Here is a 56720-nt window from a genome sequence, read left to right on the forward strand (position 1 = left end):
GCGGGTGGGGTGAGCGACTGGCGAGTGTGAGGGTGACGCATCGAACGCGACGAGAAGGCATCGACCGTACGCGTTTCTCATCGTTGCGGCACAATCGGGCGGAGCACGCGCGCGCCGGGTGACCACAAGGCGCGTTGCGCCGTTTCCCCCGGATTCATTGCCAAGGGCACACGCATGTCATCCCGCACTTATCTCGTCACCGGCGCATCACGCGGCATCGGCCTCGCGATCAGCACCACGCTCGCCCGACGCGGCCATCGCGTCGTCGGTCTCGCGCGGCACGCGCAGGGCATCGACTTCCCCGGCGAATTGCTCGCGTGCGATCTCGCCGATATCGAACAGACCGCCGCGACGCTCGCGCGGATCGGCGAACGCCACCACGTCGACGGCATCGTCAACAATGCGGGCATCGTGCTGCCGCAACCGCTCGGGAAGATCGATTTCCAGTCGCTGCAGACCGTGTTCGATCTCAACGTGCGGGCTGCGATCCAGGTCACGCAGCACTTTGCCGATGCGATGAAGGCGCGCGGCCACGGGCGCATCGTCAACATCTGCAGCCGCGCGATTTTCGGCAGCCTCGACCGCACTGCGTATTCCGCCGCGAAGAACGCGCTGGTCGGCTGCACGCGCACGTGGGCGCTAGAACTCGCCGAGCACGGCGTGACCGTCAACGCGGTGGCGCCCGGCCCGATCGAGACCGAGCTGTTCCGCCAGACGCGGCCGGTCGGCAGCGAAGCCGAGCGCAAGGTGCTCGCGACGATTCCCGCGCGCCGGCTCGGCACGGCCGACGACGTCGCGGCCGCAACCGCGTTCTTCCTGTCCGACGAAGCCGGTTTCGTCACCGGGCAGGTGCTGGCGGTGGACGGCGGCGGCAGCCTCGGCGGGCGCAGTTGATGCACGGCGGCGCGACGCGTGACGGACGATACGCGTCGCATATTCCCCCACCCCGTTAGCATGTGACGAATCCGACTTTGGGCGCTGCGCGGGCGACGCTAAGATCGCCGCTCCCGTAGATCGAGCGTCAACAAGAATGAAAAAGTCCGCTTCGCCGTTGCATGCCTTTCGTTTCCGTGTCGTTTGCGCCGCGATTGCCGGCGCGGTGTCGCTCGCATCGTGCGGCGGCGTCGACAGCGATGCGCCGCCGTCGCAGGCCGGCGCCACGCCAGCGCCCACCCCGACCCAGGCCGCGAAACGCCCGAACATCCTGTACATCATGGCCGACGATCTCGGCTACTCCGACATCCATGCGTTCGGCGGCGAGATCAACACGCCGAACCTCGACGCGCTCGTCGCATCGGGCCGCATCCTGTCGAACCACCACACGGGCACCGTCTGCGCGATCACGCGCGCGATGCTGGTGTCGGGCACCGATCACCATCTCGTCGGCGAAGGCACGATGGGCGTGCCGACCGACGAACGGCGCGGGCTGCCCGGCTACGAGGGCTACCTGAACGATCGCGCGCTGTCGTTCGCGCAACTGCTGAAGGACGCCGGCTATCACACGTACATCGCGGGCAAGTGGCACATCGGCTCGGGCATCGTCGGCAGTACCACGGGCAGCGGGCAGACGCCCGACCAGTGGGGCTTCGAGCGCAGCTACGTGCTGCTCGGCGGCGCGGCGACGAACCACTTCGCGCACGAGCCGGCCGGCTCGTCGAACTACACGGAAGACGGCCGCTACGTGCAGCCGGGCCAGCCCGGGCAGCCGGGCGGCGCGGGCGGCAGCCCGGCCGTGTTCTATTCGACCGATTTCTATACGCAGAAGCTGATCTCGTACATCGATGCGAACAAGCAGGACGGCAAGCCGTTCTTCGCGTACGCGGCCTACACGTCACCGCACTGGCCGCTGCAGGTGCCCGATCCGTGGCTGCACAAATATGCGGGCGTGTACGACGCCGGCTACGATGCGATCCGCAACGCGCGGATCGCGCGGCAGAAGGCGCTCGGCCTGATTCCGGCCGATTTCAAGCCGTTCGACGGGCTGCCCGAGACGACGGTCGCCTCGCCCGCGACCGCGAACAACGGCACGACCGGCGCGAAGTACATCAACGCGGTGCATTCGGCCGCGGACGGCTACGGCGACTACGGCCCCGGCAAGGTCGACAAGCTGTGGTCGAGCCTGTCGCCGGCCGAGCGCAAGGCGCAGGCGCGCTACATGGAGATCTACGCGGGGATGGTCGAGAACCTCGACTACAACATCGGCCTGCTGATCCAGCACCTGAAGGACATCGGCGAATACGACAACACGTTCATCATGTTCCAGTCGGACAACGGCGCGGAAGGCTGGCCGATCGATTCCGGCGCCGACCCGACCGCGACCGACACCGCGAACGCACAGGAGCCGACCTATTCGGCGCTGGGCACCGACAACGGCAAGCAGAATGCGCAGCGCCTGCAGTACGGGCTGCGCTGGGCCGAAGTGAGCGCGGCGCCGTTCCGGCTCACGAAGGGCTATTCGGGCGAAGGCGGCGTGTCGACGCCGACGATCGTGCACCTGCCGGGCCAGTCGCAGCCGCTGCCGACCCTGCGCGCGTTCACGCACGTGACCGACAACACGGCGACGTTTCTCGCGGTCGCAGGCGTCACGCCGCCGTCGCAGCCGGCGCCGCCGCTGGTGAACACGCTGACGGGCGTCGACCAGAACAAGGGCAAGGTCGTCTACAACAACCGCTACGTGTATCCGGTCACGGGCCAGTCGCTGCTGCCGGTGCTCACCGGTTCGGCGACGGGCGAAGTGCACACGACGCCGTTCGGCGACGAAGCGTACGGCCGGGCGTATCTGCGCAGCGCCGACGGCCGCTGGAAGGCGCTGTGGACCGAACCGCCGCTCGGCCCGCTCGACGGCCACTGGCAGCTGTACGACCTCGCGTCGGATCGCGGCGAGACGACCGACGTGTCCGCGCAGAATCCGTCGGTGATCGGCACGCTCGTCGACCAGTGGAAGGCCTACATGAGCAACGTCGGCGGCGTCGAGCCGCTGCGTCCGCGCGGCTACTATTGAGCGCGGGAGCGACACGATGCGGTTCCGCTTCTGGACGATCGGCGCGGCGCTGGCCGCCACGCTGTTCGCCGCCGCGTTCGCGGCCGGCTATGCGAACCCGGCGGCGCCGGCAGGCGGCGCGTTCGACGACCTGAATCGCGGCCGCGCGCTTGCGCCGCTCGGTTCGGAGCGCGAGTGCGAACGCTATTCGGGGCTGCCGTCGAAATGGCGCGACGATCCGAAGGCCGGGATGGTGCACCTGCGCGGCGGCGCGTTCGTGTTCGGCAGCACGCGCGGCTATGCGGACGAGCGTCCGGTCGGCGACGGCCGCACGCGCGTCGGCGGCTTCTGGATCGACCAGACCGACGTGACGATCGCGCAGTTCGCCGCGTTCGTGCAGGCCACCGGCTATGTGACCGAGGCCGAGCAGCAGGGCGGCGCGGCGGTGTTTCATGTGCCGACGCGCGACGAGATGAACGCGCGCGACCTCGCATGGTGGTCGTGGGTGAAGGGCGCGTCGTGGCGGCATCCGCGCGGGCCCGGCAGCGACGTGACGGGGCTCGGCAACCTGCCGGTGACGCTCGTCACGCAGCGCGATGCGCTCGCGTATGCGCACTGGCTCGGCCGCGATTTGCCGACCGAGGCCGAATGGGAATACGCGGGCAAGGCCGGCCGCGACGACGCATCGCTCGATGCGGCGCCGCGCGATGCGCAGGGCAAGCCGGCCGCGAACTACTGGCAGGGCGCGTTTCCGGTGCTCGACTCGGCCGAGGATGGCCACGCGGGATTGGCGCCCGTCGGCTGCTATGCGGCGAACGGTTTTCGCCTCTACGACATGATCGGCAATGCGTGGGAATGGACGAAGGACGCGTACACGGGCCCGCATCAATCGCACACGAACGGCGACACGGCGGCCGTCGCACCGCCGACGCGCCGGCACGATACGCCGATGGTCATCAAGGGCGGTTCGTTCCTGTGCTCGCGCGATTACTGCGTGCGCTATCGCGCATCGTCGCGCGAACAGCAGGAAGCCGATCTCGGCGCGTCGCATATCGGGTTTCGCACGATCCAGAGGGACGCGTCATGACGGCGGGCATCGGGCGATTCGTGTCGGCGTGGCTGCTGGCGGCATGCGGCATCGCGCATCATGGTGCGGCGATGGCTGCCGACGCTACTGCACCGGCCGTGCGCGTCGGCGTCACGCGCGGCGTGCATGCGCAGATCCTCGACGAAGTGAAGCGGGTGGCTGCCGCGCGCGGGCTCGGTGTCGACGTCGTCGAATTCGACGATGCGTCGCGCATCGACACGGCACTGGCCGACGGGCGGATCGACGCGGCCAGTTTCGAGGATGCGCAACAGCTGGCCGCGACTCGCGCACGCCAGCGCGTCGCGCTGACCGAAGTCGCGCCGACCGTCACGCTGCCGATGGCGTTCTATTCGCGCAAGCTGAAGAACCTGAACGAACTGCAACCCGGCGCGACGGTCGCGCTCCCCGCCGATCGGCGCGGGATGGCGCGCGCGCTCGTGCTGCTGCAGAACGACACGCTGGTCACGCTGCGCGAAAAAGCCGGCCTGCATGCGACGCTGCGCGACGTCACCGGCAACCGGCTCGGGCTGAAATTCGTCGCGCTGCGCCGCGACCGGCTTTACGCGGCGCTCGATACGGCCGCGTTCGTCGCGATCGACAGCGACGACGCGGCCCGCTTCGGGCTGCAGCCCGCGCGCGACAGCATCAGCCTGGAGGATGCGCGCTCGCCGTATGCGAACGTGCTGACGGTGCGCGACGCCGATCGCGCGAAGCCGTGGGTCGCACAGCTCGTCGCCGCGTATCACTCGGACGACGTCGCGCGCTTCATCCTCACGCGCTACCAGGATTCGGTGCGGCGCCCGTGGTAGACACCTACCAGCTCGCGTGCAACGCGTGCGGACGCTGCTGCAACAGCGCGCCGACGCTGTCGTTGCGCGAACTGTTCCGGCATCGACATCGCTTCGTCGGCGCATTGACGCTCCGCCGCGTGCCGAAGCGGCGAACGGGCGAACGCTGGCAGGCAGGCGGGCGCGAGCAGACGCTCGATGCGGACGACGTCGCGGCCGCCGATGCGCTGGCGGACCGGCTGTTCCATCGCGGCGGCGGCATGAACGGCGAATGGCTCGCGCTGACGCTGCAAGGCTACGACTATCCGTCGCTGGGCCGCTGCGCGGCGCTCGCCGACGACGGCCGCTGCGGCGTGCACGCGAACAAGCCGTCGATCTGCCGCGCGGTGCCGCTCGATCCGGCGCTGCCCGACCGGTTGCAGGCCCGCGTGCTCGCGGCGCGGCGCGACGATGCGGCGTGGCTGGGCGCGAACTGTATCGTCGAAGCGGGGCACGTGCGGTCTGCCGATGAATCGGTGTTCTCGATTCCGCTGGTGACGGCCGGACAGGTCGCGGACCGTGCGGCGCTCGACGCGCATCGCGCTGCGCTCGTGTTCGAGCGCGCGGTGTGGCGCGACGCCGTGTTCGCGTCGTTGACCGATGGCGGGCAGGACGTGCGTCATGCGCTGTCGCGGCTTGCGCCGGGCGGCTACCTGACCGTGTCGATCGTGCCGGTCCTGCTGGCCGTCGCGCCGGTTTCCGCGCATTGCCGCGCGCTGTGCATCGACTTCATCGACGCCCAGCTCGCGTTGATCGGCGCGAACATCGAAGCGGCGCTCGTGCGCCGGCAGGCGGCCGACCGGCCCGCGACGCACGAATTGCGCGGCTTCGCGCAGGCGCTGGAACGGGCGCGACGGGCGCTCGCGGCCATGCCCGCATCCGCGGTTGGAATGCGTGACGACGCGCCACGCATCGACGCATGGCTCGACGATCGCGTCGACGCCGATCCGCTCGCCGCGTGACGATCGCGGCACGCCGCGCGTGCCTTACACTTGGCGCTCTTTCACTCGTTCGGATGGAGCGGCATGTACGCGTCGACCTTCATTTTTCGTGCCGGGCAGTACGACGACGAATTCCACCGGCTCGACCGGCAGATCGCCGACATGGCGCGTGCGACGCCCGGCTATCTCGGCGAGGAAACGTGGGAGAACGCGGAAGCGGGCCTGATCCAGAACGTCTACTACTGGGAATCCGAGGCGGCGCTGCGGCAGTTGATCCAGCATCCCGCGCATCTCGAAGCCAAGGCGAAGCAGGCGCGCTGGCTGGACGGGTATCGCGTCGTGATTTCGCAGGTGCTTCGCGAGTATGGCGACGGCAAGCTGACGCCGCCGCATGCAGGGGCGTCAGCGTAAGCGTTGCCGGTCAGGCCGCTGCGCCGGCTTCTCCCGGCGCGGCCGGCTCGTTCGCCCTGCGCTCCCAGATCGGGAACGTCGCGTTCTGGATCGACGTCTGCGCGTCGATGACCTTGCGGTGATCGATGCCGGGCAGGTCGAGCAGCCGGTCGATCGCCGCCTTCGCGCCTTCTGCATCCTGCGGGAAGGCGCAGGCGAATTGCCTGTTCGTCTCGAACAGAATCCACCAGACATCCGACGCGAACGGCCCCTCGTCGTTGGTCTCGATCACGATCGCGCCGAGGTCGGACAGCGCGATGCCGCGCATCGCCCCGGTGCCGTCGGTCGCTTCGATGCGCGTGTCGGTTGCCGTTACGGTCCAGCCGTTTTGTCGGGTCGACGATCGCGCGGCATTCGATCGGGCCGTGCTGCCGGCAACTGCGCCAGTGCCGGTGCCAGTGCCGGTGCCAGTGCCGGTCGGCGCGGCCCCACCCGCGGCACCGGCCGCAACGCTCGGCGCCACGCCATCCTGCCGTTCGCGCCCGTCGATCCACGGCAGCGCGGCGGCGCCCACCATCGCCGCGATCCATAAGTAGTACCCGGCCCCGAACGTGCGGATCGTTTCGTAGTTCGCATCGGTCGGGATCGTATGCCACCCGAGCGCAAAGACCACGACCCCGGCCAGCAGTGCGGACACGGTACGGCTCGGCCTGAGCAGCGCGACGACGAGCAACGGGTTGCCGAGCCACGCGAATTGCAGGTCGAGGATCGCGAGCCCGCCGAGCGCGAGCACCGTGTAGCCGTGCCACCAGCTCACCGCGCCGGCCGCATTCGGCGGTTCGGCCGCGACGGGCAGCAGCAGCGACGCGATGTACGACGCGACGATCACGACACGCGCGAGGTTCAGGCGGGGCGAAGCGGAGCGAATCTGCATGTTGCCTTCTCGTTGTGCACGATCATGCGAAGCGACGAATGGCGGATGGCCGGGCCGTCATTCACGATGCGCGGGCCGACGTGGCGACGCGCCGAACGCGATTGTGGGCGATTCGCGCGGCGATGTCGAACGTGCGTCGTCCACCGCTGCGCCGTCACAGCGCTTCGACCAGCAACCGCGTGCTCTTCTCGCAATACTCGTGACATGCCGCGCGCGCGGCGATCGACGCACCGTGCACGAACCTGGGCGCGTCGGCCCGCCGCGACATCGACACGACGATCGACGGCGGCGACGGCTGCAGCGGCAACTCGACGACTTCGCCGCGCTCGATCAGCGCATCGACGAACAGCACCGGAATCGCGGCGACGCCGAAACCGTCGCGCACCAGCTGCACGATCACCGAGATCGACGGCGATCCGGTGATGCGCGTCTCCGACAGCGGCACGCCATGCGCGTGCGCGAGCGTGCGGACGATGTCTTCCAGCGCGCGATGGGGCGCGGTGCCGCGTCCGTAGGTGAGGATCGGCTGGCGCAGCACCTGCCGCGCGAGGCCGGTGCGCGTGTTCGGCAGCAGCCCGGCGCGGGCGATCCAGCGTACCGGGTAGTTCGCGAGCGCGTCGCACACGACCGACGCTTCGTCGCTGCCTTCCACGCGGATGATCAGGTCGAGTTCTCCCGCCATCAGCCGGCGCTGCAGCACGACGCTGACGTCGACGGTCAGGTCGATCTCGAGCTGCGGATAGTCGGCCGCGAGCCGCCGCATGTAGTGCGGCAGCCAGCTGTGCACGACCGTCTCGATCACGCCGAGCCGCAGCTTGCCGCGCAGCGCGCTTTCGCCGGACGCGGCGGCCTGCAGTTCCTGCGTCGCCTCGACCACGGCTTTCGCATAGCCGAGCAGGTATTCGCCGTTCGGCGTGAGCCGGAACGCGCGGCTGTCGCGATCGACGAGTACCGTCTGCAGTTCGTCCTCGAGCGCCTTCAGGCGCTGCGAGATCGCGGCCGGCGTCGCATGCAGCGCCGCCGCGGTCGTGCGGAAGTTGCGCAGCTTCGCGAGCGTGACGAAGGTTTCGAGAAAACGTGTGTTCATGGCGGTCGGGCGAGGCGGTGGATGCGCAGCTTGCCGGCGACGAAAAGTGAACGGGACCGGGGAGAACCCGCAGATCCGTTAAGAAATTCTATACAAAAGGCGCAAAAAAACTCGTTGGCGACAAAATTTTTTCCTTTCTATTCTTCGCCATATCCGATGACACACCACCGTCATCCCCACGCCATCCCGATCTGCGACCGACCATCATGACGCCTTCCGAATTCCGCCAGTCCGTGCGCCGCGGCGCGTTCCGCGGCCCGACCGCCGGCCATTGCGGCCCGTTTGCCCAGGCGAACCTGGCGATCCTGCCCGATGCGTACGCGCACGATTTCCTGCGCTTCTGCCAGGCGAACCCGAAGGCCTGCCCGCTGCTGGGCGTCGGCGAACCGGGCGCGTTCCGGATCGCCGCGCTCGGCGAGGATCTCGACATTCGCACCGACGTGCCGAGCTACAACGTCTACAGGGACGGCCGGCTGACCGAGCGCGTCGAGTCGCTCGAAGCGCTGTGGCAAGACGATTTCGTCGTATTTGCGATCGGCTGCTCGTTCTCGTTCGAGGACATGCTGGCCCGCGAAGGGATCGGGCTGCGCCACGTCGAGGAGGGGCGCAACGTGCCGATGTACCGCACGTCGATCGCGAACCGCCGCGCGGGGATCTTCGGCGGCCAGCTGGTCGTGTCGATGCGGCCGCTGCGCGGCGCCGACGCGATCCGCGCGGTGCAGATCACGAGCCGGTTCCCGGGCGTGCACGGCGCGCCGATCCATATCGGCCACCCGCGGGAACTGGGCATCGACGACTTGAACGCGCCCGAATTCGGCGACGCGGTGACGATCCGCGACGGCGAGCTGCCGGTGTTCTGGGCGTGCGGCGTGACGCCGCAAACCGCGCTGATGGACGCGAAGCTGCCGATCGCGATCGCGCATACGCCCGGCCACATGCTGATGACCGACATCACGAACGCATCGCTGGCCGTGTTCTGACCGGCCGGCCACCCCGTACGCGACATACCGCACCACAAGCCATTTGACGGCGCATCACGACAGGAGCACCACCATGGAAAGCAAGACCCTCGCGGCGCCCGCCGCCGAGCCCGCGAGCCGCGAGCGCAGCGGCCTGTTCTCGTGGTACGCGGATGCGCAGCCGCGCGAGCGCCGCGCATTCTGGAGCTGCAAGGTCGGCTACATGCTCGACGGGATGGACACGCAGATGCTGTCGTTCGTGATCCCGACGCTCGTCGCGACCTGGGGCATCTCGCTCGCCGACGCGGGCTTCATCGGCACGATCACGCTGCTCGCGTCGGCGCTCGGCGGCTGGATCGCCGGCATCCTGTCCGACCGGATCGGCCGCGTGCGCACGCTGCAGCTGACGGTGCTGTGGTTCGCGGTGTTCACCGCGCTGTGCGGGCTCGCGCAGAACTACCACCAGCTGGTCGCGGCGCGCGCGCTGATGGGCTTCGGCTTCGGCGGCGAATGGACGGCCGGCGCGGTGCTGATCGGCGAAGTGATCCGCGCGCGCGACCGCGGCAGGGCGGTCGGCCTCGTGCAGTCGGGCTGGGCGATCGGCTGGGGGCTGTGCGCGCTGCTGTATGCGCTGCTGTTCTCGGTGCTGCCGGCCGAGCAGGCATGGCGCGCGCTGTTCCTGGTCGGGCTCGCGCCCGCGCTGCTGGTCGTCGCGATCCGCCGCTACGTGAAGGAGCCGGACGTCTACGAGAAGGAGAAGGCCGCGCAGGCGAAGGTGGCCGACGCGCCGCGCCTCACCGAGATCTTCGCGCCGAAGCTGATCACGACGACGCTGCGCGCGGCATTGCTGACGACCGGCGCGCAGGGCGGCTACTACGCGATCACGACGTGGCTGCCGACCTTCCTGAAGACCGAACGGCACCTCACGGTGATGGGTACCGGCGGCTATCTCGCGATGATCATCTTCGGCTCGTGGGTCGGCTACCTGACGAGCGCGTACCTGACCGACCGCCTCGGCCGCAAGCCGAACTTCATCCTGTTCGCGGTCGGCTCGATGGTGATCGCCTTCGCGTACACGTCGCTGAACCTGACCAACGCGTCGATGCTGTGGCTCGGCTTTCCGCTCGGCTTCTTCGCATCGGGCATCTTCTCGGGGATGGGCGCGTTCCTCACCGAGCTGTTCCCGACCCGCGTGCGCGGCTCCGGCCAGGGTTTCTGCTACAACGTGGGCCGCGCGATCGGTGCGCTGTTCCCGTTCCTGATCGGCGCGCTGTCCAAGCAATACGGGCTCGGCATGAGCATCGGCATCTTCGCGGTCGCCGCCTACGGCGTGGTGATCGTCGCCGCGCTGACGCTGCCCGAGACCCGCGGCCGCGAACTCGACGCCGCCTGACCGACGGCAGCGGCGGGGCGGCCCGCCCCGCGTGTTTCTTCCCCCTTCATCGACCCCGTGACACGGCGCGCGACGCGCGCCGTGCGGCGGCGTTCGTCCCTCGATTCAACGACGCATCGACCGACACCATGACTGACCGACACCTTTCCTCCGTTCCCTCCGACGCCGCGCGCTGGCAATTCTGGATCGACCGCGGCGGCACGTTCACCGACATCGTCGCGCGGCGGCCCGACGGCACGCTCGTCACGCACAAGCTGCTGTCGGAGAACCCCGAGCAGTACCGCGACGCGGCCGTGGCCGGCATCCGCCACCTGCTCGGCCTCGCGGCCGGCGAGCCGATCACGCCCGCGCAGGTCGACATGGTGAAGATGGGCACGACGGTCGCGACCAACGCGCTGCTCGAACGCAAGGGCGAGCGCACCGCGCTGGCCACGACGCGCGGCTTTCGCGACGTGCTGCGCATCGCGTACCAGAACCGGCCGCGCCTGTTCGATCTCGACATCGTGCTGCCCGACGCGCTGTACGAGACGGTCGTCGAGATCGACGAACGCGTCGGCGCGCATGGCGACGTGGTCGTGCCGCTCGATGTTCAGGGTGCCGAAGCGTCGTTGCGCCGCGTGTTCGACAGTGGCGTGCGTGCGCTCGCGATCGTGCTGATCCACGGCTACCGCCATACCGCGCACGAACGGATGCTGGCCGAGCTCGCGCGCCGCATCGGCTTCACGCAGGTGTCGGTGTCGCACGAGGTGTCGCCGCTGATGAAGATGGTGTCGCGCGGCGATACGACCGTGGTCGACGCGTACCTGTCGCCGATCCTGCGCCGCTACGTCGAGCAGGTCGCGCACGAGATGCCGGGCGTAAACCTGCAGTTCATGCAGAGCAGCGGCGGCCTCACGCGCGCCGATGCGTTCCAGGGCAAGGACGCGATCCTGTCGGGCCCGGCCGGCGGCATCGTCGGGATGGTGCGCGCGGCGCGCGCGGCCGGCTTCGAGCAGGTGATCGGTTTCGACATGGGCGGCACGTCGACCGACGTGTCGCACTACAACGGCGAATTCGAGCGCGAGTTCGAGACGCAGGTGGCCGGCGTGCGGATGCGCGCGCCGATGATGAGCATCCACACGGTCGCGGCCGGCGGCGGCTCGGTGCTCGGCTTCGACGGCGCGCGGCTGCGCGTCGGCCCCGAATCGGCCGGCGCGAACCCGGGGCCGGCCGCGTACCGGCGCGGCGGCCCGCTGACGGTGACCGACTGCAACGTGATGCTCGGCAAGATCCAGCCCGATCATTTCCCGCGCGTGTTCGGCCCGCATGCGGACCAGCCGCTCGACCGCGACGGCGTGGTCGCGAAGTTCGCGGCGCTCGCCGATGAAATCCACGCGGCGACCGGCCGGCGCGAGACGCCCGAGGCGCTCGCCGAAGGCTTCCTGGAAATCGCGATCGGCAGCATGGCGAACGCGATCAAGAAGATTTCCGTGCAGCGCGGCCACGACGTGTCGCGCTACGTGCTGACGACGTTCGGCGGCGCGGGCGGCCAGCACGCGTGCGGCGTGGCCGATGCGCTCGGGATGACGCAGGTGTTCGCGCATCCGCTCGCGGGCGTGCTGTCCGCATACGGGATGGGGCTGGCCGACCAGACCGCGATGCGCGAGCGCGCGGTGGAAGCCGTGTTGTCCGACGCATCGCTGCCGGCGCTGAACGCGGCGCTCGACCGGCTCGCCGACGAGGCCATCGGCGCACTGCTCGAACAGGGCGTGGCGCCGGAGCGGATCGCGACCGAGCGGCGCGTGCACCTGCGCTACCAGGGCACCGATTCGGCGCTCGACGTGCCGGCCGGCAGCGTCGCCGCGATGCAGCAGGCGTTCGAGGCCGCGTACCGGCAGCGCTACGCATTCCTGATGCCCGGCACGCCGCTGGTGGCCGAACTGGCGTCGGTCGAGGCGATCGGCCGCTCGGACGCGCCGGTCGACATCGCGCCGCTCGCGCCGCGCGAGGCTGGCGCGGCGCCGCAAGCGCACGCGGCCGTGCGCTTTTATTCCGGCGGCCGGTGGCACGACGCGGCGCTGGTCGTGCGCGACACGCTGCGCGCCGGCGACGCGATCGACGGCCCGGCGATCGTCGCGGAGCAGAACGGCACGACCGTCGTCGAGCCCGGCTGGCGCGCCGCGATGACCGCGCAGGGCAACCTCGTGCTGACGCGCACGACGCCGCTGCCGACGCGCCGCTCGCTCGGCACCGACGCCGACCCGGTGCGGCTCGAGATCTTCAACAACCTGTTCATGTCGATCGCCGAGCAGATGGGGCTGCGGCTGCAGAACACCGCGTACTCGGTGAACATCAAGGAGCGGCTCGACTTCTCGTGCGCGATCTTCGACGGCGACGGCAACCTGATCGCGAACGCGCCGCACATGCCCGTGCACCTCGGCTCGATGGGCGAAAGCATCCGCACGGTGATCGAGCGCAACCGCGGCCGCATGCGCGACGGCGACGTGTTCATGCTGAACGACCCGTATCACGGCGGCACGCACCTGCCGGACGTGACGGTCATCACGCCGGTGTTCGCGGACGGCTCGGACGCACCGCTGTTCTACGTCGGCTCGCGCGGCCACCACGCGGACATCGGCGGCACGACGCCGGGCTCGATGCCGCCCGATTCGACCCATATCGACGAGGAAGGCGTGCTGATCGACAACTGGCAGCTCGTGTCGGCCGGCGTGCTGCGCGACGCCGAGACGCGCGCGCTGCTGGCATCCGGCCGCTACCCGGCGCGCAACGTCGAGCAGAACATGGCCGACCTGCGCGCGCAGGTCGCCGCGAACCAGAAGGGCGTCGACGAACTGCGCCGGATGGTCGCGCAGTTCGGCCGCGACGTCGTGCTCGCGTTCATGGGGCACGTGCAGGACAACGCGGAAGAAGCGGTGCGGCGCGTGATCGGCGCGCTGCAGGACGGCGCGTACCGCTATCCGCTCGACAACGGCGCGGAGATTCGCGTCGCGATCCGCGTCGATCGCGCGGCGCGGCGTGCGGAGATCGATTTCACCGGCACGTCCGCGCAGCTCGGCAACAATTTCAACGCGCCGAAGGCCGTCTGCATGGCCGCGGTGCTGTACGTGTTCCGCACGCTGGTCGGCGACGACATTCCGCTGAACGCCGGCTGCCTGAAGCCGCTGACCGTGATCGTGCCGGCCCGCTCGATGCTCAATCCCGAGTATCCGGCGGCCGTCGTGTCGGGCAACGTCGAGACGTCGTCGGCGATCACCAACGCGCTGTATGGCGCGCTCGGCTGCGTCGCGTCGAGCCAGGGAACGATGAACAACTTCACATTCGGTAACCATCAGTACCAGTACTACGAGACGATCGCCGGCGGCAGCGGCGCGGGCAACGGCTTCGCGGGCGTCGGCGCGGTGCAGACGCACATGACGAACTCGCGGCTCACCGATCCGGAGGTGCTCGAATGGCGCTACCCGGTGCGGCTCGATTCGCACCGGATCCGCGCCGGCTCGGGCGGTGGCGGGCGCTGGCGCGGCGGCGACGGCGCGGTGCGACGGATCCGCTTCCTGGAGACGATGACCGCGTCGATCCTGTCGAACAACCGGATCCACGCGCCGTTCGGCGCGGCGGGCGGCGAAGCCGGCGCGCTCGGCCGCAACACGATCGAGCGGGCGGACGGCACGGTCGAGGTGCTCGATCACATCGGCCGCGCGCAGATGGCGCCGGGCGACGTGTTCGTCGTCGAAACGCCGGGCGGCGGCGGTTACGGCGCGGCCGGCTGAGCCGCGTACCCGGCGCCTGGCGCGGACGTCCCGCGCCGGGCGCGGGGAGACTATTGCAACGAACTGTGGAATAAAGCCGCGCATTCACGCGCGAACGGAATCAAAAATGGCGGAAAACCGGATGGCGGCATGTGATTCGACCCTGCCGCGACGGCCGCCCCGAAGATCCGTCCCCTTATCCATGAATCGGCCGCAAATGCCCGCCAGACGGGGCTTCCGGGCCGTCTCGCCGGCCCCGATTCGCCGCGTGTCATCCGCTCCGTCGCATGCTGCCAATCATGAAAAATCCGGCTTGCCAATCGAGTCCCGATTCCTTGACACTCTGCTCTAAATGTGAGTGCCAATCCTCATCGTCATTTGATAAGATGGCTCTCATCATTCGTAAGGCAGAACCTGCGCGTCATGCGCGAACGCCGGTCGCATTAGCTGGAAACAAGGACGGGACGAGGCCCGCTGTCACGGCAATCACGGCTGCCCTGCCGGGCACGCGCACGGCGCGGCCCGGGAAGGCGGTCGGCCCACTCGCCTCCGACTACACTGTGCGTTTTTTCTGGATCGGGGCGTGTCCATGGATGACGAAAACGATAGCGCGGTGCTCGAGGCGCACGTCGGTACGCGCAGCCCCTGCTGGCGTCTCGGCAGCGACAGCAACGCGCTCGAACTGGCCGCGGTCCGCGGCCTGACCAACGTCGCGATCGCGCTGACGGTCGAGCAGGCCGCGCGCATCCGCGCGCTGACCGGCGTCACGTCGCACCTCGTGCTCGACATCGTGCTGTTCGGCAACCCGGTCAGCCTCCATCTCGTCGGCAGGAAGGTCAATACGGTCGACTGGGCCGGCACGGCGTCCGCCTATTCCGATACCGAATCCGTCGCCGGCGACCTGTCGCACGGGCTCGCGTTCGCCGAGCAGGTCGTGTCCGAAGTGAATTCGCTCGTCGTGATCCTCGACCGCAACGGGATGGTGCAGCGCTTCAACCGCCTGTGCGAGGAAGTGACGGGCAAGCGCGAGGTCGACGTGATCGGCCGCAGCGCGTTCGAGCTGTTCATGAGCCCCGAGCAAGGCGCGCAGTCGCGCAGCAACATCACGGGCTTCTTCGCGAGCAACCAGTCGTTCGCGGTCGAGCGCTACATCAACACGGTCAACGGGCCGCGCCTGTTCCAGTTCCGCAACAAGTTCGTGCAGAGCGGCAGCGGCGTCGACGAGCAGTACCTGATCTGCTCGGGCATCGACATCACCGAGGAGCGCAACGCGCAGCAGCGGCTCACCGAGCTCGCGAACACCGACGTGCTCACCGGGCTGCCGAACCGCCATGCGATCAGCGAGCGCATCCACGCGGCGATCGCCGCGGAGAGCGAGCAGACGCGCGGGCAGGTCGGCATCCTGTTCCTCGATCTCGACAACTTCAAGCGCGTCAACGATCACTACGGGCACATCACCGGCGACCGCCTGCTGCAGGACGTGTCGGCGATCATCAGCGGCTGCCTGCCGTCCGGCGCGACGCTCGCGCGGCTCGGCGGCGACGAATTCCTCGTGCTGTTCGAACAGGGCACGCGCCCGCTGCTCGAAGCGACCGCGCAGATCATCCTCGAGCGGCTGCGCACGCCGATCCATCTCGGGCTGATGGAGGTCTACACGAGCTGCTCGATCGGCATCGCGATGCATCCGCAGCACGGCGATTCGCTCGAGACGCTGATCCGCAGCGCCGATACCGCGATGTACGTCGCGAAGGAAGAGGGCAAGCATACGTATCGCGTGTTCTCGCTGGAGATGAACCAGAAGGTCGCGAAGTACATGTGGCTCGACACGAACCTGCGCAAGGCGCTCGAGGAAGAGCAGTTCGTGCTGCATTACCAGCCGGTCGTCGATATCGCGACGGGCGACGTGCACGGCGTCGAGGCGCTGATCCGCTGGCAGTCGCCCGATCGCGGGCTCGTCGCGCCGGTCGAGTTCATCCGTTTCGCGGAAGAGTCGGGGCTGATCGCGCCGCTCGGACGCTGGGTGATGCGCACGGCAGCCGCGCAGGCCGCCGCGTGGAAGGCGAAGGGGCTCGGCATCCGGATCGCGGTGAACGTGTCCGCGCGGCAGTTGCAGGACATGAACATCGTGCATCAGTTCGCGTCGATTCTCGACGGCGCGGGGCTCAAGCCCGGCCTGCTCGACATCGAGCTGACCGAGAGCTGCTTCATCGAGGACGAGGACGCGGCCATCGGGCTGATGCGGCAGTTCCGCCAGCTCGGCGCGGAGATCCATCTCGACGATTTCGGCACCGGCTATTCGTCGCTGTCGCAGTTGTCGCGGCTGCCGCTCGACGCGATCAAGCTCGACCGCACCTTCATCACGGCGATCGACCGCAATCCGCGCTCGCAGGCGCTGGTGCGCTCGGTCGTGTCGCTCGCGAAGGCGCTGAATTTCGCGGTGGTCGCCGAAGGCGTCGAAACGCATGCGGAAGCCGAATTCCTCAAGCAGCTCGACGTCGATCACGCGCAGGGCTACTACTACGCGCGGCCGATGCCGGCGCAGGCGTTCGAGGCGTGGCTCGCGGAGACGAGAAAGCTCAGGCTGATCGCCTGAGCGTCGTTCCGGACAAGGCGCCGCCGGCCGTCGGCGGCGCCCGTCGCATTACACCGTGCGCAGCTTCGACACGCGCCGGTTCTGCAGCATCACCAGGCGTTCCATGTACGCGAGGTCCTTCGGCTCGATCGTGAACGCCGCATGGACCCACGCTTCCGTGATGTCCATCAGCTCCGAGCGCGACAGCTGGAACACGCGTTCGCGGGCGCGCAGCATCGCACGGATGCCGTTCAGCTTGGGCTTCGTCACGTCGATGAAGGTGCGCGTCGCGAGATACGCGTCACCGGCGTCGAACGTCTCGTCGATCAGCCCGCAGTCTTCGTACCACTCTGCCGCATGCGCTTCGCCGGTCGCGATCAGCGATTCCGCGAGGCCGCGGTTCGCCTTGCGCGCGACCAGCGAATAGCCGCCCATGCCCGGGAACAGGTTGAACGCGATCTCGGGGAACCCGAGTTTCACGCCCTTCTGCGCGAGCACGTAGTGATGCGCGAGCGCGGCCTCGAAGCCGCCGCCGAGCGCGCTGCCCTCGACCATCGCGATCGAGATCGCGCCGGTGCCGAAGCCCGTGTAGATCTCGTACACGCCGTCGATGCACGAGCGCGCATAGGCCATCAGCTGGTCGCGCCGGCCGCTGCGGATCGCGTCGACGAAGAAACTCAGGTCGCCGCCGACGTTGAACAGCTCGGGGACGAGCGAGCCCGTCACCCAGAAGTCGAACGTGAGGCCCGAGTCGCGTGCGACGCGCGCGAGATGGATGATGTCGGTGACGAGTTGCTGGTTGAAACACGGCCGCGGCTCCGATCGCAGCATCATCCACATGACGTTACGGCCTTCTTCGTAGAAGGCCGTCAGTTGCGAGAGTTCGCCGGCTTCGTAAAACGGCCGGCACGCCGGATGGGATTGGAGTTGCATGGTATGTCCTCGTGAGATGTGGTTTTAAAGACCGTCGCGCCATGCGCCATGCGGGTATCGGGTGGCCCGCCGGGGCGCCTGGCGCGAGGCATCGCCATTGTTGCGCGCGCACAAAAGTCGAATTGCGGGGAACAACGCACGACCGGGACACCGGTGCGGCTTGCGTTCGGGCGAAAGGACGGGTGACGACGGACGGAGAGACGAGGGGCTGAGGTCGGTGGGTGGGGGGACTCGAGTGGAGCGGGCGCACCGGCGGTGAGGCAGCCGGCGTTGCCGCCGCTTACGCGCTGAAAGCGACGCCAGGACGCCGATCCGCTGTTGCGGGTCGGGCCGGCGTGCGGGCGGTTCGCCTCACCTCACAGTGAGCGAGAGGGAATGCGCGGCGCGCATGGCCGCTCGGCGTCGATCGGTTTCGGATGCCGCCGTTCGAGATGCAGCACCGTCGGCAGCGTGCCTGACAGGATCACGCGCAGCCACGCGAACGCCATTACGCGGTCACCGGTTTCGAAAGCGTCGCCGATCGACATGAGGTGTCCTTCCCGCTGGCCGCGGCTTGACGCTCGCCAGCCCGTCGCCCACACTGGGCCGCACGACGGCCACGCGTGCGGGTGCGCGCGAGCGGCCTGTCATGCGCGCGTCATGCGGTACGGCTCCCGCTCCGGCGCGCGGCGCTGACGTCCTGCAACGAACGCGCGGAGAGCTTCGACGTGGTGCGTTTTCCTTTCCGATGGACCGGCTGCCTGTTCGCGTGCGCCGTTGCGCTCGGCGCGGGTACGGCCGTGGCCGATACGCGCGACTCACACGACACGCGGGACGCCCGCGACGCGGCCGATATGGCGCCCGTCACGCTCGTCAGCGACGTCCACGAATTCGTGATCCAGCACGACGGCTCGCTCGACGAGCACGACGATTCGACGCTGCGCGCGAACGACGCGAACGGCATCGATGCCGTTGCGCAGCGCTACGTGTGGTACGACAAGAATCTCGAGAAGGTCGAGCTGCTCGCGGCCGAGACGATCGACCGCGACGGCGTCGCGCATCCGGTCGGCGCGGACGGCATCCGCGACGTGCAGGAGCCGCGCTCGGCCGGCGCACCGACGTTCCAGGACGGGCTGCTGCGCACCGTCGTGTTCCCCGGCGTCGAAGCCGGGTCGAGCACCCGCGTCGCGTTCCGCAAGACCCGCACGAAGCCGGTCAATCGCGGCTACTTCGGCTACACCGTCGAGCCGTCGCGCGAGCCGGTCGACAGTCAGCGGCTGATCTTCGACGTGCCGGCCGACATGCCGCTGTATGCGGATGCACGCGGCTACGTCGCGCTGCCGCCCGTCACGGCGAACGGCCGCACGCGCTACGAATTCGACTACCGGCACGGCGCGTACGATCGCATCGAGAGCGGCTCGGTCGGCTATCCGACCTACGGCGACCGGCTCGTCGTGTCGACGCTGCCCGACTACGCGGCGTTCGCCGCGCGCTACCGCAACGCGGCCGTCGACCCGAGCGCGAACGATGCGGCCGTCGTGCAGCTGGCGCGTGCGCTCACGGCGAATGCCGCCGATCCGCGCGACAAGGCGCGCATCCTGTACGACTGGGTGCAGGCGAACGTGCGCTACGTCGGGTTGTTTCTCGGCGAGACGGCCGCCGCGCCGCATCGCGTGACCGACATCCTGCGCAACCGCTACGGCGACTGCAAGGATCATGTCGCGCTGTTCGGCGCGTTGCTCGCGGCGGTCGGCATTCGCAGCGAACCGGTGCTGATCAATCTCGGCGCCGTGTACACGCTGCCGTCGGTGCCCGGCTACGGCGCCGGCGCGATCAATCACGCGATCACGTGGCTGCCCGATCTCGCGCTCTACGCGGATACGACGACGGCCGGCATCGCGTTCGGCTACCTGCCGCCGATCGTGATGGATCGCCCGGCGCTGCTGGTCGATACGGGCGTGCTGTCGCGCACGCCGGCCACGCAGCCGCGCGCCCGCACCGCGCGGATCTCGATCGATGCCGCGCAGCCGGGCGCCGCACGTGTTCAGGCCTATGTCGAGGACGACGGCTGGACCGCCGAACTCGAACGCAACCTGTTTCGCCGCGCGTCGCGCGAGCGCATCGCGCAGCTCGCGACCGAGCGCCTGCGGCAAAGCGGCCTGCGCGGCCGCGCGCAACTGTCGACCAGCGACCGGCGCGTGACGGACGGGCCGTTCGACGTGACCGTCATCGGCACGCTCGATCATTTCGTCTGGCCGGACGGCACGACCGCGTTGCCCGCGCTGTCGAGCGTCACGGGCGGTATCGCGACCCAGGTCGAGACCTGGCTGGCCGAGCCGGTGCGCACGCAGCCGTGGGGCTGCATCGGCGGCGCGTTCGACGAGACCGGCCAGATCGCGTTGCCGGCGGGCGTGGTCGTGACCGACCTGCCGGCCGATACGGCCGTGCACGACCGCTTCGTCGATTTCACGTCGCATTACGTGTTCGATGCGGCCGCGCGCGTCGTGCAGGTCACGCGGCGGATGAACGCGGATTTCGGGCGGCAGGTCTGCACGCCGGACGAATTCGCGGCGCTGCGCGCGTCGCTCGAGCGCATCGAGCGCGACACGCAGACGCAGATCGTCGTGCGGGCGAAGCAGCGTTGAGCGGCGCGGGCACGGCATTCGCTCCGGACGGGCGAATCACCGGAATCGCCGACGCGCAGGAGGGACATCATGACGGAACGGGATCACGAGATCGCCGAACTCTCGAAGGAATTGCTGGGCCGGATCGTGCAGGGTACGGTCGCGGCCGGCGCGCCCGTCGACGTGGAGCAGTGCGCGGCGCTCGCCGTGCAGTGCGCGACGGCGCTGGTCGACCGGCTCGACGCGTTGAAGTGACGGCCTGCGGGCCGGCACCGCCGCCGGCCCCGCGCGCCGCGCGTTACGCTTCGGCGGGTACGTCGCCGTCCGCGCGCACGGCGCCCGGCGGCTTGCCGACCACGCGCTTGAACGCACGGCTGAACGCCGCGAGCGAACCGTAGCCGAGCCGGTACGCGACCGCTTCGATCGTCTCGCGGTCGCGGGCGATCCATTGCGCGGCGAGCCGCATCCGCAGCTCGGTGAGGTAGCGCACGGGCGTCATCCCGGTGGCCGCGAGGAAGCGCTCGGCGAACACCGAGCGCGACACGCCTGCCTCGGTCGCGAGCTCCGCGACGCTCCAGTTGCGGCCCGGGTCGCGATGCAGCGCGACGATCGCGCGGCCGAGCTTCGGCTCGCGCAGCGCCTGCACCCAGCCGGTCGCATCGCCGCATCCGCATTCGACCCAGCCGCGCACGATGAACGCCGCGACCACGTCCGCGAGCCGCGCGAGGATGCCCGCGAAGCCCGCGCGCGCCGTGCACGCCTCGCGTTCCATCGCATCGAGCATCGGGCGGATTTCCGGGTAGCGCGCGAGCAGCGTGCCCACGTGCATGAACGCGGGCATCGTGCCGACCAGCGGCTGCATGCCGCCGAGGTCGAGTTCCATGCAGGCGCTGAAGATCAGCGCATCGCCGGCGCCGGGTTCCTTCGTCGCGCAGCTCGTGGGCGACACGCCGGCCGACGCCACCGACGCGACCGTATCGCAGATCTTCGCGACCTCGAAGCCGTCGATCTCGCGGCACGGCACATCCGGATCGGACACCAGTGCGTGCATGCCGCCGTGCGGCAACAGGATCGCGTCGCCGGCCTCGAGCCGCATCGTCTCGCCCGTCGCGTCGCGCAGCAGCACGGGCCCGCGCACGATGAAATGGAACTGCGCGCGGCCCGTCCCGTGGCCGAAACTCAGTCCGAACGGCCGCGCGACCTGGATGCGGCGGTACTGGACGCCGCTCAGCCGCATCCCCAGCAGCAACTCGCTGACGAGGTCGTGCACTTCGGGAATCGGGGGCAGAAGGGGCTCGGACATATCGAGATACGGACGTTCGATCAACAAGAACGGATTGTATGTCATAGACCGTCCTGCTGCTGTTCCTTACGATACGCCTTTATCAGTACTTTCCCTAACCGACACGGAACCCCGCATGAATCCCGGAATCTCCTCGGCCGCCTCGACGGCGGCCCCCCGCGAACCGGCCTGGGGCGCGGTCTTCGCGATGACGCTCGGCGTGTTCGGGCTCGTCACGGCCGAATTCCTGCCGGCGAGCCTGCTGACGCCGATGGCCGACAGCCTCGGCGTGACCGAAGGCGTGGCCGGACAGGCCGTCACGGCCACCGCCACGGTCGCGCTCGTCACGAGCCTGCTGATCTCCGCGCTCACGCGCACGATCGACCGGCGGCGCGTGCTGCTCGTGTTCTCGGTGCTGCTCGTCGTATCGAACCTCGCCGTGGCGTTCGCGCCGAATTTGGCCATGCTGCTGTTCGGCCGCGTCGTGCTCGGCATCGCGCTCGGCGGCTTCTGGACGATGGCGACCGCCACCGCGATGCGGCTCGTGCCGACGGCGATGGTGCCGCGCGCGCTGTCGATCATCTTCAGCGGCGTGGCGGTCGCGACCATCGCGTCCGCGCCGATGGGCAGCTACTTCGGTCACCTGATCGGCTGGCGCAACGTGTTCCTGATCGCGGCCGTGCTCGGCGGCATCGCGTTCGTGTCGCAGATCGTCACGCTCCCGTCGATGCCGCCGAGCGGCACGACGCGGCTGCGCACGCTGATCGACGTGCTGCGCCGGCCGACCGTCGGCCTCGGGATGTTCGCGACGATCCTCGTGTTCACCGGCCATTTCGCGTTCTTCACGTATCTGCGGCCGTTCCTCGAACAGGTGGCGGGCGTCGGCGTGAACGGGCTGTCGGCGATCCTGCTCGGCTACGGCATCGCGAACTTCGTCGGCACGTCGCTCGCGGGCCGCGTGCTCGAACACCGGCTGCGGCCGATGCTGATCGGCATGCCCGCGCTGATGGTCGTGCTCGGCATCGCGCTCGTCGTGCTCGGCCGCGCGCCGATGATCGACGCGGTGCTGGTCGCGTTGTGGGGGATGGCGTTCGGCGGCGTGCCGGTCGCGTGGTCGACGTGGGTCACGCGCACCGTGCCCGACGAGGCCGAGAGCGCGGGCGGGCTGATCGTCGCGGCGATCCAGCTCGCGATCGCGACGGGCGCGGCCGCCGGCGGCGTCGTGTTCGACGCGAACGGCGCGGCAGGCGTGTTCGTCGGCGCGGCGATCGTGCTGGCGGTGGCGGTCGCGACGATCGTGACCGGCGTGCCGAAGCGGGTCGGCGTGGTCGCGTCCTGACCGGCCCGGCGGCCCGCAGCCCGCGTGGTACGGGCCGCCAGGCGATCGTCCGCGCGTCAGGCGGCGCCGGCGCCCGCGATGCGGTCGAGTGCCGCGAGCGCGTCGGCCGGCAGATCGAGGTCGGCGGCCGCGAGATTCTCGCGCAGATGCGCGACCGACGACGTGCCGGGAATCAGCAGGAGATTCGGCGCGCGGCGCAGCAGCCACGCCAGCGCGACCTGCATCGGCGTCGCGCCGAGGCGACCCGCGACGCCGGACAGCGTCGACGACTGCAGCGGCGAGAAGCCGCCGAGCGGAAAGTACGGCACGTACGCGATGCCGTCACGGGCCAGCGTGTCGATCAGCGCATCGTCGCCGCGATGCGCGATGTTGTAGTGGTTCTGCACGCAGACGATGTCGCAGATCCGCCGGCCTTGCGCGACCTGCGCGGGCGTGACGTTGCTCAGGCCGATGTGCCGCACGAGCCCGCGCCGCTGCAGCTCCGCGAGCGTGGCCAGGGGTGCCTCGATCGATCCTTCGGCCGGCCCGTGCGTATCGAACATGATGCGCAGGTTGACGACGTCGAGCACGTCGAGCCCCAGGTTGCGCAGGTTGTCGTGCACGGCCCGCTCGAGCTCGTCGGGCGTGAACGCGGGCAGCCATGATGCGTCGTCGCCGCGTCGCGCGCCGATCTTGGTGACGATCACGAGATCGTCGCGATACGGATGCAACGCGTCGCGAATCAACTGGTTCGTCACGTGCGGGCCGTAGAAGTCGCTGGTGTCGAGATGGTCGACGCCGGATTCGACGGCTTCGCGCAACACGTTCACTGCGGCTTCGCGATCTTTCGGCGGGCCGAATACACCGGGGCCCGCGAGCTGCATCGCGCCGTAGCCGATCCGTCTGACGTGGCGATCGCCGAGCCTGAAGGTGGCGGTGTGGCGAATATCGGGCATGACCTTGCTCCTGTCGAAGAGATGAATGCGTTCAGCATAAGGACGAGTCGCCTGCGCGATAAGCCGGCATAATTCGCACGGGTTGTACGAAAAGGCGAACAATGCAAACCGATCTGGGCGATCTGAACGCGTTCATGGCCGTGGCACGCGCCAGGGGATTCCGCGATGCCGCACGCGTGACGGGCCTCAGCGCGTCGGGGCTGAGCGAGGCCGTGCGCCGGCTGGAAGCGCGGCTCGGCGTGCGGCTGCTGCACCGCACGACGCGTAGCGTCGTGCCCACCGAAGCCGGCGAGCGCCTGCTCGCGCGTCTCGCGCCCGCGCTGACCGAAGTGGCGGCGGCGCTCGATGGGATCGACGAATTCAGGGGCCGACCGGCCGGCACGCTGAAGCTCAACGTGCCGGTCAGCGCATCGCGGCTCGTGTTGCCGGCGATCGTGCCGCGCTTTCTCGAGGCGTATCCGGACATCCGGCTGGAAGTGACCGCCGACGAAAATTTCGTCGACGTGCTGGCGGCCGGCTGCGACGCGGGCATCCGCTACGACGAACGGCTCGAACAGGACATGATCGCGGTGCCGATCGGCCCGCGCATCCAGCGGTTCGCGACCGCGGCGGCGCCCGGCTATCTCGACCGGCACGGCCGGCCGCGGCATCCGCGCGACCTGCTTGGCCATCGGTGCCTGCGCGGACGCTTCGCCAGCGGCGCGATGCCGCCGTGGGAGTACGAGCGCGACGGCGAGGTCGTGCGGGTCGAGCCGGCCGCCGGGCCGCTGCTGGTCCAGATCGGCGGGGCGACGGAGCTGATGGTCGACGCGGCGATCGCCGGGACGGGGATCCTGTATCTGTTCGAAGACTGGGTGCGCCCGCATTTCGAAAGCGGTGCGCTCGAACCGGTGCTCGAACCGTGGTGGCGGCCGTTCTCGGGGCCCTTTCTGTATTACCCGGGGCGGCGTCTCGTGCCGCCGGCGTTGCGCGCGTTCATCGATTTCGTCAAGGCATCCTGAACGTCGGTCAGCGCACCGGCGCGTGCGCGTCGAGCAATTGCCGGTGGCGCGCGTCGGTCGCGTCGTCGGCCGGAAACATGCACTCCATGCGCAGCTCCTGCGCGGCCGCGCTTTGCGGCGTACCGATCGTCGTGATCGGCGAGAAGTAGCGCAGCACGACGCCTGCGTGAACGAAGCCGATCGGGATGGCCGGCAGCGACGGCGCGGCGGCCGCCCGCCGCCCCGCGAATCCGTCAGCCGCCTTGCTTGACCAGCGCCGCCAGCGTCTTCATTGCCTGCAGATACGGATACGGCCCGTGGCTGATGCGCGCCACGCCGTACTCCGCGAGTTCCGCGAGCGTCGGCGTTTCCGCGACGCGCATCACGTTCACCGGCAGCGGCGACGCGGCCGTCAGCGCGCGAATGAGCGCCGGCGAGCGCAGGCCGGGCACGAACAGGCCGTCGGCGCCGGCCGCCGCGTACGCGCGGGCGCGCGCCAGCGTCGCGTCGAGCAATCGTTCGTCGTGCGTCTCGGTTGCCGCCTTGAAGAACACGTCGGTGCGCGCGTTGATGAAATAGTCGACGCCCGCGCGATCGGCCGCCTGCCGGGCCGCCGCGATACGGGCCGCCGCTTCGTCGACGTCACGCAGTTCGCCCGTCGACGGAAAACTGTCTTCGAGATTGCAGCCGATCGCGCCGGCCCGGATGCTCATCGCGATCGTCTCGGCGACATCTTCCGGCCGCTCGCCGTAGCCGCTTTCGAGATCGACGGTGACGGGCAAGTCCGTCGCACGCACGATCCGCTCCAGCACCTCCATCATCAGCGCGCGCGGCATCTGCTCGCCGTCGACGAAACCGTTGGCTGCCGCGACCGACCAGCTGCCGGTGGCCAGCGCGACGGCGCCGGCGTCGGCCACCGCGCGCGCACTGCCGGCGTCCCACACGTTGAACAGCGCCAGCGGCTGGCCCGCGCGGTGAAGCGACCGGAAAATCGCGCCCTTCTCGTTGTTGCCCATGCTCGTCTCCTTATGGATACCGGATCGGTTGTCGTGCCGAGCGATATTGCCATCGAATCGGGCGGTGCGACGGACGCCGGCAATGTCTGCTGACAGCGCGTGACAGCAAGTGCGCATGATCGCCGCCGCTGGGCGATCCGCGCGCCGCCTCAGTCGCGCGAACCCGGATCGATCGACAGCGTGCGCAACTGGCCGCGCAACTGGTCGACTTCGCCCGGCGCGAACGGCCGCTCGATCTCGGCATGCGCGCGCTGCCACAACGGGAACGCCTCGGTCAGCAGGTCGTGCCCGGCCGGAGTCAGTTCGAGCAGGCGGCTGCGCCGGTCGTCCGGATCCTGCGCGATCGTGACGAGGCCGCGCCGCTCGAGCGGCTTGAGCGCCGCGGTGAGCGTGGTGCGATCCATCGCGAGCAGCGACGCAACCGATTTCATCGGGGCCGGTTGCGGCCGGTTCAACGACATCAGCAGCGAAAACTGGCCGTTGGTGAGGTCGAGCGGGCGCAGCACATCGTCGAAGATGCGCGCCAGATTGCGCGCCGCGCGCTGCATGTGCAGGCACAGGCAGCAATCGCGCACCATCAGCGTCGTTTCGAAGGGAAGCTTTTCTTTTCGTGCCATGTTGCAATTGTGTTGATATCAACCTATCTTGTCAAGGTCGAGGCGCGGCAACCCGCCGCGTCCGTCATCGGAGGAGAAGGCATGAGTGCGCAACAACAGTTGTATCTCGCCGTATTTCTCGGGACCCGGGACAGCCCGGCGATGAAGGCATGGATGGCGCTGCCGGAGGACGAGCGGCGCACGCGCGAGCGCGACGGCATCGCCGCGTGGCATGCGTGGGTCGAGCGCCATCGCGACGCGATCGTCGAGCTGGGCGGCCCGCTCGGCAAGACCAAGACCATCGACGCCGGCGGCATCCGCGACACGTCCAATGCGCTGAGCGGCTTCAGCGTCGTGCGGGCGGCATCGCACGAGGCGGCCGCCGCGCTGTTCGAAGGTCATCCGCATTTCACGCTGTTCCCGGGCGTGTCGGTCGACGTGATGCCGGTGCTGGCGATTCCGGGCGCATGAGCGACGCATGAGGCCGGACGCGACGTGTCGCCCGATGCGATGCGCGTGGTCCGGATGCAGACATTTTCCCGACATTCTGGATGGAGATGGGCGATGAAGCTTTACGGATTTGCCGGCACCCGCTCGCAGCGGGCGCTGTGGGGGCTGAAGGAACTGGATGCGGATTTCGAATTCGTGTCGGTCAACCTGCTCGAGGGCGAGCACAAGCGGCCCGAATTCCTGCGCCTGAATCCGGCCGGCAAGGTGCCGGTGCTGGTGGACGGCGACCTCGTGATTCCCGAGTCGGCCGCGATCGTGCTGTATCTCGCGGACAAGTACCCGGAGAAGGCGCTGCTGCCGGTCGAGCCGGCGCTGCGGGCGGAGGCCTATCGATGGGTCATGTTCGCGGTGACGGAGCTCGAGCAGCCGCTGTGGCGGATCACGCGCCATACGTTCATCTATCCGCCGGAGAAACGCTCGCCGGCCGATATCGAACTGGCGCGCGAGGATTTCACGACGATGGCCGCGATTCTCGACAAGCATCTCGAAGGGCGCGAATTCATCGTCGGTGATTCGCTGACGGTGGCCGATTGCGTGACGGCTTACCTGATCGACTGGGCGAGCGAATGCCACCTGATCGAACCGTTCCCGCAACTGCGCGCGTATCTGGAGCGGCTGTATGCGCGGCCGAAGGCGCCGCAGCGGATCGCGGAGGCGCGGAAGGCGGCGTGACAGTGAAACGGGTGCCGGGTCATGCGCCGCATCGGCGTGACCCGCCGCGTCCGCGTGCGATCACGAGACCGTGTCGGGTCCGCCGAGCGCACGACACAGCATCGCCAGATCGCGCAACGTGAGATGCGGTGTCGCCGCCTGAGGCGGAGCCGGTTCCCCGCCCGCCCGAGGTTCGCGCACGACCCACGCGGCCTGAAGCCCCGCATTCAACGCGCCGACGATGTCGAGGTGGAAGTCGTCGCCCACATGCAGCAATTCGGCCGGCCGCACGCCGAGTGCGTCCGCCGCCGCATGGAAGATTTCGGGTTCCGGCTTGGCGAAGCCGAATACGCGCGCGCTGAGCGTCGTGCGGAAGAATTCGCCGCCGCCGGTCAGCCGGAGATCCGCGTTGCCGTTGGTGACCGCGATCAACGGAAAGCGGGCGCTCAACCACGCCAGCGCCGGCAGCGCGTCTTCATAGAACTCGACGCGATTGCGCGCCGCATAGAAGACGTCGTAGGCCCGATCGGTCAGCGAGGCATCTTCGTTCGCGCGTTCCAGCGCCAGCCGGATCGAGCCGATTCGCATCGCGCGATAGTCGCTGGCGAGATCCGGATACAAACGTTCGTATTCCTCACGGAGCGCGCTGAGCGCCTGTTGCGTCGGCAGCACGCGCGCGGTATTCGGCGCGTGCTCGAGCAACCATGCGCGAAGCGTCGCTTCGGCCCGGACGACGGACGGCCCGAACGGCCACAGGGTGTCGTCGAGGTCGAACGACAGGGCGGAAACTTGGGTGAGACGCATGGCGGTTGAAAGCGGGAAGTCGTGTTACCAGGGCCACGGAACGGCGGTTCCGGTGCCGTTGTCGACGGCGTGCCGATACAGGAAGCGCGCGACGGTCAGGTCCTGAAGCGCGAGGCCCGTCATGTCGAAGACGGTGATCTCGTGCGCGGCACGGTCGACCGATGCCGCACCCGCGAGGATGTCACCGATTTCCGTGCGCGGCAAATCCGGCGCCCACTGGCACTCGCCGATGCTGCGCGCCTGATCGTGATCGTCCACGACGATGCGCGCGCGTTCCAGCACGCCAGGCGGTAGTTCGCGCTTGCCCGCGGTATCGGCGCCCACGCAGGTCAGGTGGGTGCCCGGCCGAACCGCATCCGCGTCGAACAACGGCCCGCCGCCGGGCGTGGCCGTGATCACCACGTCGCTGTGGGCGACCGCATCGTTCCGGTCGCGCGCCACGCCGATCGTGCATCGTTCGACGAAGTGCGATTCGAACGCCGGGTCCGGCTCGCCGCCGACGTTCACGTATTGCACCGTGCACCGCTGCGGCAGCAGCCGGAGCGCGTAGTCGAGCTGCACGCGCGCCTGCACGCCCGTGCCGAACACGCAGATCCGCGTGCTGTCGCGGCGTGCGAGCTGTTGCAGCCCGAGGCCGCCCGCGGCGCCGGTCCGCGCGGTGGTGATCGCGTTGCCGTCCATGATGCACAGCGGGCGGCCCGTCGCCGGATCGAACAACGCGACGGTCGCCTGATGCGGCTCGCCGCCGCGTGTACGGTTGCCGGGCCAGAACCCGGCCGCCTTGAAACCGAGCAGATCCTGGCCGGCGACGTCGCCCGACTTGATGCCGAACACGCCGCCGGTATGCAGCTTCTCGCGCACCACCGGGAATACGCGTCCGGCCCTTTGACTGTGCAGCACGAAGGCTTCGCGCACGGCCGCCATCACTTGCCCGGCTTGCAGGGCGGGCTCGACGGCATCGCGGTCGAGGAGAAGGAGGCGGGCGTCGGTCGGCATGGTCGGGGGTGCCTGTCCGGCACGAGACGAATCGAGGGTGTTTAAAGTTTGTCCAGAACTGGATAAATAGTCAATGCGCGGATGGCGCGGCATGGGCGCCGGACTTCGCTCACCACCCGTAGAAGCGTGGCCACGTCTGCGCGGCGTCGTCGTCGCCGATCGCGTGGTAGTCGGGATGTTGCGCGCCGGTCGCGCACGCGTGATTCGGCAGGATGCGCAGGCGCGTGCCGATCGGAAACCGCCGCGCGATGTCCGTATCCGGCGTGCCCGCGCGCGACACGATCCCGTGTTCCTGGTTGGCGGCGCTCATCAGGTAGTCGTCGAGCACTTCGCCGGCTTCGGTGCAGATTTGCCCGTAGCCGAAGTCGCGTGCCTGGCGCTGCGTGCCGCGGTCGCGGCTCATCGCCATCCAGCCCGCGTCGACGATCGCCCAGCCTTTCTTTTCCTGATGACCGATGACCGTGGTCAGCACCGACAGCGCGATGTCGGACTGTTCGCACACGCCGATGTTGTGCATCACGAGGTCGAACATCACGTACACGCCGGCGCGCACTTCGGTCACGCCGTCGAGCCGCTCCGCCGCCAGCGCGGTGGGCGTCGAGCCGATGCTCACGACCGGGCACGGCAACCCGGCGGCCCGCAGGCGCTCCGCGGCCCGCACGGTGCGGCTGCGCTCCTGTTCGGCAATCGCGGCCAGCGCGTCGGGCGTGTCGTATTCATAGCTGGAGCCCGCATGAGCGAGCACGCCGCCGAGCAGCATGCCGCCGCCGGTCAGCGCGCGGCCGACGTCGATCAGCAGGTCGGCTTCGGGCGGGATGCCCGAGCGGTGGCCGTCGACGTCGACTTCGATCCATACGTCGAACCGTTCGCCGTGCTCGCGCCCGAAGGCGGCGATCGCCTGCGCGGCCGGCAGGCTGTCGGCGACGATCTTCAGGTCGCAGCCCTGCCGGCGCAGCGCGAGCGCCTGCGCGAGTTTGGCGGGCACCATGCCGACCGCATAGACGATGTCGCGGATGCCGTGCGCGAAGAACTGCTCGGCTTCCCTGAGCGTCGACACCGTGATGCCTTGCGCGCCCGCCGCGATCTGCGCGTCGACGACGTGCCGGCATTTGGTGGTCTTGACGTGCGGCCGGAACCGGACGCCGAGTGCGTCCAGATGCGTTTGCATGCGCGCGATGTTGCGCTGCATGCGGCCGACGTCGATCAGGGCGGCCGGGGTATTGAGCGTATGAAGGTTCACGAGGTGTCCGATGGCGTGGTTGCCGATGCGGACACTGTAGGGCGGTTGGGCCGCCTCGTGTTTAATGCGCGGCTAATCTTCCATTAAGCCGCATTTAACACTCATGCCTTGCCGCGCCACGGCGGCGGATCGAGAAACCGCCGCGCGGCGTCGAGAAACACCCGCTGCCGCGCGGAGCGGCCGGTACGCGACGGCAACAGCGCCGTCACCGGCGCGGCCGGCAGGTTCCAGCCGGGCAGCAGCCGCACGAGCTTGCCGTTCGCCAGCAGCGGCGCGACGTCCCACTCGGAGCGCTCGACGATCCCGAGCCCGGCGAGCGCCCATTCGGTGATGACGGTGCCGTCGTTGGACGACAGCGCGCCGCTGACGCGGATGACGGTAGCCCGCCGCGATTCGCCGTCGACGCCGCTGCCGGGCGAGAAGCGCCAGCGCGGGATGTCTTCGTCGTTCTCGCGCAGGCACAGGCAGTCGTAGCGCGTCAGCTCGGACGGATGCTTCAGATCCTTGAGGCGGCGCGCGTACGCGGGGCTCGCGCACAGGAAGCGCTCGTTGGGGGCGAGCGGATAGCCGATCCACGACGACGACTTGAGGCTGCCGACATGGACGACCACGTCGGCCCCCGCCGCGCTCGTCAACGGGCTTTCCGACAGATGGAGCGAGATGTCGAGTTTCGGATGCGCGCGCTGCAGGTCGCGCACGATCCGTGCGACGTATTTGCGGCCGAAGCCGAGCGGGGCGACGACGCGCAGCGTGCCCTGCACGTCGCCGTGGTCGCCCGCGAGGCTGCCCGGCAGCGCTTCCACGCGCTCGAGAATGCCGACGGCTTCCTGGTACAGCCGCTGCCCTTCGTCGGTCAGCGCGATCCCTTTCGGCTGCCGCACGGCGAGCCTTGCGTTCAGCCGTGCCTCCATCCGCTGCAGGCGAATCGTGACCGCGGGCGGCGTGAGGTCGAGCAGCCGGGCGGCAGCGGCCAGGGAGCGCGACGTGCCGATCGCGCGGACGAGTCGAAGGTCGTCGAGGTCGAGCATTTCATGGCTCTTAATGCCGGTGATGTCGAGCATTAAACCGCACATCGTGCGGCGAAGCCATCGACGCGGCGTCGAGGGGCGGCGACAAGCTCGACCGGAACGCGCCTGTCACATTCGCCCGATACATTGAATTTTTCGATGCCATCCGACATTCGGCACGTATTTCCCGATCGATTCGACCGCCCGTCATGACACTGACCCAGCTTCGCAGCTTCATTGCCGTCGTCCAGCACGGCGGTTTCACCGCGGCCGCCCGCGCGCTGTCCACCAGCCAGACGACGATCACGTCGCAGATCCAGACCCTCGAACACGAACACGGCGTCGAGCTGTTCCACCGCCGCGGCCGGCGCGTCGAGCTGTCGGCGGTCGGGCTCGAATTCCTGCCGATCGCGCGCCGCATCTGCAGCGACGAGAGCGATGCCGCCGCGCTGCTGCGCGACAGCGGCGCATTGCAGCGCGGCTCGCTGAAGATCGGCGCGGTCGGCCCGTTTCACGTCACCGAGATGATCGACGCGTATCACAAGCTGCATCCGCACATGCACCTGTCGGTCGCGCTCGGCAATTCGGAAACCGTCTTGCGCGATCTCGACGAGTACGTGTGCGACGTCGGCGTGGTGGCCCGCGCGTTCGAGGACGCGCGCTACTTCACGCAGCGCTATGCGAGCTTTCCGGTGATCGCGTTCGTGCGCTCGACGCACCGCTTCGCGACGCGCGACGCGATCACGCTGCACGAACTGGCCGGCGAGCCGCTGCTGATGCGCGAACCGGGCTCGACGACGCGCCGCGCGCTCGAAGACGCGATGGCGGCGGCCGGCCTGACGCCGCGCATCGCGATGGACATCGGCAGCCGCGAGGCGTTGCGCGAGGCCGTCGCGCGCGGGCTCGGCGTCGGCACGGTATCGAAGGCCGAATACGTGCCCGACGAGCGGCTGCGGCCGCTGCGCATCGACGGCGACCCGGTCGAAACCCATATCCACGTGTGTTGCCTGAGCGAACGGCGCGGCAGCCGGCTGGTCGCGTCGTTTTTCGATGCGGTCGCGCGGTGCCGGCCGCTCGACGCGTGACCGCGGGCAACGACGCACCGGCATGCGGCGGCGATCGATCGAAAAATTCGGTCGATCCATAGCCGATGACCGGGATTTTCGATCATGAACGCGTCATCGCGGATGCCTAACCTGATGCTCGTCCCCATTCCATTCAGGTGCGAGCATGTATTGCGCGGAAGATCGGTTTTTCGTATTGGTTCGTCATGCAGAATATCGGGTCGTGAACGGACAAGTGTGCGATACGCGGCGTCGCGCGGGAGCGGCGGCATGAGCGACTGGCACTTCCACAATCCCGTGCGGATCCGCTTCGGCGTCGACGCGCTCACGGATTTGAGCGATGCGCTCGGCGGACGCAGCTATGCGATCGTCACGTATCCCGATGCCGTGTTCGCGCGGCTGGCCGACCGTGTCGAAGCGCAGCTCGGGCCGGCGCTCGCGCGGATCGACTGCGTCGAGGCGAACCCGTCGGTGCCGATGCTGCGACGCGCGTGCGAGCGGCTCGCCGCGCTGTCCGCCAAACCGGACGTGCTGATCGCGCTCGGCGGCGGCTCGGTGATCGATTCGGCGAAAGTGCTCGCCGCCGAACACGGCGATTTCGATCGCGTGCTGCGCATCCTGTCCGGCGCCGCGGGCACGACGGGCGACGCACCGGTGCGGCCTGCGCTGCCGATCGTCGCGATCCCGACCACGGCCGGCACCGGCAGCGAAGTGACGCGGTGGGCGACCGTCTGGGATCCGCACAACGCGCGCAAGCTGTCGCTGTCGCGGCCCGATCTCTTTCCGGAAACGGTGATCGTCGATCCGCGCCTGATGGTCGGCCTGCCGATGCAGCCGACGCTCGCCAGCGGTCTCGACGCGTTGTCGCACGCGCTCGAAAGCATCTGGAACGTCCATGCGAACCCCGTCACGCGCGGCCTTGCCGTGCAGGCGGCACGCGAACTGATGCACGGCCTCGAGCGCGTGAATGCGCACCCCGACGATCTCGACGCGCGCAGCGACATGGCGCTCGGCGCGCTGCGCGCGGGGCTCGCGTTCTCGAATACGCACACCGCGCTCGCGCACAGCATTTCCTATGCGATCACGCTGACGCGCGGCGTCGCGCACGGCATCGCGTGCTCGTTCTGCCTGCCGGCCGTGATGCAGGCGGCGCTCGGCGTCGACGCCGCGTGCGACGCCGCGCTGCGCGAGATCTTCGGCGATACGGCGTCCGCCCCCGCGCAGCTCGTCGCATTGCTCGACGCGCTCGGCGTCGCGAGCCACCCGGCCGCGTACGGGATCGACGCGCCCGAATGGGCGCGCATCGTGGATCACGCATTCGACGGCGCACGTGGGCGCAACTTCATCGGCACCCGCGCGCGCTTCCCGCATTTCGACTTCAGCCCGGAGCAGCCCGAGCGGGCGCTTCACTGACGAGGAGCCCTCATCATGCAACCGTCTCATCCGATCGAAACGGACGCGCTCACGCGTCTCGACAACCTGCCGTGGACCCGCTTCCACACGCTGATGCTGGTCGCGCTCGGCGTCGGCTGGGCGCTCGATTCGTTCGAAACCAACATCATCGGCAGCGTGTTCGGCGTGCTGAAGTCGCACTGGCACCTGAGCGCCGCGCAGGGCTCGCTCGCGGTCAGCATCTGGGTGTTCGGGATGCTGGTGGGCGCGATCGCGTTCGGCTATCTCGCCGACCGCTATGGCCGCAAGCGCCTGTTCCTCGCGACGCTGCTCTGGTACGCGTGCTTCAGCGTCGCGACCGTGCTGTCGTGGAACTACGAATCGTTCCTGTTCTTCCGCGCGATGACGGCGCTGGCCGTCGGCGGCGAATATTCGGCGGTGACCGCGACGATGGGCGAATTCATTCCGACGCGCCATCGCGGCCGGACCGACGCGCTGATCCTGTCGGGTTTTCCGGTCGGCGCGCTGCTGTCGGCGGCCGTGTCGTATCTGGTGCTGAACCAGTTGCCGCCCGAGTGGGCATGGCGCGTGGGCTTCGGCCTCGGCACGACGATGGCGCTGGTGTTCTTCTGGATCCGCCGCGTGATTCCGGAATCGCCGCGCTGGCTGATCCAGCAGGGGCGCGTGGCGGAAGCCGAAGCGATCGTCGAGCAGATCGTCGCGAGCGTGGCGCGCGAGCCGCGCGCGCAGGCCGACCGCGCGCCATTGACGAAGCGCTACACGCCGACCCGCTTCGCGCACCAGGCGCCCGCGTTCTGGCGCAACGTAGGCGAACTGTTCGGCGCGTATCGCGCGCGCTGCGCGCTGGCCGGCGCGCTGAACTTCTCGCAGGCGGCCGTCGTGTACGGCGTGCTGTCGCTGATGGCGCTCGTGCTGCTGCCGTACCTGAAGGTGGCGTCGACGGACATGCCGATCTACTACATGATCGGCAACGCCGCGGCGCTCGCGGGCGGCATCGTCGCGGCGTTCCTGGTCGAGGCCTGGGGGCGCCGCGCGTCGTTGTTCGCGAGCTATACGTTCACCGTCGCGGCGATCGTCTTCATCTATGCGATGCACGCATTGCGCGGCATGGTGTTCGGCTACTGCCTGATCCAGTTCGGCGTCACGTGGGCGTACATCTCGGGCTATGTGGTGTCGTCCGAAATCCTGCCGACGCGGATTCGCGCGACGGGGCTCGGCGTGTCGGTCGCGATCGGCCGGCTCGGTGCGGTGATCGCGCCGCTGATGCTGACGAATGTTTACGCAATGTCGGGCTCGCCGTCGGCCGCGCTGGTCGTGCTGCTGGTGCTTGCGCTGCCGGGGCCGCTCGCGGCCGGCCTGTGGTGGCTCAACGGGCGCGAGACGCGGCGGATTTCGCTGGAAGCGTGCAGCGCCGAGGGGAACGCGCAGCCGGCGGTGGACGCCGCGCCGCGCGCGGCGTGACGCCCGGCTGCCCATCCACCTACGCGTCCAGCCCGAAAACCAGCGACCGGTGCGCGCCCACGCCGGCCGCCACACCCGATGCCGATGCGAATGTCGCGTTGGTCATCAGGCTCGACGCGTCGCCGGCCGCATACACGCCGGCGACGCTCGTCCGCTTCCACGTGTCGACGCGAATCGCGGTGCCGAGCGGCCCGTCGTCGAACGCGCAGCCGAGTTGCTGCGCGAGGTCGCTCGCCATGTCGGTGCGCGCGCCGATGAACAGTGCGTCGATCGACACGAGCTGACCGTCGGCGAGCCGCAGCGCGTCGATACGCGGCGCATCGCCGAGGATCTCGACGACCGGCGAGCGCTCGATGCGCACGCCGCGCGCGGCGAGCAACGCGGCTTCTTCGTCGTTCGCTTCGACCACGCCCTGCGTGAACCACGTCGTCGGGCCCCAGTCCGGAATCAGGATCGCCTGATGGACCGACAGCGGATGCGTGGCGAGCACGCCGAGCCGCTGGCCGCTGACTTCGTACCCGTGGCAGTACGGGCAATGCAGCACGCCGATGCCCCAGCGTTCGGCCAGTCCCGGCAGCGCGGGCAACGCGTCGCGGATGCCGGTCGCGAGAATCAGCCGGTCGGCGCTTGCGCGGCTGCCGTCGGCCAGCGTCACGTGAAAGCGCCCGTCCGCGTCGCGCTCGGCCGTGCGTGCCTCGCCGTCGATGCGCTGCACGGTCGGATACGCGGCGAGTTGCGCGGCGGCTTCGGCGACGATCCGCGCGGGCGGCTTGCCGTCCTGCCCGAAGAAGCCGTGCGCGTGTTCGGCAAAACGGTTGCGCGGCCGGCCGGCGTCGATCACGAGCACGCGGCGGCGTGCCCGCGCCAGTTGCATCGCGGCCGACAGCCCGGCGAAGCTGCCGCCGATCACGATCACTTCATGATGGGAATGCATGCATCAACTCCTTTCTGGACCTGCGTGAATGATCCACGTGCTCCGCTGGCGGCCAACTCATGAAACACGAGAAGTTGCATGATAGGGCGATGGTATCATTCATGCAACTTCAAAAGTTTCGAGAGAAGGGGAGCCTCGCCCGTGAGAACCGACAGCCGTTTGTCGCGCATGCTGCATGCGCTGATCCACATGGACCAGGCCGACGGCCCGCTGACGTCGGAGACGATCGCGACGATGCTGTGCACGAACCCGGTCGTCGTGCGGCGCCTGCTCGGCGGGTTGCGCGACTGCGGCTACGTGCAGTCGGAGAAGGGGCACGGCGGCGGCTGGGCGCTGAGCGTCGCGCTCGACGACATCACGCTGCTCGATGTCTATCGCGCGGTGGGCGAGCCGCCGCTGTTTTCCGACCTGGTGCCCGAGGATGCACCCGAATGCCTGGTCGAACAGGCCGTCAACGCGCACCTGTCGGCGACGCTGAAGGAAGCCGAAGCGTCGCTGCTCGCGCGCTTCGGCGAAGTCACGCTCGGCATGCTGTCGCGCGATTTCGAAGCGAAGGCGGCGCGGCTGCGCAAGTCGCGCTGACGCGTCGCAGCATCGCGCTCGATCGCATCTGACGCGCGATCCGGCGCGGCCGAAACCGCCGCGCCGCCGTGTTCTGTCCCCCGACTTCTGCCCGGTTCGTCCGCCACAGGGCAAAATACGGGTTTTCCGCACCCGCGAGGGTGCGTTCGAATCACGCGCCGGGCGGCGCCGGTGCGCATGCCGCACGCCGCCGCCGGGCGCCCAGGCAAGAAACGCTCGCCGTGCTGCGAGCCCACAGGAGTCCAGACCCCATGCCCGAATCCAACCTGTCCTTCTTCGGCCGGCTGTCGCTGGCCGTCGGCACGTTCTTCTCCGTGCTCGGCAATCGCGAGTTCGCGGCCGAAGTGCTGCGCGTGCGCGATGGCGCGCCGGCCCCGGTCGCGCCGGCCCCGACCCCCGCGCCGGCTGCCGCGCCGGTCGCCCCCGCGCCGGTGAAGGCGCCGGCGCCCGAGCTGCGCGAAGCGAGCCCGCAGGCCGCCCTGCAACTGCTCGGCCTGCTGCAACGCGATGCGCGCTTCATCGATTTCGTCGAGGAAGACATCGCCGGCTATGCGGACGCCGACATCGGCGCCGCCGCGCGCCTCGTGCACGACGGCTGCCGCGCCGCGCTGCGCGAACACTTCACGATCGTGCCGGTGCGCGACGAAGCCGAAGGCAGCCGCGTGACGCTGCCGGCCGGCTTCGACGCGACCGCCGTGCGCGTGACGGGCAACGTGGTCGGCTCCGCGCCGTTTACCGGCACCGTCAGCCATCGCGGCTGGCGCGTGTCCGACGTGCGCCTGCCGAAGCTGACGGGCAGCCACGACGCATCGGTGATCGCACCGGCGGAGGTGGAACTGTGAGCGATCCGCGCTATTCGATCGGTATCGACCTCGGGACGACCCATTGCGCGCTGTCGTACGTCGACAGCAGCACGAGCGATGGCGAAAAGATCGTGCAGCAGGTGCTGCCGATCGCGCAGCTCACCGCGCCCGGCGCGCTGGAATCGCGCAACCTGCTGCCGTCGTTCCTCTACCTGCCGCATGAAAGCGAGCTGACCCAGGGCGACCTGACGCTGCCGTGGACGGCCTCGCGCGCTTTCGCGGTCGGCGAGATGGCGCGCACGCGCGGCGCCGGCACGCCGATCCGCCTCGTGTCGAGCGCGAAGAGCTGGCTGTGCCATCCGGGCGTCGACCGCCGCGCGGCGATCCTGCCGAGCGATGCACCGCCGGAAGTGGCCCGTGTGTCGCCGCTGGAAAGCTCGATCCGCTACCTGACGCACCTGCGCGAAGCGTGGGACCACGCGCATCCCGACGCGCCGTTCGCCGACCAGGACGTGACGGTCACGATCCCCGCGTCGTTCGATCCGGCCGCGCGCGAACTGACGGCGGAAGCCGCGCGTGCCGCCGGTTATTCGCGGATGACGCTGCTGGAAGAGCCGCAAGCGGCGCTGTACAGCTGGATCCAGAAGAGCGAGGGCGGCTGGCGCAAGCAGGTGCAGGTCGGCGACCTGATCCTGTGCGTCGACGTCGGCGGCGGCACGACCGACCTGTCGCTGATCGCGGTGGTCGAGCGCGACGGCAATCTCGAACTGCATCGCGTGGCCGTCGGCGAGCACATCCTGCTCGGCGGCGACAACATGGACCTCGCCCTCGCGCACGTGGTCGCACGCAAGCTCGCGCAGCAGGGCACGCAGGCCGATCCGTGGCAACTGCGCGCGCTGACCTACGCGTGCCGCTCGGCCAAGGAAACGCTGCTGTCCGACCCGACCACCGATGCGGTGCCGCTCGTCGTGCCGAGCCGCGGCTCGAAGCTGATCGGCGGCTCGATCCGCACGGAACTGACGCGCGCGGAACTCACGCAGACGATCCTCGAAGGCTTCTTCCCGCAAGTCGATGCCGCCGCGCGGCCGGTGAGCCGCGCGCGTGTCGGCCTGACGCAGCTCGGCCTGCCGTATGCGCAGGACGCCGGCATCACGCGCCATCTCGCGGCGTTCCTCGGCCGCCAGGTCGCGGCGCTCGACACGCTCGAAGGCGTGCAGCGCACGCTGCCGCAGGGCGCGACGTTCCTGCATCCGACCGCCGTGCTGTTCAACGGCGGCGTGTTCAAGTCGACGCTGCTCACGCAGCGCGTGCTCGACACGCTCAACGGCTGGCTCGCCGCCGAAGGCGCGCCGCCCGCGCGCCTGCTCGAAGGCGCCGATCTCGATCTCGCGGTCGCGCGCGGCGCGGCGTACTACGGCTACGTGAAGCGCGGCCGTGGCGTGCGCATTCGCGGCGGCACGGCGCGTGCGTACTACGTCGCGATCGAATCGGCGATGCCCGCGGTGCCGGGGCTCGAGCCGCCGGTGCAGGCGCTGTGCGTCGCGCCGTTCGGGATGGAGGAAGGCTCGGACGCGGCGCTGCCGCCGCAGGAGTTCGGCCTCGTCGTCGGCGAACCGGTGCAGTTCCGCTTCTTCGGCTCGTCGGTGCGCCGCCAGGATCAGGTCGGCACGCTGCTCGACTACTGGTCGCCGGAAGAGCTGCAGGAGCTGGAGGAAATCCAGGCGACGCTGCCCGCCGAAGGGCGCACCGTCGGCGAAGTCGTGCCGGTGAAGCTGCACGCGCGCGTGACCGAAGCCGGCACGCTCGAACTCGAGGCGATCCCGAGCGGCACGAACGAGCGCTGGAAGGTCGAGTTCGACGTGCGCGGCGCCGCCTGAGCGCGATGAAGCGTTATACGGTCGGCATCGACCTCGGCACGAGCAATACGGTCGTCGCGTACGTCGAGGCCGGTTCCGACGCGATCCGCGTGTTCGACGTCGAGCAACTCGTCGGGCCCGGCGCGGTGGCCGCGCAGCCGCTGCTGCCGTCGGTGCGTTATCACCCGGCGGCGGGCGAGCTGCCGCCGGACGCGCTGCGGCTGCCGTGGGCGGCCGAGCCGAAGGCCGACACGAAGGCGGGCGCGGTCGGCGCGCCGCCGGCCGTGATCGGCCGCTACGCGCGCACGCTGGGCGCGCAGGTGCCGGGCCGGCTCGTGTCGAGCGCGAAGAGCTGGCTGTCGCACGCGTCGGTCGATCGGCTCGCGGCGATCCTGCCGTGGGGCGCGGCCGACGGCGTCGACAAGGTGTCGCCGGTCGAGGCGAGCGCGAGCTATCTCGCGCATGTGCGCGACGCGTGGGACGCGCATTTTCCCGACGCGCCGCTCGCGCAGCAGGACGTGATCCTGACGGTGCCCGCGTCGTTCGACGACGGCGCGCGCGCGTTGACCGTCGAGGCCGCACGGCGCGCGAAGCTGCCGGCGCTGCGGTTGCTGGAAGAGCCGCAAGCCGCGTTCTACGACTGGCTGTACGGCCAGCGCGACACGTTGCGCGAGACGTTCGCCGCGGCGCGGCGCGTGCTGATCTGCGACGTCGGCGGCGGCACGACCGACCTCACGCTCGTCGACGTCGCGCCGGGCGACGATGGCGAGCCGACCTTCACGCGCGTCGGCGTCGGCAACCACCTGATGCTCGGCGGCGACAACATGGACCTCGCGCTCGCGCGCCTGGTCGAGTCACGGCTGACCGAGCCCGGTACGCGGCTGTCGGCCGCGAGCCTGTCGCAGCTCGTCGAGCGCTGCCGCGCGGCGAAGGAGCGGCTGCTCGGCGACGACGCGCCGGCGTCCGTCACCGTCACGCTGCTCGGCGCGGGCAGCAAGCTCGTCGGCGGCGCGCGCTCGGCCGAGCTGACGCGGCAGGAAGTCGAGCAGATCGTCGTCGACGGGTTCTTTCCGCAGGTCGAGGCCGGCGAACTGCCGCGCCGGGCGCGCGCGGCGATCGTCGAATTCGGCTTGCCGTATGCGAGCGACGCGGCCGTCACGCGCCACGTCGCCGCGTTCCTGAATCGTCATGCGGAAGGCCCGCTGCCGGACACGCTATTGCTCAACGGCGGCGTGTTCCGCGCGGGCGCGCTCGCCGGCCGGCTTGCGCAGACGCTCGGTGCGTGGCGCGGCGCGCCGCTCGACGTGCTGCACAACGCGCATCCCGACGTGGCCGTTGCGCGTGGCGCGGTGGCCTACGGGCTCGCGCGTGCCGGCCATGCGCCGCGCATCGGCGGCGGCTCCGCGCGCAGCTATTTCCTCGTGCTCGACGACGGTGCGGACGATTCCGCCGCCCGCGGCGTCTGCCTGCTGCCGCGCGGCGCGGAAGAGGGACGCGAGATCCGGCTCGACGATCGCACGTTCGCGCTGCAGCTCGGGCAGCCGGTGCGGTTCCACCTCGTATCGACGGTGGCCGACACGAAGTACCGGCCCGGCGATCTCGTCGATCTCGACGGCGGCGATTTCGTGCGGCTGCCGCCGATCGCGACGGTCGTCGACGCGAAGGCGGGTGGCGACGCGCGCGAAACGCCGGTGAAGCTCACCGCGTCGCTGACCGAGGTCGGCACGCTCGAAATGCATTGCATCGCGACCGACGACGCGGCGCGCCGCTGGCGGCTCGAATTCCAGTTGCGCGGCGATGCGCCGGGGCACGGCGACGATGCGGCGTCCGCGCGGCATCCGCGGCTCGACCAGGCGATCGAGCTGATCGAGCGCTCGTTCGGCAGCAAGGCCGCGGGCGTGACGCCGAAGGACACGCGCCGGTTGCGCGCGCAACTCGAGCAGGTGCTCGGCGCCCGCGAAGACTGGGACGTCGCGCTCGCGCGCGAACTGTTCGACGCATTGCTCGCACGGGCGCGGCGGCGCCGTCGCTCGGCCGATCACGAGCGCGCGTGGCTGAATCTCGCCGGCTATTGCCTGCGTCCGGGATTCGGTCATCCGCTCGACGCGTGGCGCATCGAGCAACTGTGGCCGCTGTTCGACGACGGCATTCAATACGTGACCGATGCGCAGGTGTGGTCCGAGTGGTGGACGCTGTGGCGGCGCGTGGCCGGCGGCCTCGACGACGATGCGCAGACGCAGGTGCGCGACGCGATCGCGTTCCTCGAACCGTCCGACGACAAGCGGCGCAAGCTGCCGTTCGATCCGGCCAAGGTCGGGCCGGCCGACATGACGCGGTTGTCCGCGTCGCTCGAACGGTTGCCCGTCGAGCGCAAGGTCGAGCTCGCCGAGCGCCTGATCGTGCAGCTGCAGAAGCCGGCCGAACGCGCGTTGTGTGCATGGGCGCTCGGGCGGATCGGTGCGCGGCGGCCGTTCTATGGCAGCGCGCACAGTGTCGTGCCGGCGGAAATCGTTGGCGGCTGGCTCGATGCGCTGTTCGCGCTCGACTGGAAGCAGGTCGAGCCGGCCGCGTTCGCGGCCGCGCAGATCGCGCGGATGACGGGCGACCGCTCGCGCGATTTGCCGGACGACACGCGCGAGGCCGTCATCAAGCGCCTGTCGGCCGCGAATGCATCGGCGGCGTGGATCGACATGGTCCGTGAAGCGATCGCGTTCGACGAAGCCGATACGGCGCGCGTATTCGGCGAAACGCTGCCGGCGGGGCTGAAGTTGCTGGCCGATTGAAAGTACGACCGGATGCTTCGATCTCGTTCGCAGATCGAAGCATCCGGTCGCGTCAACGGTAGCGCGACGTCAGAACCCGCTACAGTCAGGCGTGCGACACCGCTTCGCGCTCCCGTCCCATCGATTCGATTGCCGCGCCGTCGCGTGCCGCCATCGAGCGCCGCGCGAGATGTATCCCCGCGAGCATGCAGCGCACCGACCCGCCGGCCAGCTCGATCGTCGGCACGTCGAGCGGCAGCAACCGCGCGGAGCGTTCGATCACCGCGCGCTGGTCGTGCGTGAGACAGTCGAACGCACGCCGCGACAGCGCGAGCACGCGCCCATCCTTTCCCGACAATTCCAGCGTATTCCCCGCGAAATTCGCGATTTGCGATGCATCGAGCGCAATCACCGCGCGCCCCGTTTCGCTCAGGCGTTGCGCGATCTCGCCACGGCGGCGGCTGTCGGCAATCAGGTCGAGGCCGACCATCGCGAACTCGGTCGCGACGCTCATCATCACGTTCGTGTGATAGATCGGCTTGCCGTTCGCGTCGGCCGTGTCGAAGCAGATCGGCTCGAAGTTGAAGTGCGTGCAGAAGCGTTCGAGCGCGACCGGATCGGCACGGCGCGAGCGCGCGGTGTACGCGATCCGCGCGACGTGGTCGAGCGCCATCGCACCGGTGCCTTCGAGGAACACGTCGTCGTATTCGAGGCCCGAGTAGTCGATCACGTCCTGCACGCGGTACTCGGCCTTCAGCATCTCGATCACGTCCGCCCGCCGCTCGCGGCGACGGTTCGGGCTGTGCATCGGATACAGCGCGACATGGCCGCCCGGATGCGTCGAGAACCAGTTGTTCGGGAACACGGAGTCGGGTGTGTCGCGCTCGCCGTGGTCGTCGAACACGTGCACGCGCACGCCCGCATCGGCGAGCGTGCGCGCGGCGGCCGTGACTTCGTCGCGCGCGGCGGCCGATATCGACGAGGTGTCGCACGCACCGCCTGCGGCCGTGCACTGGAACGCGTTGTCGGCCGCGGTCTGCGGGTTCGGCAGGAAGCGGTGCGGCCGGATCATCACGACGGCGGATGGCGCCTGGATCGATACGAGATTCATGAAGGGCGGGAGCGGAGGGAGGAAAACGGGCGGCGCAGGGGCCGCCCCCAGCTGACGGTCAGCGCGCGAACGCGGCGACGGCTTCGGTCACGAACGCCGCGTGGCCGTGCGCGATCGCGGCCGGGTCGTCGATCAGCGCGAACAGGTTCTTGGGATCGACGGCCGGCGGAATCAGCGCGATCTCGACGCCCGCGTTGTGCTGCTGCGCGAGCGCGTACAGGTAGCGCAGCGCCGAGTAATCCTCGAGCGCGAAGCCGACCGAGTCGAACACCGTGACTTCGTCCGCGCGCTCGCGGCCAGCCGTTTCGCGCTGCAGCACGCGCCACAGCTCGGTCACGGGGAAGTCGGCTGGCATCTGCTGGATCTCGCCCTCGATGCGCGACTGCGGCTCGAATTCGACGAACACGCGGCCCGCGTGCAGCACGCCCGCCTCGAGTTCGGTCTTGCCCGGGCAATCGCCGCCGACGGCGTTCAGATGCATGCCGGGCTCGATCATGTCGGCCGTGACGATCGTCGCGTATGCCTTGTCGGCGGTGACGGTCGTCACGATGTCGGCGCCGCGCACGGCGTCGGCGGTCGAGGCCGCGCGCACGACCCGCAATTTCGGGTACGCGGCGAGATTTCGCACGAGCTTGTCGGTTGCGCGCGGATCGACGTCGAACACGCGGATTTCGTCGATGCCGAGCAGCGTGTGGAACGCGATCGCCTGGAATTCGCTTTGCGCGCCGTTGCCGATCAGCGCCATCGTGCGCGAATCGGGCCGGGCGAGCGCCTGCGCGGCGAGGACCGACGTCGCGGCCGTGCGCAGCACGGTGGTGAGCGTGAGTTCGGCGAGCAGCAGCGGGTAGCCGGTATCGACTTCGGCGAGCGCGCCGAACGCCATCACCGTGTGCATCCCGCGCGCCGCATTGACGGGATGGCCGTTCACATACTTGAACGCGAACAGCGACGCGTTCGCGACGGGCATCAGCTCGATCACGCCGTCGCGCGAGTGGCACGCGACGCGCGGCGACTTGTCGAAATCGGCCCAGTGCAGGTAGTCGGCGCGCAGCGTGTCGACGAGTTCGCGCAGGAACGTCGTGACGCCGGTCCTGGCGATCAGGCGGGCGGTGGCGGGAACGTCGAGGAAGCGAGTCATCGGTCTGTCTCCATATTCGGTGCCGGTACGGGTGTCCGGGCGTTCTGGTCGACCGGGCGGGGTGTCGGCGCGAATCCGGGCTTGCTGAAAAAGCAGCGGCGCGGCGGGTCGGCCGGTCGATGGAGTCATTATTTCCGTGAGTCGAGCCAACAAAAAGACGGCAAAAGTGGCAGATTTCTCGATAGACTTGGCAAATTGCCAGCCATTTCCGGCACTTTGAACAGTTCACGCTGGCCGGAACGGGCGGCCTCCGGCACGCTGGCGGCCGGTTCACGCTCAACAGGAAAGCCGTTCATGATCACGCTCGACGACGTCGACCGTCAGCTCATCGCGCTGCTGCGCGACAACGCGCGACTGCCCGTCGTCGCGTTGGCGAAAGAATTGCGCGTGGCGCGCGCGACCGTGCAGAACCGCCTCACGCGGCTCGAGAAAAACGGCGTGATCGTCGGCTATACGGTACGGCTCAAGCCGGCCGCCGAACGGCACCGGATTCGCGCGCTGATGTCGATCGCGGTGCAGGGCAATCGCGGCGCGGAGGTGGTGAAGGTGCTGCGCGGGCATCCGAACGTCGCGTCGATCCACAGCACGAACGGGCGCTGGGATCTCGTCGCCGAGCTGCATGCCGATTCGCTCGAACACTTCGATCGCGTGCTCGGCGCGATCCGGCTGATCGACGGAATCGCCAATACCGAGACGAGCATCTTGTTGTCGACGCACAAGGCGTGACGCGGGCGGGGCCCGCGCCACCTCTTTCGCTGCGGTCAGGCCGTGGCTGCCGGTGCCGGGAACACCGGCTCGCCGAGCGTCAGCATCAACCGGTTCGCCCACGCGAAGATCGCGATGGCGTGCGACAGGTCGAGAATCTCCTCGTGCGTCAACCCTTCGACTTCGAGCGCCGCAATGTCATCTTCGCCGATCGCGTCGGGCCGTTCGGTCAACGCGATCGCATAGCGGACGATCGCGCGTTCGCGCGCCGTCGTGCCGGCCGTCGCCGGATCCTCGAACACCTGTTCGATCGCATCGGTGCGTTTCGCGAGCTGCGCGAAGCGCTGCGCATGCACCGACGCGCAGTACACGCAGCCGTTCACGCGCGATACGGCCGTGCTCGCCAGTTCGCGCTCCGCGCGCGACAGCCCGCCGGGGCCGTACATGATCGCGTTGAATACGCCCGAGCGTTGCCGCAGGATGTCGGGAAGGTGGACGAGCAGCAGGTAATAGTCGGACGTCTTCGCTTGCGGGTGGCTCGCTTCCAGCACCGCGAGCTGATCGGGTGTCGCCGTGTCGAGCGATACCGTGTCGAGCCACGCACGCCAGCCGAGCGTGTCGGACGTGAAGCCGTGGGCTGCCGTCGTCATGCGGCCTCCGCGGCACGTGCCTGAAGCGCCCGCGCGGCCGCGGCGACGCGCAACTGATACGCGACGAACGCGACGAGCTGCGACAGCGCGACGATCGCGGATGTCGTGAGCCCGGCCGATTTCAGCGCGTCGAGATCGGATGCGCGCGCGTCGGCCGGGGCGTGCGTCAGGCGCTTCGCGTGCAACAGGATCGCGCCGAGGCGGCGCGGCAGTGCGTCGAGCGCGTCGGCATCCGCCCGTTCGATGTCGTCGAGCGTGCCGCCCGCGTCGAGCAATCGGGCGCGATAGATGTCGGCCAGCGCGTGCGCATTCGACTGCCGTGCGACATACCGCGCCGCATGCAGCCGCTCGATCAGCGAAAGATCGGGTAACGCGGGATCGAACAGCGCGGCTTCGCTCAGTTGTGTCGGCAGCAGCACCTTGTCGCGGGCGCGGCGCAGCGCGGCGACGGCGTCGCCTTCCCGCAGGCCGGCTGCCGCGTCGATCGTATCCGGCCCGGCGGCCGGCGTGATGGAGTCAGTCATCGTTTCGGTGTTCCTTCGTCGTCAAAGTGATCGAGGGCGTTGGCGTCGCGCCATTCGTCGCCCTGCAACTCCGCGTTCGCGTAGGCGACGAGCGCGTCGTAGTGGCGGTCGCGATCGGCATCGAACAATCGGCTCGCAATTCCGCGTGCCAGCCGCTCCGCGCCCGCGCTGATGGCCGGGATGTCGCCGGACAGCTTGCCGTGGCTCAGGCTCGCCGCATGGTTGAAGCAATGAATCCGCGTGACGGCCGGGCACGCGCCGCGCTCGTGCTCCTGGAACGCGAACGCGGGGCCGAGATCGGGCGACTCGGCGAGCTCGTCGAGCCGCAGCGCCGGGTCCGGCTGGTAGCGATCCTTCCAGCGCCGCACGTGCGCGCCGAACGACGCGAATTCGTCGCGCGTCGTCCAGTCCGAATGAAAACCCGTCGCGAAGATCAGGAAATCGACCGTGTAGCGGCCGCGCGGCGTCGTTACTTCCAGCCCGTCCGCATGGTCGGCGAGCGTCTCGATCGGGCTGCCCGCATGAAAGTGCGCATGGTCGTGGCGCGAGACGCGCAGCACGCTGTCGCGCGGCGGCGGCGTTTGCGACGTCAGCGCGTAGTGCATGAAGCGCCACTTCGTTGCGTCGTCGAGATCGGCGTAGCCGTGCACGAGGCCCGGGCTGCCGATGCCGGTCAGCTTGTTGATGCGCGGAATGTCCGCGCGACGGAAGAACAGGTCGATGCGCGCGGCGCCCGCTTCCAGCGCGGTGCCCGCGTTGTCGAACGCGGACGCGCCCGCGCCGACCACGCCGACGCGCTTGCCCGCGAGCGCGGCGAAGTCGATCGGCTCGGACGAATGGGCCCAGCGCGTGCGCGGCGCACGTTGCGCGACGGGCGGCACATACGGGCCGCCGAGCCCGTCGCGGCCGGTCGCGAGCACGACGTGCCGCGCGAGCAGCGTCTGTGCTTCGCCGTTGCCGCGCACGTCGAGCGCGAGCAGCCCGTCGTCGCGCGGGCGCAGCGCGACGAGCGTCGTGTCGTTGCGTACCTGCAGGTCGAGCACGCGCCGATACCAGCGCAGGTAGTCCATCCATTGCGGGCGCGGGATCTTGTAGAGCGCGTCCCACGCGTCGCGGCCGTATTGCGCTTCGAACCAGGCGCGGAACGTCAGCGCGGGCAGGCCGAGCGCGGGGCCCGCGAGCTGCTTGGGCGAACGCAGCGTCTCCATCCGCGCGAACGTGACCCACGGGCCTTCGTAGCCGGCCGGCGCGCGGTCGATCACGCACTGGTTGTCGATGCCGAGCAGGCGCAGCTCGGCGGAAGCCGCGAGCCCGGCCATTCCGCCGCCGACGATCGCGACGTCGAGCACGCGCACGCCGTCCGCTTCGCGCGACGGCACCCACGACGGCGCGGGCAGGTCGAGCCAGCGCAGGTCCTGCGCGAGCCGCGCTTCGAGTGCGTCGAGCTGGCTCGTCATGCGGCCTCCGGGCGCGCGCGGCGCGCACGTGTCGTTCGAACGGGGCGCGACCCCCGCTCGGTGCGCAACCGGTCGCCGCGCAGCAGCGCATCGTGCGCGGCGGCGTCGTGAAAGATCACGTCGTCGAGCAGCGCGCGCGTCGTGCGATGCAGCGCGTCGAGCAGCGCCTCGACGGCCGCCGTGCGCGTCTTGCCGGCCGGCGTCGCGACGCCGAACGCGAACGGGATGTCGACGTCGAGCGGGCGTGCGACGACGCCGTCCACCGGCAGCGCGACGCCCGTGGCCGGATCGACGATGCCGATCCCGATGCCCGCGCGCGCGGCCATCACCGCATTCAGCGACGCATTGGTTTCGATGAACACGCGTGCATCGACGCGCGCGGCCGCGAATGCCGCGTCGATCCGCTGACGCAGCCGATGCCGGTTCGCGACCGTCACGATACGGCGCCGCGCGAGGTCGCGCAGTGCGATGCGCGGTTTCGCCGCGAGCGGATCGTCGGCCGGCAGCACGGCGACGCACGGCGTTTGCGCGATCCAGTGCACGTCGAGCCCGGCATGCGCCATCGGCAGCGTGACGACGCCGACATCGGCCGTGCCGGCCAGCACCTCGTGCACGACGTGCTCGGCCGATTCGCTGCGCAACTGATAGTGCGGCGCATGCGCGTCGTCGGGCAGCGCGGCGAGCGCGGCCGGCACGAGCGTGGCCGCGAGCGACGGCGTGGCCGCGATGCGCACGGGTTCGGCGGTTTCGTCGCCGAGCGCGCGCGCCCGCGCCTCGATCGCACGCAGGCCGACCAGCGAGCGTTCGACTTCCTCGTACAGCAGGAACGCGCGGCGCGTCGGCGTGACGCGCGGACCATGCCGGTCGAACAGCGCGTAGCCGAGATCGGCCTCGAGTTCCTGGATCTGCCGCGTGACGGCCGGCTGCGAGCGGCCGAGCAGTTCGCCCGCGCCGGTCACGCTGCCGGCCGACATGACCGCGGAAAAAGCTTCGAGTTGATGCAGCTCCATGACGCGTTCCGATGATGCAATTTGCGCATTGTAGGAGCGCGAGCATGCGTGATTCATATAATGATTTTTGCTATCGACAGCGGGAAAACTGCGAAGGGCGCGATCGTCGCGGCGGCCGGTGGTGCGCGTATGCGCGCCGGTTGCGCGAGGTCGCGAGAACGAAACGCCAATCGAATCAATGCGATGCGATGCAGGCCCGTACTTCGCCTGATGCGCGACGGACAGACGACCGTTCGCGAGCGTCGCTTGCTTCGCGCCGCATGCGATATCGATATGCGCAAAACTTCGTTGGATCGTCCTGAACCGGATGGTTACATGCCCTCACTCTTTTCGACTGACTGAAGCTGGGGGACGCATGAACGTTTCGGGGAACGACGCGCGCGGCGCATGGCGACGCGTGCTGGGCACGGTGGCGGCACTCGCTGCCGCATGGGGGCTGTCGACGGGCGGCGCCCTCGCGGCCGGCGTGTCGGGCGAGCCGGTGGTGATCGGCGTGAGCGGCCCGCTCACGGGCCAGGACGCGCAGTACGGCGAGCAGTGGAAGCGCGGTTTCGATCTCGCGCTCGACGAGATCAACGGCAGCGGCGGCATTCATGGCCGCCCGCTCGCGATCGACTTCCAGGACAGCCGCAGCGACCCGCGCCAGGCGGTGGCGATCGCGCAGAAGTTCGTCGCCGATCCGCGCATCGCGATCGAACTCGGCGATTTCTCGAGCGCGACGTCGATGGCCGCGTCGCCGATCTACCAGCGCGGGCAACTGATCCAGTTCGGCTTCACGAATTCGCATCCGGATTTCACGAAGGGCGGCGATTATCTTTGGAGCACCGCGCTGAGCCAGGCCGAGGAGCAGCCGCTGCTCGCGCGCTATGCGGTGAAGGAACTCGGCTTCAAGCGGATCGCGGTGCTGTACCTGAACACCGACTGGGGCCGCACCAGCAAGGACATCTTCGCGAAGGCGGTGGCGGGGCTCGGCGCGCAGGTCGTCGCGGCCGAAGGCTACCAGCCGGCGGAGAAGGATTTCCGCTCGACGCTCGTGCGCATCGGTGAATCGAAGCCCGATTCGATCGTGTTGATCTCCTATTACGCCGACGGCGCGCAGATCGTGCGTCAGGCGCGCACGTCGGGCGTGGCACTGCCGATCGCGGCGGTGGGCTCCGTGTATTCGCCGAAGTTCCTCGAACTGGGCGGCACGGCCGTCGAAGGCGTCTACACCGAATCGAACTTCTTCCCGGCCGAACCGCGCCCCGAGGTGCAGGCGTTCGTGCAGCGCTATCGCGCGAAATTCCACGCGGATCCCGATTCGTTCGTGGCGCGCGCGTACGACGCGCTGATCCTGTCGGCGGAAGTGCTGCGCCGCTACGGCACGACGCGCCAGGCCGCGCACGACGGCTTCGCGAAGATCAGCGACGTGCCGAGCGTGATCTTCGGCAAGGTGCGCTTCGATCCGCAGACGCGCCGCGTGGCGGGCGCGCGCACCGTGTATCTGGTGGTGAAGCAGGGGCAGTGGGCGCTGTGGGACGGCGCGAAGCCGCAGCTCGCGGCGCGCTGAACCCAACCTGAACCGCCTGCACCTGACGGACGCATCGTAATGGCTTCCTGGCTCGACTACACGCTCAACGGCCTCATCGTCGGCAACATCTACGCGCTGCTCGCGGTCGGGCTCGCGCTGATCTTCGGCGTGTCGCACCTGATCAACTTCGCGCACGGCTCGGTGTACATGGTCGGCGCATTCATCGGCTGGCTGTGCCTGACGCGCTTCGGGCTGCCGCTACCCGTCGCGCTCGCGGCGGTCGTGGTCGGCTGCGGCGCGCTCGGCATCGCGATCGAACGGATCGGGCTGCGGCCGCTGCGCCATGCCGCGCGCATCGCGCCGCTGCTCGCGACGATCGGCATCAGCTTCATCCTCGACCAGCTCGCGCAACTCGCGTTCGGCGCGGACCCGCGCGCGGTGCCGACGCCGCTGCCCGACTGGCACGTGCGGATCGCCGGCGCGACGCTCGGCTCGCTCGACCTGCTGATCGCGGGTATCGGCATCGCGGCGGCCGCGCTGCTGTACGGTTTCCTGCGCTTCACGCGGCTCGGCTGGGCCGTGCGCGCGACCGCGCAGGATCGCGACGCGGCGCTGCAGATGGGCGTCGACGTCGATCGCGTGAACCAGACCGTGTTCGCGATCGCGTGCGCGCTCGGCGGCGTGAGCGGGCTGCTGGTCGGCATGTACTACAACAGCATCGATCCGGCGATGGGTTTCCAGGCGACGCTGAAAGGCGTCGTCGCGCTGCTGATCGGCGGGCTCGGCAACGTGCCGGGCGCGATCGCCGGCAGCCTGCTGCTCGGTCTCGTCGAAAGCTACGGCGTCGCGCTGTTCGGCACCAGCTATCGCGACCTGTTCGCGTTCGGGCTGCTGATCGTGTTCCTCGTGTGGCGGCCGAACGGCTTGTTCAGCGCGAATCGCGCGCTGCCGCCCGAGCCGATGACGGGCACCTTCCTCGCCGCCGCGAAAGCCGTGCGCGTGCCGCGCCCGGTGCTCGTCGTGCTGATCGCGGCGGCGGCCGTGCTGCCGTGGCTCGGCGCATCGCCGTACGTGTTGCAGACGCTGACCAACGCGTGGCTGTACGGGCTGCTCGCGCTGAGCCTCACGCTCGTCGCGGGCACGGTCGGGCAGATCTCGCTCGGCCACGCCGCGCTGCTCGTGATCGGCGCGTATGCGTCGGCGCTGCTGTCGTCGGATCTCGGCTGGTCGCCGGCCGTGACGATTCCGTGCGCGGGCGTGATCACCGCCGTGCTCGGCACGCTGCTCGTCTATCCGGCGTTCCGGCTGCGCGGGCACTACGTGTCGATCGCGACGCTCGGCATCGGCGAAGTGGTGAGCCTCGTGATCCTGAACTGGGACGGCCTGACGCGCGGCCCGCTCGGCATCACCGGCATCGCGCCGCTGCCGTGGGCGACCACCGCGCGCGCCGCGTACTGGTTCACGTTCGCGGTGCTCGTCGTGTTCGCGCTCGTGCAGGTGCGGCTGCTGCGTTCGCATCTCGGCCGCACGCTGCGCGCGGTGCGCGAGGACGATGTGGCTGCGCGTGCGCACGGCATCGCGCCGAACCGCTACAAGGCGATCGCGTTCGCGGTCGGCGGCGTCGCGGCGGGCGTGAGCGGCGGCATTGCCGCGCATCTGTACAGCTACATCAATCACCAGACCTTCGATTCGCAGGTGTCGATCCTCGCGCTGACGATGGTGATCCTCGGCGGGCTCGGCAACGTGCTCGGCGGCATCGTCGGCGCGATCGCGCTGATCGGGCTGCCCGAGCTGTTCCGCTGGGCGGCCGACTACCGGATGCTGATCTACGGCCTCGTGCTGCTGCTGCTCGTCCGGTTCCGGCCGCAGGGCCTGCTCGGCACGGTGTGAGGAGGAATGCGATGATCACCACTCGACCCCTGCTCGACGTGCAGGGCCTGACGCGCCGCTTCGACGGCGTGACCGCGCTCGACGGCGCGAGCCTGACGCTGGCCGACGGCGAACTGCTGAGCGTGATCGGCCCGAACGGCGCGGGCAAGTCGACGCTGTTCAACCTGATCGCGGGCGCCGACCGGCCCGACGCCGGCCGCGTGACGTTCGACGGACGCGACATCACCGGCGCCGCACCGGAACGGCTCGCGGCGCTCGGCATCGCGCGCACGTTCCAGCACGGTCGCGTGTTCGGCAACCTGAGCGTGCTCGACAACGTGCTGATCGGCGCGCATGCGCGGCTGCGCGCGGCACGGCCGGGCTGGCCGGCGCTCGGCGCGGCCGCCGAAGTGCTGCGCGCGCTCGTGCGGCCCGCGTCGGTGCGGCGCGAGGAAGCCGAACTGCGCGAAGAAGCGCGCGCGATCGTCGCCGGCTTCGGCGAACGGCTCACGCCGCGCATCGATCATCCGGCGCACAGCCTGTCGTATGCGAACCGGCGGCGCGTGGAGATCGGCCGCGCGCTCGCGCTGCATCCGCGCCTGCTGCTGCTCGACGAGCCGACGGCCGGGATGAACGAGACGGAGACGGCCGAGATGCTGCAACTGATCCAGTCGCTGAAGGCGCGCGGCCTGACGATCCTGCTGATCGAGCACAAGCTCGAACTCGTGATGCGCGTGTCCGACCGCGTGATGGTGCTCGACAACGGCGTGAAGATCGCCGAGGGCGCGCCGCGCGACGTGCGGCACGATCCGCGCGTGATCGAGGCCTATCTCGGCCGCCGTCATGCGGGCGGCACGTCGGCCGATCGGACCGTGCAGGCGGCCGCATGAGCGTACTTTCCCCGGAACCCCATACGACCATGACCGATGCGCTGCTGAAACTCGAACATCTCGACACGTTCTACGGACCGGTGCAGGTGCACTTCGACGTGAACTTCGAGGTCGGCCGCGGGCAGATCGTCAGCCTGCTCGGCGGCAACGCGAGCGGCAAGTCGACGACGATGAAGCTGATTCTCGGGCTGATGCGGCCGAAGCGCGGCGTCGTGCGTTTCGACGGCGACGACGTGACGGCGCTCGCGACGCCGCAGCGCGTGCGGCGCGGGATCGCGGCCGTGCCGGAGGCGCGGCGGCTGTTCGCCGACATGAGCGTGCGCGAGAACCTGCTGATGGGTGCATACACGCGCGGCGATCGCGCGGCGGTGGCCGACGACTACGAGCGTGTGCTCGACCTGTTTCCGCGGGTGCGCGAACGGCTTGCGCAGCGCGCGGGCACGCTGTCGGGCGGCGAGCAGCAGATGCTCGCGATGGCGCGCGCACTGATGGCGCGGCCGAAGCTGATCTGCATGGACGAGCCGACGATGGGACTGTCGCCGCTCTACGTCGACAAGGTGCTGGAGCTGATCGACGCGATCAACCAGCAGGGCGTGACGGTGTTCATGGTCGAGCAGAACGCGAGCCTCGCGCTGGAGATCGCGCACTACGGGTACGTGCTGCAGACGGGGCGCGTCGTGCTGGAAGGGCCCGCGAAAACGCTGCTCGACGACGAGCGCGTGCGCGATGCGTATCTCGGTGGGGAGGCGGTGGCGGTGTAGGTGGACGAGCAGGTGCTGCCAAGCGTCGTCAAATGTGGGGTAGATTGGCGTTCTGTCGCGATCGACACCACGGAGAGCACCGCGCCATGTTGACCTGTTCCATCCAGAAAGTCGGCTACGATTTCAATCAGCTCGATCAGCAGGGCGCGACCGACTACGCGTCGTTCGTTCACGCATTCGATGCGTTCCCTTGGGCGGCCCAGCACGTCGAATGGAACGAGACGCAGGACGGCCCGCTGCCGGCGCTCGTGCTGCAGCAGGCCGACGATCAGCGCGAGCTGTGGGTGACTGCGTTGACGGATGCGCATTCGGACGGCTTCCAGCTGAATGTGGTGTCCATGCGGATGAAGAAGGGGCTCTTCGGGATCGGCAAGGGAAAGCTGGAGCAGCACGTCGAGACGATCGACGTGAGAAGGCGCGTCGACGTCGATGCGTTGTGCCGGTTGTTCTGCGACCGTCAGTACGACGCGCTGGATCAACGGGTTGCGCGACACGCGCAGCGCAACACCGACGACGATCGGGACAGCGACGACTGAACGCGTGTCGCCCGGCGGCGTTCGATCGAGCGTACCTGCGCCGGATCCGCGGTTGTCTAAGCGTCGCGTGCGGCGTGCGTCGTCGTCGCCCGCGGAAACGTCAGCACCACCGCGAACCCGCCCGCATCGGGAAACGCGAACCCGACGCGCCCGCCGTGCGCCTTCATCACTTCCTGCACGATCGCGAGCCCGAGCCCGGACCCCGTGCGCCGCTCGCTGCCGTCCGGCGCGATCCGCACGAACGGCTGCAATGCCGCGTCCCAGTGCTCGCGCGGTATCCCGCGCCCGTTGTCGGTGACGGTCAGCGTCACGGCTTGATCCGCGTTGCCCTGGGTCGCGACCGACACGACGATGTCGTCCGCATGGCCATGCAGCAGCGCGTTGTGCAGCACGTTCGACAATGCTTCCTGCAGGCTGATCGCATCGCCGTCGATCCACGCATGCGGCGCGTCGCTCGCGAACGCGACGGCCACGTCGCGCTCGCCGGCGAGCGGAATCGTGCGGCCCAGCACCTCCTTCGCGAGCGCGACGAGGTCGACCGGTTGCAGCGGCACGGCCTCGGTGCGATGAATCACCATCGCGTGATTGAGCAACTGCCCGGTGAGCCGGCCGACGTCCGACGAGGTCGCGCGCAGCGCATCGAGCCGCGCCGCGTGACGCGCGGGGTCGGATTCGCCGTCGAGCAGCTCGATCTGCGCGTCGAGCCGCGCGAGCGGCGTGCGCATCTGGTGCGCGGCGTCGGCGATGAAGCGCTGCATCGCGTTGATCCGCTCGGCGAGGCGGTGCATCAGGCCATTGATCGACCCGATGATCGCGTCGATTTCGCTCGGCGTATCGACGGCCACGGGCCGCAGGTCGGCCGGGTCGCGCGCGGCGATGATCGCGCCGATCTGCGCGAGCGGGCGCAGGCCGCGCCGGATCGCGAGGCCGCTCGCACCGACCGCGAGCACGCTCATCAGCAGGATCAGCGTCCACACCTTGAGGCTCATGTCGTTCGTCAGCTGCTGGCGCGCGTTGGTTGTCTGCGCAACCGTCACGAGCGCCCAGCCGGGCGTGCTTTCCTCGGGCATGTAGCGTGCGGTCGTCGCGGTGCGGATCCGGTGCCCCTGGTAGACGGCGTTCGCGAACGCGGGGCCCTGCTTCGCGGCGGCGAGCGTCGCGGGGCTCGCGAGGTCGTTGTAGCCGGCCACGACGACGCCGCGCGAATCGACCACCTTGTAATAGACGAGGTCGTAGCGCGACAGTGTCGACAGCGCGGCCACCGGCGGATTCAGCGCGAGCACGCCGCCTTGCACGTACAGGTTTTCCGCGACCTGGATCGACGCGCCCGCCAGCAACTGGTCGTACGCGCGTTCGGCCGCGACGCCCGCGTAGTAGCGCGCGATCGCCGCGAGCGCGAGCGCGCCGGTCGCGACGACGAGCGCGATGAACAGCAGCGTGCGTCCGAACAGCGTCTTCGGAAACCAGTCAATGCGCGGCAATCTGATACCCCATCCCGCGGGCGGTGCGGATCTCGACCGAGCTGCCCTGCAGCTTCCTGCGCACGCGCGTCACGTATTGCTCGACCGCGTTCGCGGTCGGCTCGTTGCCGAAGCTGAACAACTGGTTCAGCAGTTCTTCCTTCGAGAAGATGCGCTGCGGGCGGCTCGCGAGGATTTCGAGCAGCGCGAATTCCTGGCGCGACAGCGACAGCGGCTGGCCGTCGAGTTCCGCGAGGCGGCTGCTGCGGTCGATCACGAGGCCGCCGAGCGTCAGCACGTCGTTCGCGTGGCCGCTGTTGCGACGCAGGAGCGCCTGCACGCGTGCGTCGAGCTCGCGGTAGTCGAACGGCTTCACGAGGTAGTCGTCGGCGCCGAGGCCCAGGCCGCTCACACGG

Annotated in this window: 50 protein-coding genes and 1 pseudogene (1 of these 51 running past the window's edge); 29 read left to right on the forward strand and 22 right to left on the reverse strand. The window is 69.4% G+C overall.

Annotation, left to right across the window (positions count from 1 at the left end; translation table 11 throughout):
- Positions 1 to 174: 174 nt before the first annotated feature.
- The 6 genes from H0X95_RS26160 to H0X95_RS26185 all read left to right on the forward strand — a co-directional run bounded on the left by H0X95_RS26160 (position 175) and on the right by H0X95_RS26185 (position 6246).
- A complete protein-coding gene (locus tag H0X95_RS26160) occupies positions 175 to 894 on the forward strand; it encodes an SDR family oxidoreductase (protein ID WP_006484321.1) in 720 nt (239 codons plus the stop codon).
- A 136-nt stretch (positions 895 to 1030) separates the two neighbouring features.
- On the forward strand, positions 1031 to 3001 hold the full coding sequence (locus H0X95_RS26165) for an arylsulfatase (protein WP_059722393.1): 1971 nt from the start codon (positions 1031 to 1033) through the stop codon (positions 2999 to 3001).
- Positions 3002 to 3017: 16 nt separating this feature from the next.
- Complete coding sequence (locus H0X95_RS26170; protein WP_059722394.1) at positions 3018 to 4067, forward strand: formylglycine-generating enzyme family protein; 1050 nt, start codon at positions 3018 to 3020, stop codon at positions 4065 to 4067.
- Positions 4064 to 4876, forward strand: a complete 813-nt coding sequence (locus H0X95_RS26175; RefSeq protein ID WP_006484322.1) for a MetQ/NlpA family lipoprotein — start codon at positions 4064 to 4066, stop codon at positions 4874 to 4876. The genes H0X95_RS26170 and H0X95_RS26175 overlap by 4 nt, the downstream gene beginning before the upstream one ends.
- Positions 4870 to 5856, forward strand: a complete 987-nt coding sequence (locus H0X95_RS26180; protein ID WP_058902724.1) for a YkgJ family cysteine cluster protein — start codon at positions 4870 to 4872, stop codon at positions 5854 to 5856. The genes H0X95_RS26175 and H0X95_RS26180 overlap by 7 nt, the downstream gene beginning before the upstream one ends.
- A 63-nt stretch (positions 5857 to 5919) precedes the next feature.
- Complete coding sequence (locus tag H0X95_RS26185; RefSeq protein ID WP_006484329.1) at positions 5920 to 6246, forward strand: antibiotic biosynthesis monooxygenase family protein; 327 nt, start codon at positions 5920 to 5922, stop codon at positions 6244 to 6246.
- 10 nt (positions 6247 to 6256) lie between these two features.
- Here the strand turns inward: H0X95_RS26185 and H0X95_RS26190 are convergent, their stop codons facing one another.
- Together H0X95_RS26190 and H0X95_RS26195 are read right to left on the reverse strand one after the other, a co-directional pair.
- The gene (locus tag H0X95_RS26190; RefSeq protein ID WP_059722396.1) at positions 6257 to 7159 is read right to left on the reverse strand and encodes a hypothetical protein; all 903 of its coding nucleotides are present in this window, start codon (positions 7157 to 7159) and stop codon (positions 6257 to 6259) included.
- A 154-nt stretch (positions 7160 to 7313) separates the two neighbouring features.
- Positions 7314 to 8246: a LysR family transcriptional regulator gene (locus tag H0X95_RS26195; RefSeq protein WP_006484336.1), complete on the reverse strand. Its 933-nt coding sequence runs from the start codon at positions 8244 to 8246 to the stop codon at positions 7314 to 7316.
- Between the two features lie 206 nt (positions 8247 to 8452).
- Here H0X95_RS26195 and H0X95_RS26200 point away from each other — a divergent pair, with 206 nt between their 5' ends.
- The 4 genes from H0X95_RS26200 (at position 8453) to pdeR (ending at position 16937) form a co-directional block, all read left to right on the forward strand.
- On the forward strand, positions 8453 to 9226 hold the full coding sequence (locus tag H0X95_RS26200) for a putative hydro-lyase (protein ID WP_006484320.1): 774 nt from the start codon (positions 8453 to 8455) through the stop codon (positions 9224 to 9226).
- 73 nt (positions 9227 to 9299) lie between these two features.
- On the forward strand, positions 9300 to 10598 hold the full coding sequence (locus tag H0X95_RS26205; RefSeq protein WP_006484334.1) for an MFS transporter: 1299 nt from the start codon (positions 9300 to 9302) through the stop codon (positions 10596 to 10598).
- Positions 10599 to 10726: 128 nt separating this feature from the next.
- Positions 10727 to 14365, forward strand: coding sequence for a hydantoinase B/oxoprolinase family protein (locus H0X95_RS26210; RefSeq protein WP_059722398.1), 3639 nt, complete (start codon positions 10727 to 10729; stop codon positions 14363 to 14365).
- Between the two features lie 568 nt (positions 14366 to 14933).
- Positions 14934 to 16937, forward strand: coding sequence for a cyclic di-GMP phosphodiesterase (pdeR, locus tag H0X95_RS26215; RefSeq protein WP_006495698.1), 2004 nt, complete (start codon positions 14934 to 14936; stop codon positions 16935 to 16937).
- Between the two features lie 48 nt (positions 16938 to 16985).
- On the opposite strand, the gene H0X95_RS26220 is transcribed toward pdeR, so the two are convergent.
- The gene (locus H0X95_RS26220; RefSeq protein ID WP_006488766.1) at positions 16986 to 17849 is read right to left on the reverse strand and encodes a crotonase/enoyl-CoA hydratase family protein; all 864 of its coding nucleotides are present in this window, start codon (positions 17847 to 17849) and stop codon (positions 16986 to 16988) included.
- 356 nt (positions 17850 to 18205) lie between these two features.
- Positions 18206 to 18376 (reverse strand): hypothetical protein, encoded by a 171-nt coding sequence (locus H0X95_RS26225; protein WP_164530823.1) that lies wholly within the window; start codon positions 18374 to 18376, stop codon positions 18206 to 18208.
- A gap of 180 nt (positions 18377 to 18556) precedes the next feature.
- On the opposite strand from H0X95_RS26225, the gene H0X95_RS26230 reads away from it, so the two are divergent.
- Together H0X95_RS26230 and H0X95_RS26235 are read left to right on the forward strand one after the other, a co-directional pair.
- Positions 18557 to 20473 (forward strand): DUF3857 and transglutaminase domain-containing protein, encoded by a 1917-nt coding sequence (locus H0X95_RS26230; protein ID WP_058902730.1) that lies wholly within the window; start codon positions 18557 to 18559, stop codon positions 20471 to 20473.
- Between the two features lie 69 nt (positions 20474 to 20542).
- Entirely contained in the window at positions 20543 to 20707 is a 165-nt protein-coding gene (locus tag H0X95_RS26235; protein ID WP_164530824.1) for a hypothetical protein, read from the forward strand.
- Between the two features lie 43 nt (positions 20708 to 20750).
- Here H0X95_RS26235 and H0X95_RS26240 read toward each other — a convergent pair whose 3' ends face one another.
- A complete protein-coding gene (locus H0X95_RS26240; protein ID WP_023476135.1) occupies positions 20751 to 21800 on the reverse strand; it encodes an AraC family transcriptional regulator in 1050 nt (349 codons plus the stop codon).
- Positions 21801 to 21870: 70 nt separating this feature from the next.
- Here H0X95_RS26240 and H0X95_RS26245 point away from each other — a divergent pair, with 70 nt between their 5' ends.
- Positions 21871 to 23073 (forward strand): MFS transporter, encoded by a 1203-nt coding sequence (locus tag H0X95_RS26245; protein WP_027807128.1) that lies wholly within the window; start codon positions 21871 to 21873, stop codon positions 23071 to 23073.
- Between the two features lie 56 nt (positions 23074 to 23129).
- On the opposite strand, the gene H0X95_RS26250 is transcribed toward H0X95_RS26245, so the two are convergent.
- Positions 23130 to 24008, reverse strand: a complete 879-nt coding sequence (locus H0X95_RS26250; RefSeq protein ID WP_059722399.1) for an aldo/keto reductase family oxidoreductase — start codon at positions 24006 to 24008, stop codon at positions 23130 to 23132.
- A 101-nt stretch (positions 24009 to 24109) separates the two neighbouring features.
- On the opposite strand from H0X95_RS26250, the gene H0X95_RS26255 reads away from it, so the two are divergent.
- Positions 24110 to 25009 carry a LysR family transcriptional regulator gene (locus tag H0X95_RS26255; RefSeq protein ID WP_058902732.1) on the forward strand — a complete coding sequence of 300 codons (900 nt, stop codon included), beginning with the start codon at positions 24110 to 24112 and terminating at the stop codon, positions 25007 to 25009.
- Between the two features lie 7 nt (positions 25010 to 25016).
- On the opposite strand, the pseudogene H0X95_RS26260 reads toward H0X95_RS26255, so the two are convergent.
- From H0X95_RS26260 to H0X95_RS26270, 3 genes and pseudogenes are all read right to left on the reverse strand, one after another.
- Positions 25017 to 25214: pseudogene (locus tag H0X95_RS26260) on the reverse strand (transcriptional regulator); the annotation flags it as partial.
- A 28-nt stretch (positions 25215 to 25242) separates the two neighbouring features.
- Positions 25243 to 26004 carry an isocitrate lyase/PEP mutase family protein gene (locus H0X95_RS26265; RefSeq protein WP_034202770.1) on the reverse strand — a complete coding sequence of 254 codons (762 nt, stop codon included), beginning with the start codon at positions 26002 to 26004 and terminating at the stop codon, positions 25243 to 25245.
- Between the two features lie 149 nt (positions 26005 to 26153).
- A complete protein-coding gene (locus H0X95_RS26270) occupies positions 26154 to 26621 on the reverse strand; it encodes a MarR family winged helix-turn-helix transcriptional regulator (RefSeq protein ID WP_006488765.1) in 468 nt (155 codons plus the stop codon).
- Positions 26622 to 26702: 81 nt separating this feature from the next.
- Between H0X95_RS26270 and H0X95_RS26275 the strand changes: the two genes are divergently transcribed.
- Both H0X95_RS26275 and H0X95_RS26280 read left to right on the forward strand, forming a co-directional pair.
- Entirely contained in the window at positions 26703 to 27071 is a 369-nt protein-coding gene (locus tag H0X95_RS26275) for a hypothetical protein (RefSeq protein ID WP_006488774.1), read from the forward strand.
- A 93-nt stretch (positions 27072 to 27164) separates the two neighbouring features.
- Positions 27165 to 27782 carry a glutathione S-transferase family protein gene (locus H0X95_RS26280; RefSeq protein ID WP_006488786.1) on the forward strand — a complete coding sequence of 206 codons (618 nt, stop codon included), beginning with the start codon at positions 27165 to 27167 and terminating at the stop codon, positions 27780 to 27782.
- Positions 27783 to 27842: 60 nt separating this feature from the next.
- On the opposite strand, the gene H0X95_RS26285 is transcribed toward H0X95_RS26280, so the two are convergent.
- From H0X95_RS26285 to H0X95_RS26300, 4 genes are all read right to left on the reverse strand, one after another.
- Complete coding sequence (locus tag H0X95_RS26285; RefSeq protein WP_059722401.1) at positions 27843 to 28565, reverse strand: HAD family hydrolase; 723 nt, start codon at positions 28563 to 28565, stop codon at positions 27843 to 27845.
- A gap of 24 nt (positions 28566 to 28589) precedes the next feature.
- The gene (locus tag H0X95_RS26290) at positions 28590 to 29561 is read right to left on the reverse strand and encodes an ornithine cyclodeaminase family protein (protein WP_006488773.1); all 972 of its coding nucleotides are present in this window, start codon (positions 29559 to 29561) and stop codon (positions 28590 to 28592) included.
- Between the two features lie 109 nt (positions 29562 to 29670).
- Positions 29671 to 30801, reverse strand: coding sequence for a DSD1 family PLP-dependent enzyme (locus H0X95_RS26295; RefSeq protein ID WP_058902737.1), 1131 nt, complete (start codon positions 30799 to 30801; stop codon positions 29671 to 29673).
- A 101-nt stretch (positions 30802 to 30902) separates the two neighbouring features.
- Positions 30903 to 31862 carry a LysR substrate-binding domain-containing protein gene (locus H0X95_RS26300; RefSeq protein WP_058902738.1) on the reverse strand — a complete coding sequence of 320 codons (960 nt, stop codon included), beginning with the start codon at positions 31860 to 31862 and terminating at the stop codon, positions 30903 to 30905.
- 155 nt (positions 31863 to 32017) lie between these two features.
- Here H0X95_RS26300 and H0X95_RS26305 point away from each other — a divergent pair, with 155 nt between their 5' ends.
- The 3 genes from H0X95_RS26305 (at position 32018) to H0X95_RS26315 (ending at position 35746) form a co-directional block, all read left to right on the forward strand.
- Complete coding sequence (locus H0X95_RS26305; RefSeq protein WP_034202765.1) at positions 32018 to 32893, forward strand: LysR substrate-binding domain-containing protein; 876 nt, start codon at positions 32018 to 32020, stop codon at positions 32891 to 32893.
- A 249-nt stretch (positions 32894 to 33142) separates the two neighbouring features.
- Complete coding sequence (gene psrA, locus H0X95_RS26310) at positions 33143 to 34285, forward strand: iron-containing alcohol dehydrogenase PsrA (protein WP_059722707.1); 1143 nt, start codon at positions 33143 to 33145, stop codon at positions 34283 to 34285.
- 15 nt (positions 34286 to 34300) lie between these two features.
- Positions 34301 to 35746 (forward strand): MFS transporter, encoded by a 1446-nt coding sequence (locus H0X95_RS26315; protein WP_059722403.1) that lies wholly within the window; start codon positions 34301 to 34303, stop codon positions 35744 to 35746.
- A 19-nt stretch (positions 35747 to 35765) separates the two neighbouring features.
- On the opposite strand, the gene H0X95_RS26320 is transcribed toward H0X95_RS26315, so the two are convergent.
- The gene (locus tag H0X95_RS26320) at positions 35766 to 36680 is read right to left on the reverse strand and encodes an NAD(P)/FAD-dependent oxidoreductase (protein WP_059722405.1); all 915 of its coding nucleotides are present in this window, start codon (positions 36678 to 36680) and stop codon (positions 35766 to 35768) included.
- A gap of 141 nt (positions 36681 to 36821) precedes the next feature.
- Between H0X95_RS26320 and H0X95_RS26325 the strand changes: the two genes are divergently transcribed.
- The 4 genes from H0X95_RS26325 to H0X95_RS26340 all read left to right on the forward strand — a co-directional run bounded on the left by H0X95_RS26325 (position 36822) and on the right by H0X95_RS26340 (position 42704).
- On the forward strand, positions 36822 to 37262 hold the full coding sequence (locus tag H0X95_RS26325; RefSeq protein ID WP_059722406.1) for an RrF2 family transcriptional regulator: 441 nt from the start codon (positions 36822 to 36824) through the stop codon (positions 37260 to 37262).
- A 251-nt stretch (positions 37263 to 37513) separates the two neighbouring features.
- Entirely contained in the window at positions 37514 to 38104 is a 591-nt protein-coding gene (locus tag H0X95_RS26330; RefSeq protein WP_034202763.1) for a DUF2760 domain-containing protein, read from the forward strand.
- Complete coding sequence (locus tag H0X95_RS26335) at positions 38101 to 39942, forward strand: Hsp70 family protein (protein ID WP_059722408.1); 1842 nt, start codon at positions 38101 to 38103, stop codon at positions 39940 to 39942. Before H0X95_RS26330 ends, H0X95_RS26335 begins: the two co-directional genes overlap by 4 nt.
- A 5-nt stretch (positions 39943 to 39947) precedes the next feature.
- Positions 39948 to 42704 carry an Hsp70 family protein gene (locus H0X95_RS26340; RefSeq protein ID WP_059722410.1) on the forward strand — a complete coding sequence of 919 codons (2757 nt, stop codon included), beginning with the start codon at positions 39948 to 39950 and terminating at the stop codon, positions 42702 to 42704.
- An 85-nt stretch (positions 42705 to 42789) separates the two neighbouring features.
- Here the strand turns inward: H0X95_RS26340 and ctlX are convergent, their stop codons facing one another.
- Complete coding sequence (gene ctlX / locus H0X95_RS26345; protein ID WP_058902742.1) at positions 42790 to 43794, reverse strand: citrulline utilization hydrolase CtlX; 1005 nt, start codon at positions 43792 to 43794, stop codon at positions 42790 to 42792.
- A 58-nt stretch (positions 43795 to 43852) separates the two neighbouring features.
- The gene (locus tag H0X95_RS26350) at positions 43853 to 44932 is read right to left on the reverse strand and encodes an ornithine cyclodeaminase (protein ID WP_196446278.1); all 1080 of its coding nucleotides are present in this window, start codon (positions 44930 to 44932) and stop codon (positions 43853 to 43855) included.
- 294 nt (positions 44933 to 45226) lie between these two features.
- On the opposite strand from H0X95_RS26350, the gene H0X95_RS26355 reads away from it, so the two are divergent.
- On the forward strand, positions 45227 to 45658 hold the full coding sequence (locus H0X95_RS26355; RefSeq protein WP_006479718.1) for an Lrp/AsnC family transcriptional regulator: 432 nt from the start codon (positions 45227 to 45229) through the stop codon (positions 45656 to 45658).
- Positions 45659 to 45693: 35 nt separating this feature from the next.
- Here the strand turns inward: H0X95_RS26355 and H0X95_RS26360 are convergent, their stop codons facing one another.
- From H0X95_RS26360 to H0X95_RS26375, 4 genes are read right to left on the reverse strand one after another with little or no spacing between them, the layout of a single operon-like run.
- A complete protein-coding gene (locus H0X95_RS26360) occupies positions 45694 to 46287 on the reverse strand; it encodes a peroxidase-related enzyme (RefSeq protein WP_006491072.1) in 594 nt (197 codons plus the stop codon).
- Positions 46284 to 46811, reverse strand: coding sequence for a CMD domain-containing protein (locus tag H0X95_RS26365; RefSeq protein ID WP_034202758.1), 528 nt, complete (start codon positions 46809 to 46811; stop codon positions 46284 to 46286). Before H0X95_RS26365 ends, H0X95_RS26360 begins: the two co-directional genes overlap by 4 nt.
- Complete coding sequence (locus H0X95_RS26370; RefSeq protein WP_059722413.1) at positions 46808 to 48268, reverse strand: NAD(P)-binding domain-containing protein; 1461 nt, start codon at positions 48266 to 48268, stop codon at positions 46808 to 46810. The genes H0X95_RS26365 and H0X95_RS26370 overlap by 4 nt, the downstream gene beginning before the upstream one ends.
- Positions 48265 to 49278 carry a LysR family transcriptional regulator gene (locus tag H0X95_RS26375; RefSeq protein WP_034202756.1) on the reverse strand — a complete coding sequence of 338 codons (1014 nt, stop codon included), beginning with the start codon at positions 49276 to 49278 and terminating at the stop codon, positions 48265 to 48267. The genes H0X95_RS26370 and H0X95_RS26375 overlap by 4 nt, the downstream gene beginning before the upstream one ends.
- 355 nt (positions 49279 to 49633) lie before the next feature.
- Between H0X95_RS26375 and H0X95_RS26380 the strand changes: the two genes are divergently transcribed.
- The 5 genes from H0X95_RS26380 to H0X95_RS26400 all read left to right on the forward strand — a co-directional run bounded on the left by H0X95_RS26380 (position 49634) and on the right by H0X95_RS26400 (position 54844).
- Positions 49634 to 50827 (forward strand): ABC transporter substrate-binding protein, encoded by a 1194-nt coding sequence (locus tag H0X95_RS26380; protein WP_048988388.1) that lies wholly within the window; start codon positions 49634 to 49636, stop codon positions 50825 to 50827.
- Positions 50828 to 50866: 39 nt separating this feature from the next.
- On the forward strand, positions 50867 to 52678 hold the full coding sequence (locus H0X95_RS26385; protein ID WP_058902746.1) for an ABC transporter permease: 1812 nt from the start codon (positions 50867 to 50869) through the stop codon (positions 52676 to 52678).
- Positions 52679 to 52689: 11 nt separating this feature from the next.
- Complete coding sequence (locus H0X95_RS26390) at positions 52690 to 53547, forward strand: ABC transporter ATP-binding protein (protein ID WP_196446279.1); 858 nt, start codon at positions 52690 to 52692, stop codon at positions 53545 to 53547.
- Positions 53544 to 54308: an ABC transporter ATP-binding protein gene (locus H0X95_RS26395; RefSeq protein WP_048988385.1), complete on the forward strand. Its 765-nt coding sequence runs from the start codon at positions 53544 to 53546 to the stop codon at positions 54306 to 54308. Before H0X95_RS26390 ends, H0X95_RS26395 begins: the two co-directional genes overlap by 4 nt.
- 86 nt (positions 54309 to 54394) lie before the next feature.
- Positions 54395 to 54844, forward strand: coding sequence for a hypothetical protein (locus H0X95_RS26400; protein ID WP_048988384.1), 450 nt, complete (start codon positions 54395 to 54397; stop codon positions 54842 to 54844).
- Positions 54845 to 54900: 56 nt separating this feature from the next.
- On the opposite strand, the gene H0X95_RS26405 is transcribed toward H0X95_RS26400, so the two are convergent.
- Both H0X95_RS26405 and H0X95_RS26410 read right to left on the reverse strand, forming a co-directional pair.
- On the reverse strand, positions 54901 to 56325 hold the full coding sequence (locus H0X95_RS26405; protein ID WP_006486115.1) for a sensor histidine kinase: 1425 nt from the start codon (positions 56323 to 56325) through the stop codon (positions 54901 to 54903).
- Positions 56312 to 56720: the 3' portion of a response regulator transcription factor gene (locus H0X95_RS26410; RefSeq protein WP_006486117.1), read on the reverse strand. The gene runs 257 nt beyond the window's last position; only the last 409 of its 666 coding nucleotides appear in the window; its start codon lies beyond the right edge, outside the window; it ends in the stop codon at positions 56312 to 56314. The genes H0X95_RS26405 and H0X95_RS26410 overlap by 14 nt, the downstream gene beginning before the upstream one ends.

Source organism: Burkholderia sp. 9779_493 (assembly GCF_015712215.1).
GTDB classification, from domain to species: domain Bacteria; phylum Pseudomonadota; class Gammaproteobacteria; order Burkholderiales; family Burkholderiaceae; genus Burkholderia; species Burkholderia cenocepacia.

Bases quoted from the DNA above. Each gene is read 5' to 3' on its own strand.
- H0X95_RS26170 (WP_059722394.1), top strand. From the start codon at position 3,018: ATGCGGTTCCGCTTCTGGACGATCGGCGCGGCGCTGGCCGCCACGCTG.
- H0X95_RS26200 (WP_006484320.1), top strand. From the start codon at position 8,453: ATGACGCCTTCCGAATTCCGCCAGTCCGTGCGCCGCGGCGCGTTCCGC.
- pdeR (WP_006495698.1), top strand. From the start codon at position 14,934: ATGGATGACGAAAACGATAGCGCGGTGCTCGAGGCGCACGTCGGTACG.
- H0X95_RS26225 (WP_164530823.1), bottom strand. From the start codon at position 18,376: ATGTCGATCGGCGACGCTTTCGAAACCGGTGACCGCGTAATGGCGTTC.
- H0X95_RS26320 (WP_059722405.1), bottom strand. From the start codon at position 36,680: ATGCATTCCCATCATGAAGTGATCGTGATCGGCGGCAGCTTCGCCGGG.
- H0X95_RS26285 (WP_059722401.1), bottom strand. From the start codon at position 28,565: ATGCGTCTCACCCAAGTTTCCGCCCTGTCGTTCGACCTCGACGACACC.
- H0X95_RS26270 (WP_006488765.1), bottom strand. From the start codon at position 26,621: ATGGCACGAAAAGAAAAGCTTCCCTTCGAAACGACGCTGATGGTGCGC.
- psrA (WP_059722707.1), top strand. From the start codon at position 33,143: ATGAGCGACTGGCACTTCCACAATCCCGTGCGGATCCGCTTCGGCGTC.
- H0X95_RS26265 (WP_034202770.1), bottom strand. From the start codon at position 26,004: ATGGGCAACAACGAGAAGGGCGCGATTTTCCGGTCGCTTCACCGCGCG.
- H0X95_RS26315 (WP_059722403.1), top strand. From the start codon at position 34,301: ATGCAACCGTCTCATCCGATCGAAACGGACGCGCTCACGCGTCTCGAC.
- H0X95_RS26165 (WP_059722393.1), top strand. From the start codon at position 1,031: ATGAAAAAGTCCGCTTCGCCGTTGCATGCCTTTCGTTTCCGTGTCGTT.
- H0X95_RS26190 (WP_059722396.1), bottom strand. From the start codon at position 7,159: ATGCAGATTCGCTCCGCTTCGCCCCGCCTGAACCTCGCGCGTGTCGTG.
- H0X95_RS26330 (WP_034202763.1), top strand. From the start codon at position 37,514: ATGCCCGAATCCAACCTGTCCTTCTTCGGCCGGCTGTCGCTGGCCGTC.
- H0X95_RS26305 (WP_034202765.1), top strand. From the start codon at position 32,018: ATGACACTGACCCAGCTTCGCAGCTTCATTGCCGTCGTCCAGCACGGC.
- H0X95_RS26385 (WP_058902746.1), top strand. From the start codon at position 50,867: ATGGCTTCCTGGCTCGACTACACGCTCAACGGCCTCATCGTCGGCAAC.
- H0X95_RS26375 (WP_034202756.1), bottom strand. From the start codon at position 49,278: ATGGAGCTGCATCAACTCGAAGCTTTTTCCGCGGTCATGTCGGCCGGC.
- H0X95_RS26275 (WP_006488774.1), top strand. From the start codon at position 26,703: ATGAGTGCGCAACAACAGTTGTATCTCGCCGTATTTCTCGGGACCCGG.
- H0X95_RS26160 (WP_006484321.1), top strand. From the start codon at position 175: ATGTCATCCCGCACTTATCTCGTCACCGGCGCATCACGCGGCATCGGC.
- H0X95_RS26365 (WP_034202758.1), bottom strand. From the start codon at position 46,811: ATGACTGACTCCATCACGCCGGCCGCCGGGCCGGATACGATCGACGCG.
- H0X95_RS26290 (WP_006488773.1), bottom strand. From the start codon at position 29,561: ATGCCGACCGACGCCCGCCTCCTTCTCCTCGACCGCGATGCCGTCGAG.
- H0X95_RS26280 (WP_006488786.1), top strand. From the start codon at position 27,165: ATGAAGCTTTACGGATTTGCCGGCACCCGCTCGCAGCGGGCGCTGTGG.
- H0X95_RS26250 (WP_059722399.1), bottom strand. From the start codon at position 24,008: ATGCCCGATATTCGCCACACCGCCACCTTCAGGCTCGGCGATCGCCAC.
- H0X95_RS26175 (WP_006484322.1), top strand. From the start codon at position 4,064: ATGACGGCGGGCATCGGGCGATTCGTGTCGGCGTGGCTGCTGGCGGCA.
- H0X95_RS26390 (WP_196446279.1), top strand. From the start codon at position 52,690: ATGATCACCACTCGACCCCTGCTCGACGTGCAGGGCCTGACGCGCCGC.
- H0X95_RS26205 (WP_006484334.1), top strand. From the start codon at position 9,300: ATGGAAAGCAAGACCCTCGCGGCGCCCGCCGCCGAGCCCGCGAGCCGC.
- H0X95_RS26245 (WP_027807128.1), top strand. From the start codon at position 21,871: ATGAATCCCGGAATCTCCTCGGCCGCCTCGACGGCGGCCCCCCGCGAA.
- H0X95_RS26185 (WP_006484329.1), top strand. From the start codon at position 5,920: ATGTACGCGTCGACCTTCATTTTTCGTGCCGGGCAGTACGACGACGAA.
- H0X95_RS26360 (WP_006491072.1), bottom strand. From the start codon at position 46,287: ATGACGACGGCAGCCCACGGCTTCACGTCCGACACGCTCGGCTGGCGT.
- H0X95_RS26400 (WP_048988384.1), top strand. From the start codon at position 54,395: ATGTTGACCTGTTCCATCCAGAAAGTCGGCTACGATTTCAATCAGCTC.
- H0X95_RS26235 (WP_164530824.1), top strand. From the start codon at position 20,543: ATGACGGAACGGGATCACGAGATCGCCGAACTCTCGAAGGAATTGCTG.
- H0X95_RS26195 (WP_006484336.1), bottom strand. From the start codon at position 8,246: ATGAACACACGTTTTCTCGAAACCTTCGTCACGCTCGCGAAGCTGCGC.
- H0X95_RS26300 (WP_058902738.1), bottom strand. From the start codon at position 31,862: ATGCTCGACATCACCGGCATTAAGAGCCATGAAATGCTCGACCTCGAC.
- H0X95_RS26255 (WP_058902732.1), top strand. From the start codon at position 24,110: ATGCAAACCGATCTGGGCGATCTGAACGCGTTCATGGCCGTGGCACGC.
- H0X95_RS26210 (WP_059722398.1), top strand. From the start codon at position 10,727: ATGACTGACCGACACCTTTCCTCCGTTCCCTCCGACGCCGCGCGCTGG.
- H0X95_RS26395 (WP_048988385.1), top strand. From the start codon at position 53,544: ATGAGCGTACTTTCCCCGGAACCCCATACGACCATGACCGATGCGCTG.
- ctlX (WP_058902742.1), bottom strand. From the start codon at position 43,794: ATGAATCTCGTATCGATCCAGGCGCCATCCGCCGTCGTGATGATCCGG.
- H0X95_RS26355 (WP_006479718.1), top strand. From the start codon at position 45,227: ATGATCACGCTCGACGACGTCGACCGTCAGCTCATCGCGCTGCTGCGC.
- H0X95_RS26220 (WP_006488766.1), bottom strand. From the start codon at position 17,849: ATGCAACTCCAATCCCATCCGGCGTGCCGGCCGTTTTACGAAGCCGGC.
- H0X95_RS26350 (WP_196446278.1), bottom strand. From the start codon at position 44,932: ATGACTCGCTTCCTCGACGTTCCCGCCACCGCCCGCCTGATCGCCAGG.
- H0X95_RS26240 (WP_023476135.1), bottom strand. From the start codon at position 21,800: ATGACATACAATCCGTTCTTGTTGATCGAACGTCCGTATCTCGATATG.
- H0X95_RS26370 (WP_059722413.1), bottom strand. From the start codon at position 48,268: ATGACGAGCCAGCTCGACGCACTCGAAGCGCGGCTCGCGCAGGACCTG.
- H0X95_RS26380 (WP_048988388.1), top strand. From the start codon at position 49,634: ATGAACGTTTCGGGGAACGACGCGCGCGGCGCATGGCGACGCGTGCTG.
- H0X95_RS26340 (WP_059722410.1), top strand. From the start codon at position 39,948: ATGAAGCGTTATACGGTCGGCATCGACCTCGGCACGAGCAATACGGTC.